This is a genomic window from Thermodesulfobium sp. (assembly GCF_053498235.1).
The window spans coordinates 1-57671 of the sequence record NZ_JBRCUV010000017.1; the positions used below are offsets into that span (position 1 = coordinate 1).

Sequence of the window (57671 nt, forward strand, 5' to 3'; positions counted from 1 at the left end):
GTGTACACTTATTCGTTTTCTTATCATAAGCACTCCTTAACACCTCCCGAGCAAGATGCTCGGTTTACTCTAAGAACTCCTTAACACCTCCCGAGCAAGATGCTCGGGTTACTCTAAGAACTCCTTAACACCTCCCGAGCAAGATGCTCGGGTTACTCTAAGAACTCCTTAACACCTCCCGAGCAAGATGCTCGGGTTACTATGATGTTGTTATTAATCTTTCAAGTTCAAATAAACCCTTTAAATCATTTGTGTCGAGAATATATGACATATTTGAATAATACTCTTTTAAAGATGTATTTTTATATTTCCAATCTAAGTTATCTTTTTCAACTTCGGCAAACTTTAAAGCAAGCGAATAAACCTTTATAAAATCTAATAAGAGATCGTTTTTGATGTCTTTTCTTGCAGCGAGTAGTGAGAAAACTGTAGGTAAATTTGTGTGCTTTCTCCAGAGTTCAGATACATCGTATATGAAATTTTTATTTTTGTTCTCCATGAAGTTTAACGCATCATCACCAATAATTACTTGAGCACAGAAGTTGTCAGAATTGCTTGAGAAAATTGGTTCAATTTTGTAGAACTTTCTTAATATACACATTACAATCGTGTTAATAGTGTTTGATGTGTTTGATAACTTAATTATCTTTTTATCAAGGGCTTCTATTGGCTCATCTGAGATGAGAAAAGTGCTCATAACAGGACCATAACAAGAAAGGCCAAAGGGCAAAATTGGCTTAAGTAAATCCTGGTTATTAATCCAAGTTACGGATGATATAGTAGCAATATCTAATTCATTGTTCAATAACATTTTATTTAAAGTTGCGGGATCTGATAGAAAAAGTTTATAACCAATTTTTTCAAATCCAAGTCTTACAGGCAAGAAGTTATAAAATTTTATCAAGCCAAACCTTAAGAAAACCTCATTTGCTGGCATTTTTATCACCTGTTTTTTAATTTTAAGAGTTTTTTATAATTACACTCTTTCATAAATAGAGTTTCTTTCAACGGGTATGAGCCCAATTTCTGTAATCATATTTTTTAGGCTTTCATCTGAAAGCCCTCCTGGCTCAGTTGAACCGCCTTCATGCATAATCTTCTCGTCTACCAGGGTGCCTTCAAGGTCGTCTGCTCCTGCCCAAAGCGCCATTAGGGCTGTATCCTGGCCTATTGAAGGCCAGTATGCTTTTATGTGGGGAATAGATAAAACCAGACGTGAAATAGCTATAACTTGAAGCGTTTTAATGCTCGTTGCTGGCTTTATGTGCTGAAACTTTGTATTTAATGGTTGAAACTTTAGAGGAATAAATGCCTGGAAGCCTCCAGTTTTTTCTTGTAGTCTCTCTATAAGGTTTAAATGATCCAATATGTCCTCAAAAGTCTCAAAGTGGCCGTATAACATCGTTGCGTTTGATTTTAAGCCGAGTTTGTGAGCAGTTTCGTGAATTTTGAGCCACATTTCTGGAGATGTCTTTTTTGTGAGGAGCCTTTTTCTCATGTCATCTTTTAATATTTCTGCTCCGCCACCAGTAAGAGATATACTACCGTGATCTAAGAGATCTTCTATTATTTTCTCTATTGGTTTACCTTCTTCCTTTGCGTAGAACTCTACTTCTACTGCAGTAAGAGATTTTATGGTGACTTTTGGTAATGTCATTTTGATGGAATCTAAAATTTTAAGAACTTCTTTCCACTTTAAATCTGGATTAAGTCCTGAAGTAATATGAACTTCGCTTAACCAGCGTAAATCTTTAAGTTTTAAGACGACATCATCTGGCGTTAACTTGTATGCGTCAAAATCACCTTTGTTTCTAGCAAAAGGACAGAATCCACATCTTTCTATACAAATATTGGTCAGGTTTAGATGTATATTTTTTGCGAAGAAAACGTTTTTGCCATAGAGAGAAAACCTTTTCTTGTGTGCTTCATTAAAGAGATCTAGAGGGTTATTCAATAAATCTTTCAATGCTACATTATTCATTTAATATATCCTCTGGTATATTCGGAATACAAGGAATTAAAGATTTTTCATATGCGAGTTTGTATAATACGTTTAAAGATTTATATAAACTTTCCGAAAACTTTACCGTAAAATCATTAACGTACATATTTACAAACTTCTCTCCCATTTCGAGATTTAGATCTCTTCCGTATTTCATGGCGTAGGCTAGTGCTTCGTTAGGATTTGCTTTGCCCCACTCTATAGACTTTCTCAAGAGGTTAGTTATTGTATTTCTTTCGCTTTTCAAACTTTTGTGAATTACGTTTCCGCCTAAAGGTAAGGGCAATTTATATTTCTCATACCACCATTCTCCAAGGTCTACTACCTTTTTCAAGTCCATATTTTTGTACGAAAGTTGTCCTTCATGAATTAGTAATCCTGCATCTACTTCTGAATTTATTACTTTCTCCATTATTTGATCGAATGGAACAAACACCTCTTTGTGATTTTGTGAATATATGCGAAAGACCAAGGTTGCTGTAGTTAGCTCTCCTGGAAGCGCGATTACCTTGTTTTCAAGAGTTGATAGAGGTTTTTTAGAGATAAGTATTGGACCGTATTTGTTTCCTACACTTGAGCCTACACTCATAAGGTCGTATTTATCTGTAACATATGGAAGAGCGTGATAAGAAATTGCGCTAATGTGATACTTGCCATTTTTTGCCTCTTTGTTAAGGGTTTCTATATCTGATAGTGTTTCTTCTAACTCGTATTTTGATGAAATTTTCCCATGAGTTAACGCATAAAACATAAAGGCATCGTCCGGATCCGGGCTGTGTGCAATTGTTAATTTCATTAAAAACCTCCTAAAATTAGTTATTTTTTTATTAACTTTAATAGTTTTTCAATAAACATATCTGATAAATCAAGTAAGGATTTATCGTTTACAATTGAATCTATGACAAGTTCTGTAATTGATCCTACAATGATGGTTATTAGAATGTGCTTTTCGTTTTCCGCCATTTCTTGGTCAGAAAGCATATTGTAAAATAACTTTTCCAATTTTTTTCTGATGACAAATCTTTCTTCTTCGAACTGTGGGCCAAGGCTAAAGGTTTCAATAAATACAAACTTTGTTAGTTCTTTGTATTTTTCTAGTATTCTAAAACCCTCTTTCAGAGCAGATTTAAAAATTTCTTCGAAATTGCTCCCTTTAGCTTTGTGTTCTATTTTCTTGACCAATTGATCGCTTAATTCTTCTACCAGTTTTATTACTAGATCTCTTTTTCCTGGGAAGTGAAAGTAAAATGCTCCCTTAGAGGTATTTGCATTTTCGACTATCTCATCAACGTTTGTAGAGTGATATCCCTTGTTTGAAAAAAGAGATAGGGCACTTTTCAATATCTTGTTTTTTGTATTGGAAGATTTTTTTGTCTTCATACGAATATAATAACAATATATTCATTTTTTGTAAACCGACTAGTCGGTTTATATAGTATCCCGAATATCTTGCTGAGGTAGTAGGCAGCAAAGGTATTGTTTTTAAAAGGATGCTTGAATTACTTTTGCATTTTGCTTTTGCGATTTCTAATTATCATTGAAAGAATAAACTCTCAACTTTAATATAACTTTAATATATATGATAAAATTAATTAATTCTATCACATATCAGCAAAGATGGGGTGATTTATGGGTACTCATGCTCTTTTTAAAAGATATGAAGGCAATCCAATCATTACAGCAGAAGATATTTCATGTGAAGCACATACTGTGTTCAATCCTGCTGCTGCAAAGTTCGAAAATAAAGTTATTCTTGTTTTAAGGGTTGAAGAACAAAGAGGTTTTTCTTACCTTATAAGAGCTTTTAGCGAAGATGGTATTAACAACTGGAAAATTGATGATAAGCCCTTTATGATTCATGAACCACAGATGGGAGAGCAGTTTTGGGGATTAGAGGATCCAAGAATAACGTATATGGAGGAGTTCGAACAATATTATTTAACATATGTTTCCTTTGCGCCGGGTGGACCGCAACTCTCTTTGGTAACCACTAGAGACTTTGAGAGAATTTGTAGACACGGAAATCTATTTTATCCGGACAATAAAGACGGTGCGTTCTATCCAAAAAGATTCAATGGCAGATGGGCTTTGATTCATAGGCCATATGCGAGAGGAAGAGCAGAAATATGGCTTTCCTTTACTCCTGATTTGAAGCATTATGGAGATCATACTTGTATTATTCCTGTTCGCGAGGGTTGGTGGGATTGTACAAGGGTAGGTATGGGACCACCACCGATTGAAACGCCTGAAGGGTGGCTTTTAATCTATCATGGTGTTAGAACAACTGCTTCTGGTTCTCTTTATAGGGTAGGATTGGCTTTGTTTGACTTAGACGATCCTACAAAACTCATTTGTAGAACCAACAGATGGGTGCTCGCTCCTGAAACTCCATACGAATTGGTTGGTGATGTGCCTGGGGTATGTTTTCCATGCGGCGCTATTTGCGATGACCAGACAAGGGAGATAAAGCTTTATTATGGAGGTGCAGACACTTCAACTTGTGTAGCCTTCTCGACTATAGATGATATTCTTGATTTTATTAAGGAAGACCAAAAAATTGGAAGGACTTTCTATTCGCTATGAGAGGTACTTCAAAAGGCATAACGCCTGATTTTAATGTGGCTTTTGTTGGTACGTATATCCCTAGGCTTTGTGGTATTGCTACGTTTACCAATGATATTGCAAAATCTGTTGCAGAATGGTATCCAGATGATGCCTTTGAAAATAGATATGTCAGGGTAGTTGCTATGTCGAATGGGGTCTACTCATATCCGAAGGAAGTTTTCTTTGATATTAGAGAAAAGTTTAAAACAGATTATATAAAAGCAGCTGAATTTATAAATATTTCAAACGTCAACGTAGTAAGCCTTCAACATGAATTTGGAATATATGGAGGCGAGCACGGCTCTTATGTGCTTGACTTTTTAAAAAATTTGAAAAAACCTGTTGTAACAACGTTGCATACTGTTTTAGAAAAGCCAGCAGAATATCAGAAAGAGGTCTTAGAGGAAGTTTGTGCCCTCTCATCAAGAATTGTTGTTTGTGCTCAAAAGGCTCAGGAGATTTTAGAAAGAGTTTACAGAATTCCTACTGAAAAGATGTCTATGATTTATCATGGAGCTCCAGATGTTCCATTTATGGATCCATCTTACTACAAAGATATGTTAAATCTTGAAGGAAAAACTGTTATACTGACCTTTGGTCTTTTAGGGCCTAGCAAGGGAATTGAATATGGGATAGAGGCGCTTAGTAAGGTTCATAATGATTATCCGAATGCCGTATATGTAGTATTAGGCGCTACGCATCCAGAAGTAAAAAGGATTTATGGTGAAAGTTATAGAGTTGGGTTACAGAAGTTAGCGTATGAAGAAGGTATAGCCGATAATGTAATTTTTATCGATAGGTATGTGTCATTTGAAGAGCTAATGAACTTTTTGATTATGGCTGATATATATCTAACACCTTATCTATCTATAGAGCAGATAGTTTCAGGAACTCTAACCTATGCTATTGCTGCTGGAAAGGCTATAATTTCTACTCCCTATTGGTACGCTCAAGAGATGTTGCAAGACGAAAGAGGTATTCTTGTCCCCTTTAGAGATAGCGATGCTTTGTCTAGCGCTTTAAGAAGGCTTTTAACTGATGTCCCTTATAGAAATAGGTTAAGAAAGAATGCCTATGATTTTGGCAGGAAGATGATATGGAAGAATGTTTCTAGAGAATATCTTGAACTTTTTGATGAGGCAATTAGGTCTTATTCAAAAGAAAAGAATTTTGTCTACGTTTTAGAGAAGGATATATTTGAAAAAGAAAATCTTCAGATAAAACTTCCTCCTGTTCACCTTGCGCATTTAAAATTCTTAACTGATGAAACAGGTATACTGCAACACGCTTTGTATAATATGCCGAATAGGAATCACGGTTATTGTATTGATGATAATGCCAGAGCTTTTATGGCACTTATTTTATATTATGAACTTTTCAAGGATCAGAGCATACTATACCTCTTGTATCGATTTTTGTCCTTTATTCACAATGCGTTTGATGAGAAAAGTGGGAAATTTTTGAACTTCTTAAGATATGACAGAACTTGGATCGATGATTTTAGCGAAGATGCTCATGCTAGAACTCTCCTTGCATTATCCACCGCCATACAATGGCCAGCAGTGCCAGAATTAATCCCTATTTGTGCTACTATTTTCGAAAAGGGTATTAAACAAGTTGTGAATTTTACTTCAGTAAGAGGAATTAGTCTCTCAATTATAGCATGCGATAAATTTGTTAGAACATATCCTGGGGCAAAAGAAATCAAAGATATTTTGATTGATCTTTCTGATAAGTTATTTGCTCTTTATAAGAGTAATATTTCTGATGATTGGATTTTTCCTGAGGACATCTTAACCTATGACAATGCAAGACAACCACAAGCCTTAATTAGAGCGGGTCAACAATTAGGTAACGATGAGATGATTGAATTGGGTATCAAAAGCTTAAAGTGGCTTATTGAGATTCAGACAAATCCGGAAACTGAATACCTGAGCATTATAGGAAATAGAGGATGGTATCCAAGAGGTGCACAAAAGGCTCAATTTGATCAACAACCAATAGAACTAAGCAGTATTTCTTGCGCTTGTATAGATGCATATTTTCAAACTGGTGATAAATACTTTTATAATACTGCAATGAAAGCTTTAAGGTGGTTTTTGGGGGAGAACGACTCATTTTGCCCCGTTGCAAAGGTTGAAACTGGCGGCTGTTATGATGGTTTGGAACCACAAGGCGTTAACAAAAATATGGGGGCTGAGTCAACGATATCGTACTTGATGACATTGTTACATTCATATAAGTTAACTTTTAAAAGAGGCGACTGATATTTTGTGAAAATTGGTATTAGAAAATTTAATGATAGATATGTACCTACTGAAAAAAAGTTTGCAATATTGGCTTTCGATATAGGTAATTCTAGACTTAAATGTTCTTATTTTGAAGATTCGTGCATGAAGTACTACTGTGCTCTCGGGCTAGATGAAATTTTTGTTGATAACAAATTGAAAACTCATATACTTGATAATTGGTTAAAAGAGAACATGATTGATAACAAGACTGTATGTTTTGTTTCTTCAGTAAATTTGGCTATTGAAGAGCAAGTCTTATCCTTTTTAAATTCACGATCCTTTTTTGTAAATATTATTAGACCAAAGGATCTTGTTGGCATAATTGAGGTTGAGTATAACATAGATATGATAGGCATAGATAGATTGTTGCACTCTCTTGGAGCATCACTCTTCTATGGTGATAAGGTTTGCGTTGTGGACATGGGAACAGCAATTACAGTTGACTTGATGAAGGATAATGTATATAAAGGTGGTTTTATAATGCCAGGATTGGATTTAATTTGTAAATCAATGGCTATATTTTTGCCACAACTGCCAAAAGTGGATATTGCTATAAGCCATAAAAATGTTCCTTCAAAGAATACAAGCGATGCGCTAAATAACGGTATATTTTATTCTACAGTTTTTGGGCTTGAGGGTATTGTTAGGTCATGGCATGAAAAATTTGGTGAATTTACAACTGTTTTAACTGGTGGAAGTGCAAGGTTTTTTGAAAGCGAACTGTCGTGGCCGTACTTTCCTCATCTTACTCTTTGGGGAATTTATAAATATGCAGAATATAAAGAATCTCACTTTTAAATTTTGAAATTAATATAAATTAATAAATTAAAATTTTAATAAAATTTGAAAGGGATGGTAATATGGGGAAAACTATCAAAACAATCAGTTTGGCCTCTCACGTTGGGGCAGGGAAAACATCGCTAACTGAGGCACTTTTATTTCATGCTAAAAAAATTTCAAGATTGGGTTCGGTAGATGCGGGGAATACAATAACGGATTATGATGTGGAAGAAATAAAAAGGAAGATGACTCTTGCACTTTCTGTTGTGAGTTTTGAAGAGGAGAATGTGAAGTATAACATTATAGATACACCAGGTTTCTTTGATTTTGAAAGTGATGTTAGAGCCGCAGAAAGCGTATCAGATGCTCTGGTTTTGGTGGTAAACGCTACGAGTTCGCTTGAGGTAGGAATTGAAAAAATCCTAAAGAGACTTAAGAGTAACCCAAAACCCTTTATGATAGCGGTAAACAAAATGGACAAAGAGGGATCGGATTTTTTCAATGCTATAAATGAACTAAGGTCAAGATCTTTAGGATTTAACTTTGCCTGTATGTATCTGCCTTTCGGTAATGCAAGCGAGTTTAAAGGCATGGTTCATGTAATGAGTAAAAAAAGTATAGTTTACGATGCTGATTTCAAATTTCATATTGAGGATTCATATCCTAAGGAACTGGAATCAAAAATCGAAGAAGAACAAGAAAGGCTTAAAGAAGCTGCAGCTGAAGGTGATGATGCAATATTAGAAAAATATCTGGCTGGGATAGACTTAAGTGAAGAAGAAATCGTTACTAGTTTGAAGAATGCAGTAAAACAAGGAAAGACTGCATTAGTGCTGCCTGTTTCTTCTGTAAAAGGTTATGGCATAGCACAATTAGTTAGGGCTTTTGGTTACTATTTCCCAAGTTATAACGAAAGGGAAGTTATAAGACTTTATTGTGATGGTGAAGAAAAGGATTTCTCAATTGGCGCTGATTCTGACCTTATAATACAAATTTTTAAAACAGTGCTTGACCCATTTGTTGGAAAAGTGAGTTTTGCAAAGATTTTAAATGGTTCTTATAAAGGAGATTCTGTTTTGTATAACGTTACAAAACAACAAGAAGAGAGAATAGCTAGTGTTAGTTTTCCGTTTGGTAAAGAACCAACTATTACTAAGGAAGCTGATTGTGGTGATATAATTACCTTTTCTAAACTCCAGTTTACAACTACCAATGATACACTTTCTAGGTCTAAACTTAAATGTGAACCAGAAAAGATAGATTTTCCTAAACCAACCTTTTATATGGGAGTTTACCCTAAAGTAAAAGGAGATGAGGATAAGCTAGGTTCTGCAATTATGAAATTTATCGAAGAAGATCCCTCGATGTTTTATGGGAAAAGCCCTGAGACAGGTGAATTTTTACTAGGTGGATTAGGAGATATTCAGATGGACGTTCTAATGGAGAAGGTAAAGAGAAGGTTTAAGATACAGGGTTCTCTTGTAAAGCCGAAAGTCGCTTACAGGGAGGCTATCAAGATTCCAGTTGTAGCAGAAGGGAAACACAAAAAACAAACTGGTGGACACGGTCAATACGGTCATGTCATAATAAAATTTGAGCCTATTAGTTACGAAGAAGAATTTGTTTTCGAGAGCCAAATTGTAGGAGGAGTTGTTCCAAAACAGTACGTGCCAGCTGTAGAGAAGGGACTTCGTGAAGTCTTGAGCAACGGATATTTGGCTGGTTATCCTGTTATAGGCCTTAAGGCAATCTTAATAGATGGTTCTTACCATGAGGTAGATTCTAACGAATTATCTTTCAAAATGGCTGCGCATCTTGCTTTCAAAAAAGCTATGGAAAAGGCAAAACCAGTTTTACTAGAACCTATAAATTATATTGAAGTAACAGTCCCGAAAGACTTTACTGGTGACGTCTTAGGAGATTTAAATTCAAAGAGAGGAAGAATTCAGGGAATGGATTCTTTGAAGGATTCAGAAACCGTAATAAAGGCCTATGTACCCCAAAGTGAAATTGTAAGTTATGCGATGGATTTAAGATCTATTACTCAGGGTAGAGGTTCGTTTGTGACAAGATTTGATCACTTTGAAGAGGCGCCACCCCTAGTTGCTGAAAAGGTAATAAAGGAAGCTAATGTTGAAAATAATAAGTAATATTTCTAAAAAATTTATTGTAAAAAAGGTTAATAAATGTCAAAAGAAATAAAAAAAACCAACAACTTAGCGAAAGATGAATCTAGTCGGATTACAAGTTCTAGCTTTGTTTCTTTAGCTCAAGTTTTTGAAAAGCTTGAGAAAGAGACATCAAGACTAAAAATGATGGAAATACTAGCAGAATATTTTGAGAGGATTTCTCCTGAAGATATCAAAATTGCAATTTATCTTCTATCTGGAAGAACAGGACCGTCCTTTGATGCTGTTGATTTTGGCGTTGGTGAAAAATTTATCATTGAGTCTTTGTTTAGGATTTACGGTGGGTTTAGGGTTGAGATAGAAGATATGTATAAAGAATTAGGAGATCTTGGATTGGTAGCAAAAAATATAGTAAGTGAAAAAAACAGTAGTTTAAGCCTCTATGAAGTCTTTAACTATCTTAAGACTATAGCTGCTACCTCAGGACCCAATTCTCAAGACAAAAAGATAGAGCTCTTGACTGAGATTTTCGATAAGTCGAGTTCACTTGAGGCACTATATTTAGTAAGGATCATACTTGGTAGGCTTAGATTGGGAGCTCAGGACGCCACTGTAATAGAAGCTTTATCTTTTGCTAAAGTCAAGAGCAAGGATCTAAAACCAAAGATTGAGCGATGTTATAACTTAACCTCTGACCTTGGTTATGTGGCATATATCTTGTTTAAAGATGGAGAAGAGGCCCTTGATTTTGTGCACCCAATTGTTGGAAATCCTATAAGAATGGCATTGGCTGAAAGGATGGAGAGCCCAGAAGAGATCTTCAATAAACTTGGCAGATGTATTGTAGAACCAAAATTTGACGGATTTAGATGTCAGGTACACAAAATTGACGATAAAGTTAAAATCTATTCAAGAAACCTTGAAGATAATACTTATATGTTCCCAGAGATTGTTGAGGCTACAATAAAATGCTGCACTGCAAAAAATTGTATTTTTGAGGGTGAAGCAATTAGCTTTGACCCCAAGACTCTTCGCTTCATGCCCTTTCAAATAACTGTTCAGAGGAAGCGAAAACATAACATTTTGAAAATTGCAGCAAAATTTCCGTTGAGGTTAGAAATATTTGATTTGCTTTATAAAGACGATCTCGATATTACCTCACATCCTTTGTTTGAGAGAAAGAAAATTTTAAACGAAGTCATAGCCAAAAATGACACTATTGTAATAGCTGATTCATATGAGGTTAATAACCCTGAGATGATAAGGAATTTATTTGAAAAATATGTTTCTGAAGGCATGGAAGGAGTGATGGTAAAAAGATTAGATGGAGTATATCAAGCAGGTTCAAGGAATTTTAACTGGATAAAACTTAAGAGATCTATAAAGCAGTCAATTCTTTCAGATACTATTGATGCTGTTATTATGGGATACTTTTATGGAAAAGGACAGAGAATCAAACTAGGAATAGGTTCTTTACTAATAGGATTATATAATCCTGAAAAGGATTGTTTTGAAACAATAGCAAAGTTGGGTTCAGGATTTACTGAGGAAGAATGGGTTGAGCTTCTTAAAAACCTTGAGGAAATAAGAGTAAATTCCAAACCAAGCAATTACATCTCAAAAATAACCCCTGACATTTGGGTGAAACCAAAAATAGTGGTTGAAGTTGAGGCTGATGAAATAACTGTAAGTCCTGTGCATACTGTCGGTAGAGGTGAATTAAACGAAAACTTAACTGAATTATCAGCAGCTACAGGTTTTGCACTTAGATTTCCTAGAGCAAAGAGGATAAGATACGACAAAAGCCCATTTGATTCTACATCGCCAAATGAGATTTTTGAGATGTTTGAAATTTCAAAAAATAAAAAGAATTCAGAGAGATTGAAAAACTTTTCAGAAAGTTCTGTAAATTTAAATTCTACAAAATCATTAAAAAAAACTAAAATTGAGAATAGAAACAAGACTTTGTTTGACTAAGGAGGTCAAATCGCAATGAACAGAAAAAGTATTTTAATGTGTCCTGGCCCATCTGAAGTTCATCCTGAAGTAATTTTGGCTATGGCTAAACCGCTTGTAAGTCATGTTGACCCATCTTTTTTTGCCCTATTAGATCGATTGCAGGATCAACTTAAAACAATATTTCAGACTAAAAATACTTGTATGCTTTTGCCAGGTACCGGAACTTCTGGTATGGAGGCTTCGCTTATCAATTTTCTTGATCCAGGCGATAAAGTTTTAGTTGGGATAATAGGACATTTTGGTGAGAGGATAAGAATTATTGCAGAAAGAATTGGCTGTGAGGTAAAGGTTGTTAGCGCTCCTGAAGGAAATGCACTTGATCCAAACGACGTAGAAAATGCTATAAAGGGTTTTTCGCCCAAGCTTTTTGCTTGTGTTCATGCAGAGACCTCTACAGGTGTGCTTCAACCTCTAAAAGATATTATGGACATTTGCAAAAAGTATGAAGTTTTAACTTTGGTTGATACTGTTGCCTCACTTGGTGGTGTTAACGTTCCTGTAGACGAATTGGGAATTGATATAGTATACAGCGGTTCGCAAAAGTGCCTTGGTTGTCCACCAGGAGTAGCTCCTATCAGTTTTAGCCCAAGAGCCGAGAGTGTTTTGGAGTCCTTGAAACCTAGAAACTATTATCTTGATCTCAGACTCATAAAAAAATATTGGTTGGAAAGGGTATATCACCATACACCCCCTGTGAATCTCTTTTATGCATGTAATAAGGGGTTTGATCTTATAATTGAGGAAGGTTTAATAAACAGATTTGAGAGGCACAGAAAAATTGGGTTAGCTCTGCAAAAGGGACTTGAGGTTATGGGCTTTAAATTTGTTGCACAAAGGGATGTTCAAAATCCAGTAGTAACTGCAATTTACCTACCTCCTGAGATTGAAGATGTGAAATTAAGAAAAATATTATTGGAAGAATTTGGCATTGAAATAGCCTTAGGGATTGCTCAGTTGAAAGGAAAGATTGCTAGGTTTGGAACTATGGCCGAGTCTGCAAGGCCTCAAAACGTTTTATATCTTCTTAGTGCATTGGAAAATATATTAAAGCGTTTTGGGATATTTAAGGAATCAGGTGTGGATGTTGCTTCAAGTATACTTTAAAATAAAGTGATTCACTATTTAATTTAATTTTATTTCAAAGTGGATAAGTTTATTGTCATTTATCGCATATTTTAAAGGTTTTTTGAATTACTTGAAGCGTTTTTGGACAGGGCTCAAACTTTATAAGAAGATGAGCCTTGTTTTTATCGGATTGACTTTAATTATAATCCTTTTGAACTTTATTTTTATGGTTTATGAACAGTCTAAAAGTTACAGAGAATTTTTGAACGTTAATTTCAAGAGCGTTTTAGAGATTGAATCAAATTTTATAAATTCGAAAATTTCAACTGATATATTTCTCCCTTTAAATAACTTAAGTTCAAATTTGGCAGGAGTCGATTTTGGAAAGAATACTTACACAATTTTGCAAAACTTCTTATCCAACAATCAAGCCTTTAACTCAGTCCTAGTCGTTAATACAAAGGGAGATGTGATCTTAGGTGTAGATAGGGAAAAGGGGGTTATATCTCAACACGAAAACATCTCACAAAGGCCATACTTTAAAACCGTTTTAGAAAACAGATCGTTTCTAATGTTTGGGCCAGTTCAACTCGATTCAAAGGATATGATTGTAGCTACTCATCCTATTTTTGGTCGTAATGATAATATTAATAGCTTTGTTATTACATCGCTATCTCCTAAATGGTTTGACTACTTGTCTGACGAAATCAACAAGGGAGTTGAGGCACCTTTTAAGTTTTTTATCATCTCAGGGAAAATGGACTCGATTAGCTTATATCATCCAATTAAATTTAACTTTCCTGTAGAAAACCTTTTTAATAAAAATTTTTTCATGACTTATATTGATGGTGTACGGTTTACCATGTTTTCGAAAAAGATAGATTATACCCCCTTTTTTATTATTGGTGGATATCCTAATTACGAAATAACTGCTAAAATTGAAAAGCTTATCTTAAATTTTTTCTTCCCAATCATTGTTCTACTTATTTTGGCGGGCTATTTTGGATTGATTGTAGGCAAATACCTTTCTTATCCCTTAGAAAACCTGGCGGATGAGGCTGAAAAAATTTCCAAGAATCCAATATCAGGCAAGGCATTTACGATTTTTGAGGGTAAGGATGAAATCGCAAGGCTTTCATTTTCTCTTCAGGTTATGCTTGATGAATTTTATGCTGCCCAACAGCAGTTAAAGGCTACTGAGGAGGAAATTAGATTTGTTGCACAGAACAATTCTGTTTTAATGAAGGTAGCTTCGTATATAAATAGTTTTGACTCTAAAGAAAGGATAATTGAAAGATCTATTGAACTAGTTAAAGAAATAACTCAAGCTAAAGTTGTAATATTATTTTCGATTGATTCTTGTGGACAAAATTTTATAATTAATAATTTTGTGGGCAATTTAAGTGAAAGTCTTTATTCAAAGCTTCTCAAACTTGAAATACCAAAATTTTGGATTGGCCAACAGGTTTTCCTTAATAAAAGGGTTTCTGTAGTTTTTGATTTACGTGCTAATCCAGTTTTAAAATACACAGATGAGATACTAAAAAGCGGTTATTGCTCTGTTATTTGTTCTCCGTTAAATTCTAATGAGATCCCTATTGGCACACTTTTATTATTTTTTGACAGGCCATATGTATTTCAGTCAGAACAAAGAGAATTTCTAATAAGGATATCAGATATGATTTCTCTCTACCTGTCTAGAATTGAAAGAGAGGAAATACTAGAGGATTCTACAAAGATGAATTCATTTTTTAGGGACGTTTCAATAAGGCTTTCTGGAATGGAGAGTATTGATGATACTATTAATTTAGCTATGAACTTTTTGGTTGACAACTTGAACTTTGTATTAGATGCAAGGTGCATATATTTGAATGATGAATTTAATTATAACGATACGCCTAAAACTTGTATTTATTCTGTGCCATTTAATTCCTTTAGAATTTTGCCAGTAAAGAGATTAGACTGTCCAAATTTACCCTCTGATACAACAAGAATAGCAATAATGCCTGTGAGAATTTATAATAAGCCATATGCTAATATAATTGTATATTTAAAGGCATTTGATATCAAGGCGGCTCACTCTGAATTCTTTATGAACTTAAATGATATTCTAAATCAGAAGATTGAAATAACCTTTTCTATTCAACACTCAAAGGATCTCTATAGGGAAGCTCTTGAAAGTATAGCGCAGGCGTTGGATGCAAGAGATCCCTTTTCTGCAAAGCATTCTAAAAGAGTTAGCGACTTTTCAGTAAAATTTGGAAAATATTTAAAACTTGATAAAAAAGATATAGACGTTTTAGGTTTTGGTGCTCTGCTTCACGACATAGGCAAAGTTGGGATTCCAGATAACGTGCTTAAGAAACCTGGGAAATTAACTCAAACTGAGTATATATTAATGCAATCTCATACAGTTGTTGGATATAATATATTAAAATCTATCAAAGAAGAGCTTATGCCAGGGCTTTTGGAAATTGTTTTGTACCATCATGAAAGATTTGATGGAAAAGGATACCCATACGGTTTAAGTCAAGATGAGATACCCTTTCTTGCTAAGTTAGTTTCTATTGTTGATTCTTTTGAGGCTATGACTTCAGATAGACCGTATAGGAAGGGTATGAACAAAGTGGATGCTCTGGCGGAGATAAGTAGGTGTAGTGGCACGCAGTTTGATCCATATCTAGCTCAAATGTTTGTTAAAATGCTTTCGCAAACTTTGGAAGATGAGTAATAATTTGTTATGTTGATAATTTTTTTTAAACTTAAATTTTAAGGAGGGAATGAAATTTTGTTGTTTTTAAAGTTCTTAAGAAAAAGTATTTTTCTATTTTCTGCTTTTTTCTTGATTTTCAGCCTATTGCTTTTTCCTACAAATGCTTATGCTTTTAAGGTAGTTGATCAAGGAATATCTAAAATGGCTCCCAACAACCAAGACCCAGAAAGTTTTGAGAAATTGGCAGTTTTTCCACAAGATTGGCCTATATTGTACTATTGGGTAGAATATACCGATGCAACAGTGGGAGATAAATTGGTTGCAAGGTTCCAATACATAGATCAAGAGCCTACTACCTTCTCAGAAGTCTCAGAAGTTGTCGAAAAGCCTGAGGAACTGTGGATTACGAATGTTGCGCTCAATCCAGGGAAAAGCTGGCCTGTAGGAAAATATAAAGTTTCTCTGTTAGTTAACGGCAAGGAAGTATCGACACTTGAATATGAGGTGAAGTAATTTGGTTGGGATAACCGCTTTTCCCTTCTCTGGGAAAACCACAGTTGTAAATCTCTTGTTAAAGAGAAGTAGCGGCCAGAAATTAGAAAACGAAGGTAGAATACCTGTCCCTGATGAAAGGCTTGAAACCTTGAATAAAATTTTTGAACCTGTAAAAAAAACTCCAGCTTTTATAACAATAAAAGAGCTGCCAGCTTTTGATTTAAGAAAAGGGATAGAGCCTAAGTTAATAAGTGAAATGAGGAATACAGATGTTATATCCTTTGTAGCCCGATCTTTTGATATTTTATCCTATCCATATATATATCCAGATATTGATCCGAAGCGTGATATAAAAAAATTTTTAGAAGAACTTATTATTGAGGATATTGCAATCGTAGAAAAAAGGATAAAAACTTCAATAAAAGGCCTGAAAAAAAATAGTCGAGAAGAAAAGGAGATAGAAATTCTTAAAAAAGCCCTACCAATATTGGAAGAAGGAAGGCTTTTTAGAGACGTAGAGCTTTCAGATGAGGAGGCTTCGTATTTAAGGCACTATTCATTTTTGACACTTAAGCCATTTCTTCTGTTGCTTAATATTGGTGAGGCAGATTTAGCTAATACGAACAAGATCGAGGATGAATTCATGGGATTTCTTGGAAACAACACTAAGGTTCTTGCAATTTCAGCAAAGCTAGAAGAAGAATTGTCAGCTCTTGAACCCGAAGAGGCTAAAGAGATGCTTTTAAGTTTTGGGTTAAAAAATTTTGGTTTGGAGAGATTTATTCAAGCGTGTTATGATCTTTTGGGTTATATGACCTTTTTTACAGTTGGACACGATGAGGTTAAAGCCTGGCAAATAAGAAAGGGATCGAGTGCTCTGGATGCCGCTGGAAAAATTCACTCTGACATTGCAAGAGGTTTTATTCGAGCGGAAGTTATTTCGTATGATGACTTTATAAACTGTGGGTCTATGAATGAGGCAAAGAAAAGAGGTCTTTTAAGGTTGGAAGGTAAGGAATATATAGTGAAGGATGGGGACATCCTACATGTTAGATTTAATATATAAAAATAATTTAGATAGATAGTGTATTTAGATTATAAAAGAAGATTTTATATTGAAAGTTTAAGAAAGGATCTAGATTCTACCTTTATAGATGCTGAAGAATCAAAAATTTTAATTCTTTCTAAGAATAAAAATTATAACGTAAGAGATATTGTATTGCAACTCAGAAAAGATATTATTGAACACATAAAAAAAGAAAGTTTTTTCAAAAGTTCCCTAATTCCACTGGAAAATATACCAAACGAACCGTATATCGTAAGAATGATGAAAAAATTTTCAAAAATTATGAATGTCGGACCTATGGCGTGTGTAGCTGGTGCCATAGCCCAAGTTCTTGGTGAAAAACTTTTTTGTGGTGAGGATATAGTAGTTGAAAATGGGGGAGATATCTTCATTTATAAGAAAGATCCCATAAACATAAGAGTTTACACTGACGATGAGATTTTTAAGGACAAGATTATCATAACTGTTGATCAAGGCAAGGATCCCGCACCCATTGGAGTTGCTACCTCCTCTGCAACTATTGGTCCATCTCTTTCCTTTGGAAGGACTTCTGCTACAATAGTAATAAGCAATAACTGTGCTCTCTCGGATGCAGCTGCTACAAGGATAGGAAACGAAATTAAGACTGCTAAAGATCTTGAAAGGATTTTGGACAAATATAAAAGGATGGTATATGATCTAAACATACCAATTTTGGGTATAGTTTGTGTAATTGATTCAAATTTGGCTCTTTTTGGAAAAATAAGGGTTAATTTTGACTAAATTTTTTTATATTTTCTCTATGTTTGTAACTGTGTTATAATATGTTTTGCTTTTTTTGGAGAGGTGCTGGAGTGGCCGAACAGGCTCGCCTGGAAAGCGGGTAGATGGCAAAAAACCGTCTCGAGGGTTCGAATCCCTCCCTCTCCGCCATAATTATTCCCTGCCCATATAATGGGCAAAACCCATAGGGAGGTGTGTTGTTGACAAATTTAAAGATTTACGAGTTGGTAGTTTTGTTTAATCTTGAAGCTGAAGAAGAAAAGATTGATGCGTTGATGAAACGTATTCACGACCTGATTGAAAAGAATTCTGGAGAACTCTTAAAAAGTGAAAATTGGGGGAAAAAGAGACTAGCTTATACAATTAACAATTTGCGCGAAGCTATTTATTTCTATGAGGAATTTAAACTGCCAGCATCTGTTGTAGCTGAAGTTGACAGAATTTTGAAGATCAACGAAATTGTTGTGCGTCATATGATTGTTAAGAAACCAGATATCCTTCAAAAAGCCGCTATAAGTGCCGAAAAGGAGGATAATCAGTCAAAAGAAGGAGAGACTGATTCAGATGAGCAGGTTCAATAAAGTTATTTTGGTTGGTAGACTCGTTAAGGATCCTGAGCTTAGGTATACTGCAGATGGGGTTCCGGTGGCAAGTTTGACTATTGCTGTTAATAGAATTAACAGAAAAAATTCTAGTAGTAACGTAAATGCCGATTTTTTTAACATAGTTGCTTGGCGTGCTACAGCTGAATTTGCCAGTAATTATATGAGAAAGGGCGTTCTGTTTCTTGTAGAAGGTAGGCTGCAAAATAGGAGCTATGAAGCAAAGGATGGTTCTAAGAGGACTGTTACTGAGGTTGTTGCGGATAGTGTTCAGCTCTTGACTTCAAAGCAAGAAAACGCCCAAAAGTCTGAAATTGTAGATGAGGGTGCAGATTTAGATGACTTTATCTTTGATGATGATTTCTCAAAAGGGGACTCACCCTTTTAATATCTAATTTAGTAAGTTTAAGGTGTTTTGAAGAGGATATTAATCTTTTGAATTTTTAAGGAGGGTTTTAATTGGCTTTGCAAAACACGAGAAAAAGAGTTAGGCGAAAGGCTTGTTCTTTTTGCGCCGAAAAGGTTAAATACATTGATTATAAGGACATAAACCGTTTAAAAAAGTACTTAAGTGATAGGGGCAAAATTTTACCCAAAAGGGCAACAGGAGTTTGTGCTAAGCATCAAAGGCAGCTCACAAGAGCTATTAAGAGGGCAAGGATGATTGCTCTACTGCCCTTTACCGTCGATTAAGAATTAGTTACGGGTAGTTAGTCATAGATTTTTAGAACGTGTTCGTTATGTTCTAAGTTCTTTGCTAACTACTCTAAATATTTAGGAGGAGGCTATTTGTTTAAGAAAAACTTTGATGCTATTGAAATAGTCTTAGCCTCATCTTTAGTTGTTTTTTTTGTTTTGTTTGGCTTTTATGTCCCAACTTTAGGTTTTTTGGGACTTCTTTTGATGGCCGTACCTATATGCGTTATTACTTACAAAAAGGGTATTTTTTACGGTTTGTTATCTCTCTTTTTGTCAGGGATTGTACTTGCTATACTTTTGCCATATCTTATTTCAGTAATAATTTGCGCGATTAATTTTTCTCTTGGTATAGTCATGGGACAAATCTTAAAGAAAGAAAAACCGATAAATGTCTTGCTTGCCACTACTGCTGCACTTGCTGGTTTATTTGCTTTAGGCATAGCCTACTTTATTTTAACAGGGCCAAAGGATCTTATGAATAACCTTTATGCAGCGTTCGAATCCTATATGATATCTTATTATCAAGGTTCTTCCCAAATTACAACTGACGAGATAAAGCAATTTGTAAAATCTCTTGAAATCTATCTTCCTTCGTTAATAATACTTTTATTTTTTGTGTGGTCAGCATTTCAGTATAAAATAGTTTTGTATATATTAAGATATGTGTATAGAATTGAAATTGCGCAGTTTGGTGACTTCAAAGAAATTCGAATACCATATGAGTTAAGCTTATTATTCTTGATATCATTGATTGCTAGTTTTTTCCCCATTTCAAGTGAAATTAAAAATGTGTTCCTTAATATTGAATTGATACTTACTCTTGTATATATGTTTGCTGGTATTTCTGTGCTTTTATATATTCTGTCAAAGAAGTTGTTTTTTAAAAACAATACGTTAACGAGGATTATAAATTTTATTATCGTATTGTTATTTGTATTTGTACCTTTTTTGAGCTTTTTATTAATTTTTTTGGGAATTTTCGATTCTGTTTTTAATATGAGAAAATATTTTCACTCAAAATTTTAGATTTATTTTTCGTAACTTGTTAGAGAGGAGATGTTTAGGTGGATAAAATTAAAGTTTTGCTCACTCAGGATATAAAGTCTCTTGGCAAAGCAGGGGATATAGTCGAGGTATCTAGGGGCTATGCGAGAAATTATTTATTTTTAAAGAATTTAGCTAAAGAGGCAACGCAATCTATCATAGATGAGTATGAGAAAATGAAAATTGCTAATAAAAAGAAAGAAGAAAAAAGAATGGCTGAGGCTAAAGTTTTAGCACAAAAGCTTGCGTCAACTAAAATTGAGATTAAAGCAAGGATGGGAGAAAATAACAAATTTTACGGAGCTATAACCTCCAAAGACGTAGCTAATAAACTTAAAGAGATGGGATTTGAATTTGATCCCAAACAAATAACCTTTGAAGGGGCAAAGGTTCCTGGAGAATATGAGGCAAAGATAAGAGTTTACCCTGGCATTTTTTCAACTGTAAAATTGTCTGTTGAAGGAGTTTTAGATTAACAACTAATTGATTTTAAAATAAGATTTTAAATTCTTCAAATTCTGGAATAATATAATTATGGATGATTTTGAATATATAAAAAAACAGATCTCTATAGCAGAAGTTATCGGACATTATGTTCATTTGAGACAAAGGGGTAATAGTTTGGTTGGACTTTGCCCCTTTCATAACGAGAAAACACCATCCTTTTACGTTAATCCTGAAAAGGGTTTGTTTTACTGCTTCGGTTGTAAAGTTGGTGGGGATGTATTTACATTTCTTATGAAGCTAGAAAACCTTACTTTTATTGAGGCTTTTAAAAAGGCGGCCTCAATTTGTGGACTCGAGGTGTCAGCTGAGTTTGAGAATTCTTCTAAGGGTCAGATTTTAAGAGTTCTTAATGAGACAGGGAATTTCTTTTTAGAGAGCTTGTGGAGAGAAGAGGGAAAGAATGCCCTTGAATACTTGCACTCTAGAGGCTTTTCTGATGATTTCTTAAGGGAATATGAGATAGGTTTTGTGCCAGAAGATGCAGGAGAATTAATCGAGAGATTAAAAAAACTTTCTATCTCTGAAGATATAATTTATAAGTCTGCAATATTTTCAAACTTAAAGGAGAAGATTTTACGACTTTCTGGGAGGATTTCGTTCCCCATAAAAAATGTAGAAAATGAAATCATCGCATTTGGCGGAAGGCTTATACGGGATCAGTCAGATTCTCCAAAATACTTGAATTATCCCGATACAATTGTTTTTAAGAAGAAGAATGCGCTTTTCTTGATTGATAAGGCAATTGAACATATAAAAAATTCTAGAAAGGTTATTCTTGTAGAAGGTTATCTTGATGCGTTGATGATGCACCAACAGGGTTTTAAAAATACCGTAGCGTCTTTAGGCACAGCTCTTAATCCATCAGGCTTTAAGAGAGTTGATAAACTTGTAGAAAGGTTAATAATTATGTATGATGCTGATGATGCTGGGAGGATTGCTACAAATAGACTTCTTAATATGACAGACCAGTTCAGTTGCAACCTTTCCGTAGCCCTCCTTCCTGAGGGTTCTGATCCACATGACGTACTGACAAAGTACGGCAAGGACACGATGGAAAAGATTGTACAAAATTACATTAGTGGCGTTGATTTTAGAATTAGTACTATATTCTGTGATCTATCCAATACAATTGAATCAAAAAGGCAAAAATATAGGTTGGCAATTGCACAAATGCAAAATCTGGGAGCAGAAGAAATCGAAGAATATGTAAAGAAAGTTAGTGAAAAGTTGCACATTCCTGCATCAAGAATACTATCTGATGCAGAAAAGATATCCAAGAGAAGAACACCGGGAGAAAGAATTGCATATAATCTGGGTAGTTATTTTGATAGACATATTTTAAGAACAATTATTGAAAGGCCAGATTTTTATTTTTTGCTCAAATCCTTTGATTATTCTATACTTTTTAATGACGATGAATTCTTGCAGGCTGCAGAGGAGATTTTGAATATAGATGGTTTTGATATTGACGATAATATTCTTGATTTATCGGATAAAACAAAGGCAAAGATAAGCCAAATTATACTTGAAAACGTGCCAATCATTCCTGATGATCAGTGGGAAACCATATTGCAACTAGCATGGACAAGGAAAAGCATGTTGTTGTTAAGAGAAAACCTGTCTAAGGATAAGGATGCAATGGTGGAGTTTCTGGATCTGGCAAAAAGAGAAAAAGAACTATCTTCAAAAATTGCAAGGATTAACCTTTGATGTTTCACGATGTCAAAAAGCGAATTTAAAGATGGATCGTAACAGTGAGGTTTTCAAGGTTATAATACGCAGTAAAGAAGAGATGATTGAATTTGGTTTTAAAGTAGGCTCTCTTCTTGAGAAAGGTGATATTTTGCTTTTAAAGGGCGACCTTGGTTCAGGCAAGACTACCTTTGTTAGAGGGATTACTGATAAGGCTTTTAGTCCAAGTTTTACACTTGTGAACAAGTATGATTTTAAGGACACTAAAATTTATCATCTTGATTTCTATAGATTAGAAAAACCTGACTACAATCTTTTTATGGAACTTGAAGAAATTGAAGATGAAATAATAATTGTTGAATGGCCAAAATTTGATTTGCCAATATTTAAAAAGGCTACGGTTTTAGAGTTTCTTGTAAATAAAAATCAAAGAGAGGTTCTAATTAGTGGGAAAAAATCTCGCGATTTCTATCATGTTTGTTTTGAAAGGCGTTCTTAGAAAATAATATGGATAAAAAGGCTAAATTTTTCATAGCGCACATTAACGATGAAACCTTTTTCTTGATTGACGATGACAAAGATGTTATAAACTTTGGCTTCAAGGGGAGTTTGTCAGACAGACTTCATATTAATTTTAAACAATTTTTAGATTTATATGGTATTAATTTGAAAAATATCGATTCAGTATATGTTTGTAGAGGGCCTGGTTCCTTCACTTCTTTGAGGACGATAATACTGTTTGCGAAGACCTTATGCTTATGCTTAGGAGTAAAACTCTTTTCAGCAAATATATTTGAGATATTTCTATGTGGGATAGGAGATAATAAAAAAGGTATTAAAAACATAGCCCTTTTTTCTAAGAAGAATGCTTATTACTTGGCTAATATTTCAAAGGATAAAGATAGTAGTGGCTATAAATTATTTGAAGAAAGTGAATTAAATGAGATGAGCGGTCTTCTAATAGGAGATAAGAAATTAAAAAATTTTAAAAATATTTCCTTGAGAGACATTAAGATAAAGTTTGACATCTTTAGAGAGGAGAACATATACAGCTTTGAGCCAGAATATGGTGTTGAGCTTAATGTTAAGACCTATTATTAATACAGAAGAATCAATACTAGCTAGTTATCAACTTTTATAGAAGTAAAAAAACTCTGATGATGTCTGGAATAGATATTTCAAAAATAGATATTGTTCAAGCTAGCGATTTTTATTGTGATGACCTGATGGAATTTGGAAAAGAACTTCCCTCATTTTATTCAAGCGTTGATTCCTTGAGAAAAGATCTCTTAGACCCATTAAAGTGTTTTTTTGTAGCGCTTTACGAGGGATTGCCAGTTGGTTTCATCTCATTTTTTAAATTATACGATGAAATTCATCTTGCTTACATATATGTAAAAAAGGATTTTAGGAATTTGGGTCTTGGTACAAAACTTTTTAAGACTACCTATGAAAGGTTTTTTCTTAAAGGGAAAGAAATATGGCTTGAGGTAGAAACTACAAATACTATAGCGTGTATCTTTTATACTAAATTAGGTTTTAGAATCATGTACAAGAGAAAAAATTATTATGGCTTAGGCAAGGACGCATGGATAATGAAGAGAGAACCTTAACTAATACTCTTTGAAAACTAACTTGACAACAACGTAATTATAGATATAGCCAGTCCAAAAGGATCTGTGGATACAGATGGCAAAACGACGATTTCTTCCTTTTTGGGCTTTACGAAGAAGTTCTTACTTTTTAGCTTTTCTAGATATTCTTCGGTATTTGGCTTTATTTTGATAGAGTTTTTTGAAATGTGCATTTCTTTTATTCCTATTTTAGTTGCTTTAAGTTTAATTAACGCTAAAAGGAATAGATTTGATAGCTCTTTTGGCATTTTTCCAAACCTATCTTCGATCTCTTCTTGTAAGGAATAAAGCTCTTCTTCACTTTGTATCTGTTGAATTCTTTTATATAAATCAATTCTTAACCCTTCTTCGTTTATGTAGGATTTGTCTATAAAAATTTCAATATCAGCCTTTACCTTAGCAAGTTCTCTGACTAAACCCTTTATTCTAGCAAGCTCTTCAGCAATCATTTCAGTAAATAGCTCAACTCCTATATTTTCCATGTGTCCGTGTTGTTGCGTACCAAGTATGTTTCCGGCACCTCTTATTTCCATATCCCTTAAGCTTAAGTTAAAACTGCTGACTAAAGAAGAGTTTTTTTGAATAGCATCTAGCCTTCTTCTTGCATCTTCTGTGATTTTTTTGCCTGAATTATACAGAAAGTAGGCATAACCTTGTTTGTAACTTCTTCCAACTCTACCTCTTAGTTGATATAGTTCAGAAAGGCCAAAGAGATCAGCGTTGTTTACGATTATTGTGTTTACTTCAGGAAAGTCTAAACCGGATTCTAATATTGCAGTTGATATAAGAACGTCTACTTCTTTGTTTAAAAATTTCTCTAATGTGGTTGATAATTCTTGTGAACTTTTTTGACCGTGTAGTATAGCACATCTAACGTTTCCAACTATGTTTTCTATTCTTTCCTTTAAATTGTTTAGGTTAGAAATTCTTGCATCGACTACGAAGATTTGCCCGCCCCTATCAAGTTCCCTTAAAATGGCCTCTCTTACCAGCGCATCTTTGAAGGTCGATACTATTGAGCGGATAGGCATCCTGTTTTTTGGAGGTGTAAAGATGGTAGACATATCCCGTAGACCACTCAGTGCCATATTTAAAGTTCTAGGTATGGGCGTTGCAGACAAAGATAACACGTCTAGTTCTCTTCTAATTTTTTTAAAAAGTTCTTTTTGCATAACACCGAACTTTTGTTCTTCATCTATAATTAGTAGCCCTAAATTTTTAAACTTTATTTTTTTGGATAATAACGAGTGCGTTCCAATAATAATATCTATTTTATGATCTCTTAAGTCTTGTAAAATTTTTTCTTTGTTCTTTGAAGAAATTCTTGATAAGGCTTCAACTCTTACTCCAAGTGGGTCAAATCTACTTTTGAAAGTTCTAAAGTGTTGGTCAGTTAATAATGTAGTAGGGGCAAGCACTGCAACTTGTCTTGATGCAAGCACTGCCCGATATGATGCCCTTATTGCTATTTCTGTTTTTCCAAAACCGGCATCAGCTATTATCAATCTATCCATTGGATATGGTTTTGACATATCTGAAAAGACATCTTCAATAGCCCTTTCTTGATCCGGAGTCTCTTCGTATCCGAAACTCTCTTTTAGTTCCAACTCTTCTATGGAAGGTTCTTTGCTCTTTGAATACGCCCCTCTTTGAACGTTACGTCTTGAGGCTTCTATAGAAACTATTTCATGTGCTATTTTTTCAGCAAATTCTTTTGCCCTTTTCTTTTTTGAAACCCAATCGTTTGCCCTAAGACTTGAAAGTTCTACTTCATCTGATCCTATATATTTTGAAAGTCTTGTAAATTCTTCAACTGGTATATATAACATATCGCCATCTTTATATAATATTTGTGCGTATTCCTTTTGAACCTTGTTGAAATTCATAAGATTTAGACCTATAAATCTTCCTATTCCATGATCTCTGTGTACTACTAGGTCGTTATATTGGAGCTCTTGAAGACTAGATATGTTCTTGTAGCGACTTACTTTTTTCTTTACCTCCTTTGTAGAAAATTCTTGAGAGGTAAAGATTATTAAATTTTCTTTAATACTGTATTTTTTTGCTACATTTTTATCTATTCCTTTTATTTCAATGCCTGTTGGGTATGCTCTTTCTGAAAATACCAATTGAGGATTTTCTAGGTCTTTGAGGAAATCAGGTATGTGATTTATGGCTAATTCGACTGTGTAGTTAGAATTTAAATACCAATTTATAGTATTTTTTATATCTTCGGTTCGTCCTCTTGGGAAAAGAGGGGCTATTTTAATTTCCTTTGCAAAGGGTTTTAAAAGTTGGCTGTCAAAATCGACTATATTTTCAAATTGTTTGTCTAAATTGAAGTTTCTTGTAGAAAGATCAATAAAAGGATTTACAATTCTGTAAACAAAGGATGGCATCTGAACGTATATTTTGTTATCAGTCTGAAAATCTCTTAATTTTTTAACTTCTTCTAGAAGTCTAACTATTTCTAGTTTAATTTGATCCTTTTCTACAAAAAATATAGTCTCAAATTCATTTAGTAAAAATTTTAAATTTTTTTTAAAAAACAAATAGTTCTCAATACCATTAAAATTAACGTCATTTTCAATATTATTTATTTCTTCAGCGACTATATCTTTCTCGTACTTTGGCAAATTTTCAAAAAAATCTTTTATTTCCTTCTTTTCTTTTGGTGAGAATCTTAGAGCTTCAATGACAATTAGATCGAAATTATTAACCTCTTTAAGGGTTCTTTGGTCTTCAGGGTTAAAGTATTTTATTGAGCTAACAGTGTTGTCACTAAAAATTAATCTGATTGGATCTTCTGAGTAAAATGGGAAAATATCTAGAATCATTCCTCTTACAGCGTATTCTCCAGGCAATTCGCATAAGTTCTTTCTTGTGTAGTTCTTGCTAATTAAATTTATAAGTTCTTCTCTATTAATCTCTGTATTCTTTTTAATTGAGACAATTTGAAAGTTTTCTTCTATTGGAGAAAGTATGGCCTTTACTGAACTAATCAATACAGCTCTTTTTTGTGCAATTATTCTTTGAGAAATTATCCTGTAAGAAGGGGAAAGCCTTTCGCCGAAAAGGATATCCCAAGCTGGGTACAGCGAAAAATTAACTTCCTCTTCTGAGTTGTTTTTCGTATTTCTTTTGAGAAAATTGTATGCCTCTTGAGAGTCTTTATCATTTCTGAATACAAAGAGAGCCTTTTTGTTGTTTTTTGCAAGATAAAGAATTAAAAACAAAGATGTCTCGGGTTGTACGTTTATAATTTTATTTTTATAATCTTTTATGCACTTTTCAATAATTTTCTCGAAAAATTCGTCCAAAAACTTCACTTCAATATTTTCCTCTTTATAATTTTTTTTCGTTTCTAGGATTTAAGTGGTAATTTTAACTGTTCCACATTTTTTTAAGGTTTCATCTTCTCCTTCATTTAAAAAGGTTTCAAGACAAGATTTTACAGCTTCAAATATCTTGGGCAAGCACAAGAGTTCCTCACTGTCAAAATTTGAAAGAACGTAATCACGTGCTTCAACTCTTTCCTTTCTTCCTATGCCTATTCTTATCCTTGGGATTAACTGCGTTCCAAGCTCTTCTATTACCGATTTCATGCCTCTATGGCCTGCGCAACTTCCTTTTGCTCTGAATCTAATTGTTTTATAAGCCAAATCTAAATCGTCATATATGACTATTATATTTTTAGGTTCGATTTTATAGAAGTTTGAGACTCTTTTGACTGCTATTCCAGATTTGTTCATATATGTATCAGGTTTAAGTAAAACCAAATTGTTAAATTTTTCTACAGATCCAGAGAATTTAAAACCAAGATTTTCGGCTAAGAAATCTAGAAAAAGGAAGCCAACGTTGTGCCTTGTTAACCTGTATTCTTCTCCTATATTTCCAAGCCCTACTATTAAATATATATCCTTTTTAGGCATCAAGTTAAACAAACTCATAAATGAAAGACCTCGAAATTTAAGGATAATAGTATATAAAGAATATATAAAATGAAATTAAAAAGCAAAAACTTTGGCTTTATAAAGCCTCTTCTAATAAGAAAGTATAGATAAAGAGAAGAAATAATTGTTATTAAGCATAGTTTTAATGCCTTCTCATCTAAATTCCATGTACTCAAGATCAACCCAACCATTATTGGAAAGGAAGATTGGAAAACCATTGCACCTGTAATATTTGATATAGCGAGATGATCTTTCCCCTTAATTACCCAAGTTATTGAATTAAACTTTTCTGGTAGTTCAGTTGCAATAGGCGTAAGTACTACTGAGATTATAAATGGATTTATTCCGATAATTTTTGCCAGTGATTCAATGCTCGTTACAAAAAAATAAGATGATAATAAAATTCCAGACAAACCTATTCCTAATTGCAAAAATATAATAAAAGTAGTTGGTTCCTTTGATCTAGAAAACAAAAGTGCTTTCAATTCTTCTTCCTCAAATCCTTCATCCTTTTTGAAAATAAAGTAAAGATAGATTAGATATGATAAAAGAAAAAATATGGAAAGAAGGCTCTTTAAATTTTTAGCAAAAATTGATATTAACAAAGCCAAAGAAAAGTTTAAGATAAAGAATTTCATATCCAAAAGAAGCGGCTCTCTTTTAAAAGTTAAAACTTTATTGCTATTCCTAAAATAGGTAGGTAATGCTAGTAAAGAAAAGGTTAACGTAGAAAGCATAAGGGGTGCGCCAAGAATTGCACCTATACCAATTTCTTCTCTAGAAGTAAAAGAGGGTAGGGTTAAGAGGGCTATTATTGGAACGATTGTTTCTGGCAAGGCAGTAGAAACGGCACTAAAAACGCTTCCAACCACCGAATGCCCAAAATCTAAATTTTTCCCAAGCCACTCTACTGCATTTGTAAAAAGCTCACAAAATATCAATATTGCTAGTAAGGACAAAATTAGTGTTAAAAAGGCCATAAGCAAACTTGTATGTTTTAATTTATATCTTTTTGATCATTGCAACTTCATCACAATCTGGGAACTTCGGGCACTTTACGCATTCTGACCATATTTTTTGAGGTAAATGCGACTTATCTACTATTTCAAAACCTATTGATTTAAAGAAGACTACCTGGTATGTTAATGCAAATACTCTTTTTAGCTTAAGTTGCCGTGCCTCGTTAATCAAAAAGTTTACAATTTCCTTTCCTAATCCCTTTCTTTGATATTCGTTGCTTACGCATAGGCTTCTTATTTCTGCTATATCCTCCCAAAAAATATGAAGGGCACCACAACCGCAAATTTTGCCGTCAATTTCTAATACACAAAAGTCTCTTATGCACTCATATATATCTGAAAGCGGTCTAATAAGCATAAGATTTTGCTTTGCAAAGTTTTCAATTAGGGTTTTAATCTTTTTTGCGTCGTCGATCCTAGCTTTTCTAATAATAATTTTTAGTTACCTCCTGAAAAATTAATTGTTGTTTTCTATTATAAAAGCTACTGCTACCGAGTAATCCTTCTCGTGAGAAATAGAAACTAGTATTTTTATATTTGATAGATTTAATTTGTCGGAACGTATTTTTACATCGACTCCTTCACCACTTTTGCTATTTATTTCTATTTGCTTCATTTGCAACTTTATAGAAAAACTTTGGTATATGGCCTTTATACATGCCTCCTTTGCAGCGAATCTCGCCGAAAGACATTCTATATAGGACCTTTTTTTTGAACAATATTCTAACTCACTTTTTGTATAAATTTTTTCTAGAAACTTATATTTAAATTTGTTAAATACCCTTTCTATTCTTTTATGACTTACTATATCAATGCCTATCAACCTATTTTCCTCATTTTCCTAATTTCTTTAAGATTAAGAAGTTCTCTTTCATTAAGGTTTATGTATGGAAAAAGTTTCTCAGTAATTTCAGGTATATAGACGATGACGTCTTTTTTTGCTGTTTTGAAAAAATTTCTTAATTCAGTTATAAATTTACAGCCTTTGTCTTCAGAATCCAATCGTTTTAAGAAATTTGAATTTTCTAAGAGAAAATCTTTAAAATCAATCTCTTTGCTGCTTTTTTTCCAGAGCGTCCTTAATTCTTTTATTTCTAGACCTGGGAAACTTTTTTCAATGTATGCAATAGCAAACTCTATAGTAAGGAAACTCGAACTATCGAGGGGGCATAATAGAGAATATAAAGTAAGGTAATCCTCAATAGCTTTTAAAAACATATGCGAAATTTTATTATTCATTGTGTCTATATTATAAACGATTAAAGATTGATTGTTGTTATTTTTTTTATTTTTTCGTATAATCAAATATATTTTAATTTTGGTTATTTTTATATATAATTTAAAACAAAATTATTGTCTATTTTTAATTTCGGAGGTGAACGTTATAAGTAAAGAATATGCCGTTAATGAGGAGATCCAAGTCTATCCGACTGTTAGATTAATAGATTTGGATGGACAACAGCTAGGTGTTCAACCTACGCAAGAGGCTCTTAGGCTTGCAAGATCTAAGGGCAGTGACCTAGTACTAATTGCTCCTCATGGAAGTCCGCCAGTAGCAAGGATAATGGATTATGGTAAATTTAGATTTGAGCAATCAAAGAAAGAAAAATCCCAAAGAAAACATCAAAGACAAACAGTTATAAAAGAAGTTCGTTTGAGGCCTGCAATAGGAGAAAACGACCTTCTTACAAAGGCGAGGGCTGCACAAGAGTTTATAGACGAGGGCAATAAGGTAAAATTAAGCGTTATTTTTAGAGGAAGAGAAATGATTCACATGAACCAGGGTATTGACCTAGTTAATAAGTTTTTTGGTTTGCTTAAGAACGCTGTCTTAGAAAAGCTACCTGAGGTCGAAAGTGAGAAACACCTTGTAGCAGTTATCGGCCCGGCTAAAATAAAGCATAAAACAGACCAAAAAGGAGGGTTGAAGGATGCCAAAGATGAAAACGTGTAGGGCTGCAGCAAAGAGATTTAGAGTGACGGGTTCTGGTAAAATAATAAGAAGGCAGCAAAATAGGAGTCACCTCCTTTTTCATAAGAGTACCAAAAGAAAGAGAAGGCTTTCGAAAACCTTAGTGCTTTCTAGTTCTGATTTTCCAAGATTAATGGTACAACTTCCATATTACAACGTAAAATAAGTTTTATTTAGGAGGAAAAGTATGCGCGTTAAAGGTGGTTTTGTGACCCGTAGGCGTCACAAGAAGGTTTTGAAAATGACTAAGGGTTTTAGAGGTTCTTTACATAGATTATATAGAACAGCAAATCAGCATTTGTTGCATGCCCTTAAGTATGCGTTTATTGACAGGAGAAGGAAAAAAAGAGAGTTTAGAAGTCTTTGGATTGTAAGAATTAATGCTGCTGTAAGAGAATATGGACTTTCATATAGTAAGTTTATGAATGCTCTTGCTAAATCTGGTCTTAATCTTGATAGAAAAGTCTTGGCGCAAATGGCACTCTCTCATCCTGAACAATTTAAGAAAGTGGTTATGAAAGTTAAGGAAAGCTAATTTGTGAATATTGACTTTGCTTCAAATTCTAAGATTAAAGAATTGCTCAGAATGAAAAAGTCTGGGCAATTTGTTTTTTTTGAAGGATTTCATACTTTTGAAGAGGCGCTAAAAGCAGATTATATTCCTGATTTTGTTATTTTGAAAGATGAAAGGATGCTTGAGGACCAATTTTTTCACAATAATGTTTTTATAGAAAAATGTAAAAATTTGAATATTTTAATTGTCAAGGAAGAAGCCATAAAGAGACTTTCAAGTGAAAAATCTCCCACTGGCATTATTTGTATTGGTAAATTTCCAGAACAAAGGGATTTTGGTCAATCGCCTTGGCTTTACCTGGATAGGATTCAGGATCCAGGTAATCTTGGCACTATATTGAGAGGTGCACTTGCTTTTGGGTGTGGAGGGGTTTTTCTTTCGGAAGACTCGTGCAGCATTTATAATCCAAAGGTTATAAGATCATCAGCGGGAGCCTTTTTTAAGGTTCCATTCAAAAAGAAAAATTTTAAAGACATTATCAGTGAGATGCGAGATGATTTAGAAATACTTTCTTTTTCTCCAAGAGCTACTATGCCATTTTTTAATTTTGAATTCAAAGATAAAACCCTTCTTGTTTTCGGTAATGAAGGTGATGGTATAAGCAATAGTATTATTTGTGCCTCTAATAGAGTTGTTTGTATTCCAACTGAAAGCGTTGAATCTTTGAACGTTGCTATGAGCGTAAATATTGTTCTTGCGTTTTTGTACTTTAAAAGATTTTGTTAGTTAAGAATCTTTACAGACTTATACTGTATGCAATAATTTTGGGCGGGAGTGTAATATGACAAAAATCAAGTGGTATGTTTATCTTATTTTTATTTTATTCGTTTGCCTGATTGTATCAAATGTATACTGGATATTTGCAACCAAATCTATTAAAGAAACATACGGCAGAAATTGTCAAAAAAATATTGAAAGTGTAAAAAAGGATTTAGAGAATAAGTCTTATGATATTAGCAAAGACTTTTTGATAGACATTTCAATACCGTTAACCTTTTTTGTCAAGGACAGCCTTCAGTCGAACAAAACCTATCAAGTAGAAGAGTGCTTTAATCAAATTGTTAAAAATAAAGGTTTTAAAGAAATTAGCTTTGTAAGTGGCAATACAATACAGATATCTACCAATAAAAAATATGAAGGCTCTGACTTCTCAAAATTTTACCCTGAACAATTTTCAAGCTATCAAAGAATAACCGTTTTGAATGAAAAAGGTGTTATTTTTGCGGTGTCTCCAGTTATGAATATTAACGAAAAGGTTGGGTTTATAATAATTTCTTATGATTTGTCTCAATAAATACTAATAGCTATGTGATACAATAGTTATATTTATATTTATTTTTATTTTTTTGAGGAATAAGGAGGGAGTAGTTTTGACAAATTTTTTAAGGGGGCTTGAAAAATGAAGGCTACATCTATTTTTGGGATTGTTTTACTTTTAATTGTTGCCGTATTAGCTTTGATTTCTGTCTTGAGCGTGAAAAGTGCACTTTTGCTTTTAATCTTTGGTTTTGCTGTTTGGGCAATTGGATATCGCTACTATAGTGCCTTTATTGCAGCAAAAGTAATGTGTTTGGATGATAGTTCCCAAACTCCTGCTTGTAAGATCAATGACGGGAGAGACTTCGTTCCTACAAACAAATACGTTTTGTTTGGTCACCAATTTGCTGCTATATCAGGCGCTGGTCCTCTTATAGGGCCTGTTCTTGCTGCGCAGTTTGGTTTTATGCCAGGGCTTCTTTGGCTTGTTATTGGCGCAGCTCTTGCTGGCGCAGTGCATGACTTTGTAGTCCTTGTTGCGTCAACCAGAAGGGGCGCTTGCTCCTTGGCTGAGATAGCAAGACGAGAAATATCAGGTCCAACAGGCAAGGTTTTGTCGCTTGCTACATTCTTAATTCTTGTTCTTGCTATGGCTGGCCTTTCTATAGCAGTGGTAAATGCTCTTAAAAATTCTCCATGGGGTATTATAACTGTCGGCCTTACTATACCAATTGCTTTTATTATGGCCTTTTGGATGTACGTGCTTCGACCTGGCAAGGTATTGGAGGCTACTGTGATAGGTGTGGCACTCTTGTTTGTGGTTACCTGGATTGGTGGTTTGGTACCACCTCAATCGGATCTTGGCAAGATGCTTACCCTTAGCGAAAATACTGTAAAAGTTATTTTGCCAACTTATGCTTTTATTGCATCTGTTTTGCCTGTTTGGATGTTGCTACTTCCAAGGGATTATCTATCTAGCTATATGAAGATCGGTGTAGCAGTTGCAATTGGTATTTGTGTTTTTATAGTGCATCCCAATCTTCAAATGCCAGCTTTTACTAAGTTTGATGCAGGTGGAGGACCTATTATTCCTGGGCCGCTTTTTCCTTACTTATTTATTACAATTGCCTGTGGTGCTATCTCTGGTTTTCACGCGCTTGTAGGCTCTGGTACCACTCCGAAGATGTTAAATTGTGAAACTGATGCAAGGTTTATAGGTTATGGAGCTATGCTAATGGAAAGCTTTGTGGGTGTTCTTGCTCTTATAGCTGCCTGTGTTCTGCCTCCAGGGGATTACTTTGCAATTAACACTCCTCCTGCAGTTTTTGAAAAATTAGGCATGATTGCAAATCAGGTTCCTATACTTTCTGCTATGGTTCACGAAAATCTAGCAGGAAGGCCTGGAGGTGCAGTTTCTCTTGCTGCTGGTGTAGCCTATATAACTGAACAGGTACCATTTCTTTCTGGCATGATGGCTTATTGGTATCACTTTATAATCATGTTCGAGGCTATGTTTATTTTATCTGCCATTGATGCAGGGACAAGAGTAGGGAGATATCTTTTGCAGGAGTTCTTTGGATATTTTGTTCCGCAGTTTAGAGATATGAATTGGAACTTTGGCATAATATCAACAGGTTTTTTAGTTTCATTTTTTTGGGGCTATCTTTTGTATTCAGGTAACGTTTCAACTATTTGGCCTATCTTTGGTGCAACCAACCAACTTCTTGCGACCTTTGCGCTTATAATATCCACTACTGAAATATTAAGAAGAACAGGCAAGATTTCTTATGCAATGGTTACCTTATTGCCAGGCGTGTTTATGACTGTTGTTACTTTTTCTGCTTGTTGGTTAAACTTTAGTCATATATATTTGCCCCTTGCAATGAAGGGGAACGTTGCTATGGGGATAAATGCTTTTCTTTCTTTATTACTTCTTGGAATGGGGATATGGTTAATTTTAGATTCTATAAAAGTTTGGTCTAATATTTTGTCCGGGAAAGAAGCAAGGGATACAATAAGCTAAATAATTTAAAATTTCATCAGAAAATAGGGATACATCATAATGTATCCCTATTTTGTTGTATTATAATGGGTATTGTTTTGACAAACTAAAACTTATAGGAGGACAATTTGGCAAAGATTGTCGTTACTGGGGCAGCTGGTTTTATAGGTTCAAATATTGTAGATTACTGGATAGAAAAGGGACATGAAGTCTTATCAATTGACGATCTGTCAAGTGGAAAAATTGAAAACATAAATCCAAAGAGCCAATTTTTTAAGGGCGATATATGTTCTGAAAAGACTTCTAAGAGAATATTAGAATTTTCTCCTGATGTGATCTGTCATCAGGCAGCTCAAATATCAGTGCCCTATTCAGTTAGTCATCCATATATTGATGCAAAAATAAACATTCTTGGAACTATAAAAATGATTGAGTGCGCATCTAAATTAAAAGCAAAGTTTTTATTTGCATCAACTGGTGGAGCTATATATGGCGAAGTAACGGATATTGCCACTGAAGATACTAAACCCTGTCTTATATCTCCTTATGCACTATCTAAATTGACATCGGAAGAGTATATTAAACTGTTATCTCAAAGATCTGGCTTTAAATATGTAATTTTAAGATATTCAAATGTATATGGTCCAAGACAAGTTCCTCACGGTGAAGCGGGAGTTGTGTCAATATTTCTTGAAAATTTAATTAATAAGAAAAGATCTACGATAAATGTTTTTCCTGAGGATTTGGATGGTATGGTTAGGGATTATGTTTTTGTTGAAGATGTCGTAAGGGCAAACGATCTAGCACTCATGTTAGATGATAGTGGAGTATTCAATATTTCAACAGGAATTGCAACCAAGACTAAAGAGATTTTCTTGTTAGTTTTGGAGAGCGTGAGAAAATATGGTTTGTCAATACCTGATGATGCAGCTATTCCAGTTTATTCTAAGGCAAGGTTAGGAGATCTTAGAAGGAGTTTATTAGATTATAGTAAGGCAAAAAAGATACTTAAATGGGAGCCAAAAACAGATTTAAAGAAGGGTATTGATATTACTGTTAAGTGGTTTCTTAATAAAAGGCCAGACATGTAGCCTGGCCTCAATTTTAACATTACACTGCTAAATTAGATTCTTTATTTAGAATCTTTTGTACGTCGTTGTAAATATACATAAGCTCTTTATCAAAAAGCGGTCTTTTCAGTTGAATGGACAAATTTCTTACGTTTTCGAGTATTAATCTTGTTTCTTCTTTGCTTAGTTCGATACCGAACTGATGAAATTTGCTCCTTATAGCAGCGCTCCCAGAATGCTTGCCTATTATAATTTGTCTAACAAGACCAACCTCTTCTGGTGAAAAGGCTTCATAGGTTGTTGGATTTTTAAGGACTCCATCAGCATGTATTCCAGATTCGTGCGCAAAGATGTTAGCTCCCACAATCGTCTTCCAGATTGGAATTTGTCGCGATGATGCGTTAGCTACATATTCGCATATTTCAATAAACTTTTTTGTTTTAAAACCTAAATCGATATTATGTATAATTTTAAGTGCCATTACAACTTCTTCTAATGCTGCGTTGCCTGCTCTTTCCCCAAGACCGTTTACAGTAACACCTACATATTTAGCTCCACCTCTAACTCCAGCAAGGGCATTGGCAGTAGCCATTCCAAAGTCATTGTGCGTGTGCATCTCTATATCGATCCCTACACTGTCATAAATAGTTTTGATTTTTGCAAAGGTTTCAAATGGATCAAGAATTCCCAGCGTATCACAAAACCTAAGCCTGTCAGCACCAGCTTCCTTTGCTTTCTCAGCAAACTTAATAAGAAAATCCATTTCTGATCTTGAAGCATCTTCGGCATTTGCTGAAACATAAAGTCCCTTTGATTTAGCAAACTCAACGGCTTTACACATAGAGTCGAGAACATCTTCCCTTGATGTTTTTAGTTTGTGTTTAATATGTATATCTGAAGTGGAAATAGATATTGCTACGGCGTCTACTCCACAATCAATTGAATTTTTTATATCTTCAATAACAGCTCTATTCCATGCCATTATAGAAGCATTTAAACCCAAATTGACTATAGACTTTATCGCTTCCTTTTCTCCACCTCCCATAGCAGGTATTCCAGCCTCTATCTGGTTAACGCCTATTTCATCTAACATTTTGGCAATATGAATTTTTTCTTGATTGGCAAAGACAACTCCAGCCGTTTGTTCTCCATCTCTGAGAGTTGTATCCACGATATAGATCTTATCGACAAATTCCTTAAGGTTTGGATACAAACTTATCACCTCCATAAATTTTCATAAAAATTTTAGTTTATTTAAAGCATTTTGTAAAATTTTATAAATTGTCTGACAATTTTACACTAAGAAATACGTAAGTCTCTTTTTTAATCTTTTATGATACAATTTGGATTATATAAAATCTTATTAAATGGGGTATAGGTATATGCAAGAGATGCTTCAGGTAGTGGATCTATGGGTATCTGTAGAGGGCAAACAGGTTTTAAAGGGTGTAGATTTTTCCATGGGATTTGGTGATGTATGTGTTCTTTTCGGACCAAACGGTGCAGGTAAAACATCGTTTATGATGTCCTTGATGGGTTTTCCGAAATATAAAGTTGATCAGGGTAAAATCTACTTTAAAGGCGAAGATATTACAAACAAAGATATATACGAAAGAGCAAAAATGGGAATAGGACTTTCATTTCAAAGACCGCCTACAGTAGGAGGGGTAAGCCTAGAAAGACTAATAAATTTACTTAGTAAAAAAAATGGTATTAGTGATGAAGAGGTTGAAAGTATTCTTGAAAGTTTAAAAATTAAAGACCATATAAAGAGATCAATAAATGATGGGTTCTCTGGCGGAGAGATGAAAAGGTCAGAGATATTACAACTTATGCTACAAAAACCAGAATTTGTGCTTATAGATGAGCCAGAGTCGGGTGTTGATATGGAAAACATTTCGCTTGTAGGCCACGCTATCAATCATTTGCTCGGCAAAGATAAGGTGAGAAGTCCAAAAAGAGGCGCCTTGATAATAACACATACAGGTTATATACTTGACTATGTTAATGCCGACAAAGGTTATATTTTCATAAATGGCAGGATAATATGTAGTGGTAATCCTAGAGATATGCTGAATGAAATAAAGAGAAATGGTTATAAGGGGTGCCAGGTATGCCAATAAGCGAGAGCAGACTTTCTGAAATAAGATCACTGGCTAACGCAGCAAGGGATAAAAAGGCTTCATTAGGCCCTGATATCGATTTGGAAAAATTTAAGGAATTTGTTCAAAGAAATAGAGTTGAGAACTTGTCGTCTTTGAATTCTCAGGTTAGGGAAGCTGCTATTATGAGCGGAATGGATATAGCTGAAGAGGTTAGAAGTGGTTCATTTGTTCAGTTAAACCATAGCGTGATATATGAAAGCTTAAATAAAAAATATAAAGATCAACTGCAGATAATGAGTACAGACGACGCTGTAGAAAAATTTGACTTTATTGAGGACTACTTTTGGAGGATAGTAAAACCAGATCAAGATAAATATACTGCAGCAGTTGCGCTTAATCCTACCCATGGGTATTTTATGAGGGTTTTCGCAAATCAGCACGTGGAATACCCATTACAAGCGTGTTTACTTGTAGATGAAAATAATATAAGCCAAAATGTTCATAATATTATTATCGTGGAAGAGGGTGCCTCTTTAAACGTTATTACAGGTTGCTCGTTGTCTAAAAGCGACGCCTATGGGATCCATCTTGGCATTAGCGAATTTTATGTGAAAAGGGGAGGGAGCTTAACCTTTACAATGATTCACAACTGGGCTGACAACTTCGATGTTAGACCAAGAACTGGAGTATACCTCGAAGAAGGTGCTAAATACGTTAACAATTACATACTTTTGAAACCAGTAAAATCTATTCAATCAGCTCCAAATGTTTACCTTGCTGGTGAAAATGCTGTCGTGCAGTTTAACAACGTAATATATGGCCTTGGAAATTCATATATTGACTTGGGTTCTAAGATGTATCTTGATGCACCAAATACACGTGCTGAATCTATAGCGAGAACTATTGCTGCTGATAGGAGCATAATATATTCAAGAGGGGATATGATTGCTAGAACAAAGGAGGCTTGTATGGCCCATCTGGACTGTAGAGGAATAGTTTTTTCCAAAGAGGCCACAATGTATGCAATTCCTGCGCTGGTATCTGAGGGTTCTGTAAAAGCTCTTCTTTCTCATGAGGCTTCAATTGGCCCAATTTCTCAAGAACAGGTAGAATACCTGATGAGCAGGGGTATAGAAAAGGACGATGCTGTTTCTTTGATTACTACTGGCTTTTTAAACTTAAATATTCCATATATTCCAGCCTTTATTGAAAATAAAATAAGGGATATTATAAACGCTACTGCAAAAGAGGCTTTGTAATGAGGGTTTTTTTTGATAAGAAATCTTTGAGAAAGTTCTTGGAAGAGAATAGGTCACTTGGGAAAACAGTTTCTTTAGTGCCAACCATGGGTTTTTTGCATAAAGGACACATCTCTCTTGTCAGGAGGGCAAGAGGTATGTCATCAATTGTTGTAGTGTCAATATTTGTCAACCCGATACAGTTTGGCCCAAACGAAGATTTGGATAGATACCCAAGAGATTTGGGTTCCGATCTAAGACTTCTTGATAAGGAAGGCGTTGATGTAGTCTTTTGCCCAACTGTAGAAGAGATGTATCCTGAAGAACAGCTTTGCTTTGTAGAGGTAAAGGAACTTCAGGATAGACTTTGTGGTTTATTTAGACCAGGTCACTTTAGAGGTGTGTGCACAGTCGTTACCAAACTCTTCAACATTGTACAGCCTGATTTTGCTCACTTTGGCGAGAAGGATTATCAGCAGTTAGTAATTTTGAGAAAGATGGTGAAAGATCTCGATTTCCCGATAAAGATTGTCCCATCACCTATTGTAAGGGATGCTGATAATTTGGCATTAAGTTCGAGGAATTCCTACTTGACTGCCGACGAAAGGAAGATAGCTCTAAACATCAGTAAAGAACTTTTTTGGATAAAAGAAAAAATAGAAGAAGGCAACTATGATATAAAAATTTTAGAAGAATCCAGAGGAAGGCTTCAAGAAAAGGGCATAAAGTTAGATTATCTTAAGGCTGTTAGCACAGATAATCTTGAAGAAAAGACGGATTTGGCACCGCCAGTTGCAGTTCTTTTAGCGGGATGGGTGGGAAAAGTTCGATTAATAGATAACATTATTGTAGAATCATAAAAATGGATTTTTTAATTGGTTTTTTTGGAGCTGGCAATGTAGGAGATGATGCGATACTTAAAGCTTATCTTTTAAAAAATAAAAATGAAGTGAGGATACTCTGGAATTCTAATAGGTCAGCTCCTAATCACGTTGAGAAAAGAAAGGTATTTGAAGTTTTAAAAAATATTATGTTAGCTGAAAGGATTATATTTCCAGGTGGGGGAATTATTCAAGATAAAACTAGTCTTGCAAGCTTGATTTTTTATACTGGCATAATATTTATTGCTAGTCTTTTCAAAAAAAGGGTCTATATGTTATCGCAATCTCTTGGTCCTATAGAAAATAAAATATCAAAATTGTTTATCAAACTCCTAAACCGTGTTGAAGTCCTTGCTATTAGGGATCCGATTTCGCTTTCTCTAGCAAATAGATTCAGATTAAGAAGCAATATACTTAAAGAGGTTTCTGATATTACTTTAACATTGGATTTTCCTCTACCTAAAAGGGAAAGAATTTTGGGAATCAATCTTAGATATTGTAGGGAATCTTTAGATGTTCTGCAAGATCTCAAAATGTTTTCTGAGAAATTAAGGGAAGAAGGCTATGCTATAAGAGGAGTAGCATTTGATAAAGAAGATGAAAGGTATTTAAAAAGTTGTGGGATAAAATTTGATGAAGTCATATATAAAGATTTCTTAACCACGTTTAGATCTGTTGCCCAGTGTGAGATATTTGTGGCCACTAGGTTTCACAGTGCAGTTTTTTGTGTTAAATCTTTAACTCCCTTCGTTGCAATTGATTACGATCCAAAGGTTAGAGGTTTTATGCGACAGATAGGTTTGGAGGAATACTGTTTCAAATCTCTTTCTTTTAATGACCTTTTAGATTTCTATAGCAATAAAAGTTCTGTAGAAAAACAAATTTCAAAAAAAATAAACGAACTCGAAAGTTTAGCTTATAAAAATTTCGAATTTGTTTAAGGTTATATGAGAAAATTTTTGTTTGATAAGGTTCCAGTAGATATAGTTAGTCTTGAGGAAATTTTAAATCTTTTTGAAGAGAGACTTGTTAACAATTTAGGTTTGAGAATTATAACCCTTAACCCAGAAATGGTTATGTTTGCGATGAGAAATAATGACGTTTCATATCGGATGCTTGAAACTTTTAACAGAGCTGATCTGATAGTTCCAGATGGTATTGGTATAGCGTTTTTTTTAAATACAAAGAGAGTTTGCGGCATTGACCTTATTCCGTATTTTCTCGAGATATGCAAAAGACATAAAAGAGGGATTTATTTAGTGGGTTCAAGTAATGAGGTAGTTCAAACTCTGAGTGAAAAATTTTTAAAAATGGGCATAGACGTAGTTGGTTACGAAAACGGTTATTTTGAAAACTTTAAACCTTCTCTAGGAAGGATAGTATCATCTAATGCGTCATTTGTGCTTGCAGCAATGGGTTTTCCCAAACAAGAATTATTTTTAAATGAGCTTTTTTCCATTAAGCCTAATATAATGGGCATGGGAGTGGGAGGATCCTTCGATGTTTTGTCTGGCAAAAAGAAACGAGCACCAAAGATATTCATAAGTTTAGGCCTTGAATGGTTGTATAGGTTGATTAGTGAACCAAAGAGGGCGAAAAGAATGCTTGTGCTTCCAAAGTTTGCTATTCTTGCACTTTTTTGGAAGATAAAAAAATTTTTTAGGAGATAATAGAAGATGATTGACACAAAGGTTGTAAACGTTGAAAGGATAAGTAATTTTCACTTTTTAATTGATTTAAATTCAAAAACTAATCTAAATCCTATTCCTGGACAATTTTTTATGCTGAAAGTAAATGACCTTAATGATCCATTTTTTATGAGGCCCTTTAGCATTTTTGACACAGATAAGAGTGTTCTTAGATTTTTGATTGAGATAAAGGGTAAAGGAACTAAAGTTTTAAGTAAAGCCAAAGTTGGGGATATCCTAAATATTAGAGGTCCTTTAGGTAACGGGTTTAAATTTGAAAATATTAGGAGCGCACTTCTATATGCTGGCGGTACAGGCATTGCTCCAATGTTTTATCTTGCAAAAAATCTCAAAATAAATGGGGTTGAATCTGATATAGTACTTGGTTTTAGAAATAAGGAAAGGGTTATATTTGAAGATTCTTTTGCTGAATTTGGAAATGTATTTGTTTATACCGATGACGGATCTTTTAAGGAAAAAGGTACTGTAATTGATTTCGAAATAAAAAAGAAATATGACAGTGTTTTTGCATGTGGACCTGTGCCAATGCTTAAGGCAATTCAAAGGAGGCATAAAAGTGCACAAATTAGCTTAGAATCTATTTTTGCTTGTGGTGCAGGAGCATGTATGGGTTGTGTGGTAAGGAGTTCTAAAGGATATCTAAGAGTTTGTAAAGATGGCCCAGTATTTAACTCAGAAGAAATTATATTTTAGCTCTTATTAAAAATTTTTTTATGGATTAATTGGTGAGCCGTGAAGGCTTCGAACCTTCGACCCTCGGCTTAAAAGGCCGATGCTCTACCTGGCTGAGCTAACGGCTCACAAGAAGTAATTCTAAACTCTTTACGGTTTTATGTCAATATTTGTTTTGCTTAAATTAAAACTATATTGTAAGAATTTAAATTTATATAGATCGTTTTTTGTTCCTTATCTCCCGAAAAAATCTTTCTATTAAATCTTTAAATCTCTTATCGTATATTTCTCTACAGAAAATGCCATTCGACTCAAGTATCTCTCTTGTAGAGCTTCTCGAACTAACACAATATATAACGTTTTTTATTTTGCTTTCTATTATTGCTCCTGCACACATTAGACAAGGTTCGAGAGAACAATAAATTGTAGCTCCTTGGATATACCATTTACTGTATCTTTGAATTGCAATCTTTATAGCTAACATCTCAGCGTGCTCAATGGGGGATCTTTCCCTCTCGCAATAATTTTGAGATGTTGATAAAATAAGACCATCTTTATATATTAGAGCTCCTACTGGCATTTCCCCTGCATTATAGGATAAAAGTGATAAAAAATATAGCATATTTATTGGATCATTTGTCAATTTGCATCTCCTTTAAAAATATGTTATTTTTTTAAAAAATATGTTATACTAACTTCGATTATTTTTAAAACTTTTTAAAACTTAAAATTTAATTTCGCCCGCTTGAAAGGGGGTAATTTAATGAAAATTTGCACCAAAATGGCAGCTTTTTTAACTGTCCTTTTATTCTTTTTTCCAGTTAATGCCGGTGCAAAGAGCCTAGCTGGCGCAGGAAATTCTATTATTTCTAAAGAAACGTCTCAGCAACAAAACAGTGCCCAAGGGGTCAATAGTATTATAATGCCATCGGCTTCGGGATCTTATATCTTTTCTTCTACACAGTCATCTTCGAGCGAAACTACTTCTTCAGATCTAGGGACATCCTTTGGGGCTGCTATGATTCAGCGAAACATCGAGAAAACTCTTTCTGCAGCTAATAGTTTTCTTGAGGCAGGAGACACAGAAAATGCTTGGAATGCTTTTACTTATGCAATGGGTCTAGCAATTTCACAGAGGAACGTTCAAGCATTAGTAAAAGTAGGGGATGGATTTAGAAAGTTGGGCAATGATTCTGACGCAAAGAAAGCCTACACTATTGCTTTTGCTTTTGCTAAGATGCAAAGGTCATTGGATGGTTGTGTATTGGCGGGCGACGGCTTTAGAAGTTTAGGAGACAAAGAAGATGCTTGGAACGCTTACAACTATGCATTTGGGCTTGCTATGAAATTTAGGTCTGCATCTGGGGCGATTAAGGCGGGCGACGGCTTCAAGAGCGTAGGTTCAAAGGCTGATGCTTGGACTGCGTATAACTATGCCTTTTCCGTTGCGCTCAGCGAAGGCAACAAGGAGGACATGATTAAGGCGGGCGACGGCTTCAAGTCGATTGGCGCGAAGTCCGACGCTGAAAACGCATATAATTTTGCAAACAACATGTAAGTTTATAGTAGCGTAAAGGCATTTTCTGGATAAAGAATAAGGGGAGAGCGCAGGGGATTTCTTCCTTTGCCTGTGTTTTTTAGACAAAGAAAGGAGGAAAGAATGTTTGAAGGGTAGGGATTTTTTCTATTGTTTAGTGGCAATTTTTCTTCTGACTTTTGTTTTGTTTGCACCGAATGCTTATGCAAGCAATCAGGATTTAAGACAAGAAATTGTGAGAACGGCACTTCATCTAAAAGGGGTATCTTATAGATGGGGTGGCACCACACCTGCTGGGTTTGATTGTTCTGGGTTTGTGCAGTATGTTTATAAGGTTAACGGCATAAGTATTCCGAGAGATGCAGATTCCCAGTATTATGATGGAGTTAAGATTTCAACTTCTGAGCTTAAGCCCGGGGATCTAGTTTTCTTTCAAACCTACGAAAGTGGTCCAAGTCATGTGGGCATCTATATTGGGGATGACCGGTTTATTCACGCAGCATATCATGGTGGAATAATGATAGATTCTTTGAATGAATCATATTATGCTGAGAGGTATTTAGGGGCTAGAAGCTATATTGACAAATGAAAGTTTGGTAATTTTTAACGGTAGCCCAAAGCCAGGGGGAAATACTGATTTTCTGATAGATAGATTTACAGCATGTTTAGAAAGAAGAGATGTTGTAAAGTTCGTTCTCAGAGAAATGAATATTTCCCCCTGCAGGGGCTGTGAAAGGTGTTCATCAAATGGTTTATGTGTAATTAAAGATGATATGCAAGATGTCTATGAAAAGATTGAGGCTCATAAATATTTCTTATTCTTTTCTCCTGTATTCTTCGGCGGTGTAACTTCGATATTAAAGTCTGCAATAGATAGATGCCAGCCATTTTGGGCAAAAAAAAATAAATTTAACGAATACTTTGATAAGAACGTCAGAAAAGGTTTTATCGTATTGATAGGGGGTACCTCGTTTGTGAATGGTTATGATTGCGCTGCACTTTCTATTAAGTGGCTTTTTAACGTAATAGATGTTGGTAGAAAAGAAACTTTATATTATATGAATGTTGAAAAGCATAGCGACTTTTTGAATTATAATGTTGAAAATGATTTTCACCATATAATAAAATTTTTCTGGGGAGAGTGAAGAAATGAAGGTTGCTGTGCTTGCTGGCGGTGTAGGGAGTAGGCTTTGGCCATTAAGTAGAGAGAGATATCCAAAGCAACTTATTTCTCTTACCGGTGACAAGTCTTTGTTACAAAACACTATAGATAGATTGTTGCCATTATGCGATGATTATATTTTGATTGTTGGAATTGAGGCGCATAAAGAAGATTTAGAGTGGCAATTATCCAACGGGGATTCTAAAGTAAAATACAACATTTTGCTTGAACCTTATCCTAGAAACACATATGCTGCGTGTTTGTATTTAACTTTATATTTTGATAAAAAAGGCGTTAAAGAGCCCATTTTAGTTGTTCCTGCTGATCATATGATCTCAAATGAAGAACTTTTTTATAAAGTTGCAAGGGATGCCGAAAAATTAGCTGAGAGAGGTTATATAGTAACTTTTGGTATAAAGCCATCATTTGCTTCTACTGGTTTTGGATATATCTTGAAGGGAGATAAGATTGAAGATTCTAATGGATTTAAAATTTTAAAATTTGAAGAAAAACCGTCTTTGGAAAGAGCTAATTTATATATTAAAGATGAAAACTACCTTTGGAATTCTGGGATGTTTATGTTTAAGCCTGAGGTATTTATTTCTGAAGTAAAAAGGCTTGATTTCGAAACTTATGAGAAAGTAAGAAGCTTATTTGAAGATAAACTTGAGAGAGATCCAGAAAAGATTTATTCTTCGTTACCATCTCTACCTGTTGACAAGGCAGTAATGGAACGATCTAAATTAGGTGCAGTTATTCCATCTAGTTTTGAATGGAGCGATCTGGGAAGCTGGGATTCTCTTTATGATGTTGCCAAAAAGAGTAAAGATGGAAATGTTATTACAGGTGATGTGCTGCCAATTCATTGTAGAAATTCATTCATGTATAGCACTGGCAAGCTTTTGGTGGGAATTGATTTAGATAATCTAATAGTTGTAGATGCTGATGATGCTATTTTGGTTTGTAAGAGAGGTAGTTCTCAATACGTAAAGGACGCCTTTGATGCCCTTAAAGAACAGGGTAGAGAAGAAAGTAAAATTCACAAAACGGTTTATAGATTTTGGGGACAAAAAACTCTCGTAAGTAGGGGAGATAACTTTTTGATTTATCAAGTGCTTCTTCTTCCAAAAAAGGAAATACTCCTTCAGATGCACCATCACAGATCAGAAAACTGGATAATACTTTCTGGCGCCATAGAAGTAGAAAAAGATGGGAAAAAAGCTTTTTATCACACGGGAGATAGTATCCTGATACCAAAATCCACTCCTCACAAGATATCAAATCCTGGTAAGATAAGCGCTCAGATATTAGAAATCTGGCAGGGCGAATACCTCGAGGAAGACGACGTCGAGTACTTATAATTGTTTTTCTAAAATTAATAAAATCTTAAAAGAACCCGTAGTTTTTTTACTTTCTTTTTTGATATTTGTTTACCCTATATTGATTTTTTATCCTTGGAATATAACTCAAGCTTTTTCTTTACCAAAGTTAATTCTAGTTTCTGTTTTTTGTTTTTTCTTTTCGTTATATTCTCTTAGAAACAATAATGGCATATCTAAGTATGTATTCTTTGCAATAATCTTTTTTATACTTTCTCTTCTACTTTCGGTTTACGTTGCTCCATCGAAAGTTTATGCTATTCTCGGTCAGAGCGCGAGGCTTACAGGATTTCTCTTTTATCTAATTTTTTTATGTTTTGTTTGGCTAATTATTCAACACAAGTTTAAAGAAAAGGATTTATTTCGTATATATCTAAGCGTTATAATATCTTCTGTAATTCCCCTTGTATACGGTTTATTTGAATACGCTAACTTCGATTTTCTAAACCTTGAGGGTTATCCGGGTAGACTTACTTCTTTTTTTGGCCAACCGAATGATTATGCCGTATTTTTGTCGGTTATTGCGTTGTCTGCTATTTGTTTTATTTACACGTACAAAAAATTTATTCCTCTTTTCTGCATAATTTTTGTATTTTCTTTTTTTGAGCTTCTTTTAACATATTCAAGGGCTAATATATTTGGTTTTTTTGTTCTTTTTTTGTCACTTCTGTTTATTTTAAAAAGGGATATACTGACTTCAAAAAAGGTGAGCTCGCTTTTATTAGTCGGAATTTTAGTTTCAATAGTTTTGTTTTTTGCAACACCTTATATAAATCCTGATTGGTACGTTAGGGGATTTAGTAGACGAGTTGGTCACGTAGGAGATGAGTCACTTTCAGAAAGGTTTATAATGTGGAAAGCATCGTTTGAGATGTTTTTAAGAAGACCTTTTACGGGCTACGGGCTTTCAAATTATTACCCTATTGCATCAAAGTTTTTTGATACATCAAACGTTGTTTTTCATTGGAGTAGTGCAAGCATGGTCTTTATAGACGTATCTCACAACGAATTTCTTGAGTTTTTGGCTCTTGGTGGCTTGCCACTGTTTATTTCTTTTGTTATCTTGCTAATCATGTCTTTTTATGGAAATTACCTTTCTTTTCTTGAAAATAAATTGAATCTTATTCCATTATTTGGACTTTTTGCCATCACTTTCTATCTTTTCTTTAATTTTTTTGTTTTAAGCATTTCGCTTTTGTTTTTTCTCTTTCTTGCTCTCGGACTAGCAAAATTGCCATTCAAAAGAGGTGAAATAAGGCTAAGGGTTTTTCCTTTAGTTATTTCAACAATATGTCTTCTCATATTTTCATATATGGGAATTTACTATAATATTGACAATGAAATTTTTAAAATACACAATAATTTTAAAAAGGTTGTGAATGGTACTAGTGCCTTATCTTTTTACCCGTATGATTATTATTCTTATTTTAGCCTTGATGACAAATATCTTTTAATTGCCAATAGCTTGCCAAAGTCAGATAGCAACTTAAGAGAGGAGATGGCAAATTCTATAGAGAAAACCTCCCTCTTAGGTCTTAGTTTGTTTCCAAATGACCCTATTCTTTATTATTATCTTGGAGAAGCAAGCAACTTAAAGGGAAATTATCCTAAGGCAAAGGAATATTTTTTAAAGTCTTTGCAATTACACCCCTTTTATGAACAACCATTAATTGGGCTGCTTGATATCTCATGTTCATTTGAAGACTGTAAGGATTCTTTTAAATATGCAAAATTGTTATACGAAACAGATCCGAAATCTATAGTGGCATTGGTGACTCTTATAAGATATAACATTAGAATGCACCAGTACAAAGATGCAAAGACTTTTTTACGAGATTTAGAAGATTATTATCCTACAAGTGTAGCCATATTTGTATTTAAGGAGTTTTTTAGGAAAAATACCTCTTCATAATATCTTTTGCCAGTTTTATTATTTTGTCTTTATCAAATTGTGGTTCTTTGTCTTTTATTATCCACTTTCCGTTGACGCAAACGCTTAAAATGCAATCTGGAGTAGCACTGTAAACTAGATCGGCTGCTATGTTGTGACCAGGAAGAAGGGATGGGTTTTCTCTATCTATTACGAGAAAATCAGCCTTTTTTCCTACATCGATGCTGCCAATATCCTCCTTAAATATTGCTCTTGCACCCATAGAAGTTGCCATTTGAAGTGCATTAATTGCCTTTAGAGCTTGTGGATTTTTGTTTGAGATCTTTTGGAGTTTTAGTGCGAAATCCATTTCTCCAAGGATATCAAGGTTGTTGTTGCTGGCAGCTCCGTCTGTACCAAGAGATACGTTTATACCTGAATCAAACAATTTTATAAGAGGGCATATACCACTTGCTAACTTTGCATTGCTCTCTGGACAATGAGCTATTCCCACGTTGTGTCTTTTTAATATTGATATATCTGAATCAGTTAAATAATTTGCGTGTGCAGCGAGAACTTTAGCTTCAAATATTCCCAATGACTCAAGATATTCAGTCGGGGTGAGTTTTTTTTCTTTTTTCATATCTAGAAATTCCTTTTCAGATTCTGAAAGATGAATGTGTAAGGGGACATCTTCTCTTATGGCAATACAAGCAAGTTCTTTCAATAAATCGTCAGAACAGGTATAAGGCGCATGTGGCGCTACAATAGGTGATATAAGTTCGTTATCTTTGTACCTTTTTATTAATTTTTTTGTATTTTCTATACCTTGCAACTTCCCCTTTGCATGAGGTGTGGGAATGCTTAAAACCCCTTCACCAATTAGAGCCCTTAGGCCTATTTCTTCTGCTGCTCTTGCTGCCATATCTTCGTAAAAATACATATCAACAAACGTAGTGATTCCGTTTTTTGCCATCTCATAACAAGCAATAAGAGTTCCTATATATACTGTTTCAGGATTAATAATTTGTGCCTCTTTAGGCCATATGTGTTTAGTAAGCCAATCCATCAAAGGTAGGTCATCTGAATAACTTCTTAGAAGAGTCATTGCAGCGTGAGTATGGGCGTTTATTAATCCAGGCATAACTAGCTGACCATTTAAATTTATTTTTTGGGGGCACTCTTTTTTAACATTAATTCCTGTGATAATGTTATTGGATATAAGTATGTTTGATCCTTCTAGAATGCTTCCAGAATTTACATCAACTATAGATGCGTTTTCTATTAATAAATCCTTCATATTACCTCCACTAGTATTTTATAAAATAGTATTATATAATTTTTACAACAAAATAAGAGATTTGATTGTTGTTTGATTCTAAGTTTAGAGAATATGATAATATATGTTATAGATAAATTTTAAAGTGGTGGTGGGCTTGACAGTAGAGAGCATAAAAAGACCGAGAGAAGCAAGGATAGTGGCTAAGCTTTTTGATGGCGGCCATTTAAGCGAGGAAGTTGTAAAAGAAGTTTTGTACGAACTAGAAAATTCGGATATGTCTTTGCTTGATATCCTTGAATCAAAGGGGCTTTTAACGAGGGAGATAGTTAGTGCTCTTGAAGATATTTACGGCTTTAAGATAAAAAGAATTCAAGAAGTGCCGTTAGATGAGAAGGCTCTTCAGATTTTATCATCTGATTTTATAAAACAAAGAAGAGTATTGCCCCTTGCTTTAAAAGGGGAGACCCTTCTGCTTGGTATGGTGAATCCACAAGATTTATCTACAGTTGATGACATTCGCTTAATTACAAAAAAGCAGGTTGAACCTGTTATGATACTAGCAAGTGATTTTGCAAGATATATTTCTGGTGAAATAACTTTTAAAAAGAGGGAAGAGACACCCTTTGGTAAGGAGGCTGAAGATTCACCTACATATACTGATTATCAAAGCCAAAAAGAGGCGTTTGTTTATACCGAAGACGATTCAGTGGTAGAGTTAGTAGATTCGATCGTGGAGGAAGCGGTTCTTAAAAGGGCGTCAGACGTCCATATAGAACCTTATGAAGACAAAATAGTCTTAAGATATAGAATTGACGGATCGCTTTTGAAGATTTCTGAATTTCCAAAATCAATTGGTCCTGCCATAGTCTCAAGAATAAAGATACTCTCATCTCTAGATATATCTGAAAGAAGAAGACCTCAGGATGGTAGGATGCATCTAAACGTTGCGAACAAAGACATAGATATGAGGGTATCTATTATGCCATGTACTCAAGGTGAAAAGGCGGTTCTGAGAATATTTGATAAAAAGGCTGTAGCAATGGATTTGGAGCTTTTAGGATTCCCCGAAAGAGAATTGAGGACCTTTAAGTCAATATTACAAAAACCTTATGGCATAATATTTGTAACAGGTCCTACGGGTTCGGGAAAATCTACAACGCTTTATTCTGCTCTTAGTCTTCTTAATAGAGAAGACGTTAATATATTGACTGCTGAAGACCCGGTGGAGTTTTATATTCCAGGCATAACTCAATGTCAAGTAAATCCACAGATAAAACTTACCTTCGCATCTCTTTTAAGATCTTTTTTGAGACAGGATCCTGATATTATTATGGTTGGAGAGATTCGTGACAGCGAAACAGCCGAAATAGCTGTCAGAGCTGCAATGACAGGGCATCTAGTTTTAAGCACGCTTCACACAAATGACGCAGCTAGTGCCTTTCCTAGGCTTATGGACATGGATGTCGAACCGTTTTTACTTGCTTCTAGTACTCTTTGTGTATTGGCGCAGAGACTCGTTAGAAAGGTCTGTCCTGATTGTGTAAGGGAGGTTCCGATGCCTGACGATTTGAAGATAGCTTTAGGAATATCTCCTGGAGGTTTTGGCTTTGGGCCTGTTGGAGAGATTACGTATTTTGAAGGTACAGGTTGTAGTGCGTGTTTTGGAACGGGATATAAGGGCAGGATCGTTGTGCCAGAACTACTTGTTGTAAACGATGAGGTCAGGTCCCTTGTTATGTCCAGGGCTCCTTCGAAAGAGATAAAGAGTGCTGCAATTAAGGGAGGAATGAGAACAATGAGAGAAAATGGAGTAGACCTTATATTTAAGGGTATTACTACACCCCAGGAGATTGTAAAGAAGATATTTACTGAAGATTAGGAGGCAATATGGAGATAACAGAACTTCTTGAAAAGGCTGTTAAAATGAACGCTAGTGATATTCACATTTCTGTAGGAATACCCCCCGTAATAAGAAAAGAAGGGAAGTTGGTAAGGCTTGAAGAATATGGAAATATAACGCCAAAGATTTCATTTGAGCTTATATTTTCAATGCTATCAGATTTACAGAAGAAAAAGATAGAAGAGGAACTAGACATTGATTTTTCTTATGGTATATCAGGAGTAGGTAGATTTAGGGTAAATGTTTTCAGACAAAGAGGGGTTTGGGGTGCAGCCTTGAGGTTGATCCCTTGGGAGATCCCAAGTTTGGAGTCTTTGGGATTGCCTCCTGTTATTGCTGAATTTGCGAAATTGGTAAGAGGCCTAGTGCTAGTAACAGGTCCTACGGGATCCGGAAAATCCACCACACTTGCCTCTCTTGTGAATATAATAAATAAAACAAGAGAATGTCATATTATAACTATTGAAGACCCTATAGAATACCTTCACTCACATAAAAAGTCTATTGTAGACCAAAGAGAGGTTGGAAACGACACAAAATCTTTTGCGCGCGCTGTCAGGGCGTCTTTGAGAGAAGATCCAGATGTGATATTGGTAGGCGAGATGAGAGATTTAGAGACAATATCTGCAGCTATAACTGCAGCCGAGACTGGACATCTTGTGTTTTCTACGCTACACACAAATGATGCCCCACAGACCGTAGATAGAATTATAGACGTATTTCCCACAAATCAGCAGCAGCAAATAAGAACCCAGCTGTCCACAGCATTACAAGGGGTAGTGTCTCAAGCGCTCTTGCCAAAAATTGGTGGTGGAAGGATAGTAGCAGTTGAAGTGATGATCGCTACTCCAGCCGTGAGAAATCTTATAAGGGAGGGTAAGACCTCTCAACTTTATTCTGTAATACAGACTTCAGGCAGATACGGTATGCAGCAATTGGATTCTTCCTTGAAAGATCTAGTATTACGCGGGAAGGTATCCTTTGAAGATGCCTTTACTGTAGCCGTGAACAAGGAAGAATTTATGCGTCTTGTTGGGAGATTATAATGCCAAACTTTTTTTATAGAGCAAGAGATCTGCAAGGTAAGCTTGTTACAGGAAATACCGATGCTGTATCTCTTCAAGTTTTAAAGAATGACCTTAGAAACAAGGGCTTTCTCGTTGTAGAGATAAGAGAGATAAAGGATCAAGCTCAGGCTTTATCGGCTAAAAAAGAAGACAAGAAGGCAACAGTTTCTTTTTCTTTATTTAATAGGGTTAGTCAGAAGGAGCTTGCGATATTTTCAAGGCAATTTGCCACACTTATCGCAGCAGGTGTTCCAATAGCAAGAACCTTAAACACCTTGAAGTCGCAAACCAAAAAAAAGGCATTTAAGGATATTATTGATGATGTTTTAAAAAGGGTAGAAGGAGGAGAGAGCCTTGCAAGGGCGCTTGAGAGACATAGCAACGTTTTTAACAAGCTCTATACCAGCCTGGTAAGAGCTGGGGAGGCGTCTGGTACTCTTGACGTAATACTTGCGAGAATTGCTACCTACCTTGAAAAGGAGATGGCACTTAGAAATCAAGTAAAGCAGGCAGTAAGCTACCCTATATTTGTCTTAACCATCGCGCTTGCTCTGAGTGCCTTTTTGTTAATGTTCATAGTGCCTATGTTTGCGGGTTTTCTAACAGGTATGGGCGCAAAGCTACCGCTTATGACTTTGATAGTTGTAAATGCAAGCCATTTTCTGATAAACAACTTTATTGCAATAGTTTTGCTTCTTCTAGTAAGTGTATTCTTGTTTGGTAGATTTTTAAAGAATCCGGTAGGAAGAGAAATGTTTGATCTATTTATATTCAGGTTGCCTATATTTGGCCCTCTTTATATGAAGATTGAGTGTTCAAGGTTTGCAAGGACATTTGGCTCAATGACGAGAAGCGGCGTTCCAATTCTTACATCCCTTGAGATATTAGAGGACGTGTTATCAAGCGTAGTATTAAAGAAGGGCATAAAGTTTATACACGATGCTGTCAAAAGAGGTCAGACGATATCTGATTCTATGAAAAAAACTGATAAATTTCCTATTGTATTGGTTGAGATGATAGCCATAGGGGAAGAAACCGGACATTTGGATGAAATGCTAGACAAAGCTGCAGACTATTATGATGACGAGGTTGAGACTACGGTAAAGGCGCTTTCAAGCATGTTAGAACCTGCTATGATAGTAATTATAGGTGCCATAGTAGGCTTTATAGTAATAGCAATGTATCTACCTATATTTAGTCTATATCAGGCTATTGTTAAATAGATTATAAGAAAAGCTTGTTCTCTTTTTTTGCCGATATATGGTATATCATAGTATTGTGAGGAGGTGTTGAAATAGTCTAGATAATTTTGACAAGCCTTTGCCATTGCCCTATAATTTTAAAAGTAGTAAAAAGTAAATTTCAGATGGGAGGGTTTTTTATGTTAAGTTCACCTAGAAAGAGTTTAAGGAACAAAAAGGGCTTCACGTTAATTGAGCTTTTGGTAGTTATTGTCATCATTGGTATACTCGCTGCTGTTGCATTTCCGATGTATCAAAACCTTACTAAGAATGCTGCTGATGCCAGTGCAAAGGGTGCTTTGGCTGCTCTAAGAGGTGCTAGCGCTCTCTATTACGGGCAATATGGAACATATGCCCCAAATATTACTACTGTTGAAGGTCTTACACAGGCTCAAGGTGGAATTACATTTAATGGTTCGACGATTTCTGTTGCTGCAGGAGGAGCTACTTACACGTATACCCTTAGCTATGATTCAACAACAGGTATTATTTCCTGTACTGGATCTGGCGCTACTGGTACTTCTTGTTCTAGCTGGTAAAAATTCAAAAAGGCCGCTAAAGAGCGGCCTTTTTTTGAATCACATCTTTTTTCAGAGTGTACGGGGTGGTAGGTTTTGATGGAGTTAATAAATCTAAGGAGCTCCAAGAAGCTTGAGCTGATAGATGTTACCTCGTTAGTAGATAGTGCGGTAAAGAGGATATTTGGTGCATCAAGCGGAGCACTTCTTTGTTATGTGCCGCACACAACTGCTGCAATTACCATAAATGAGGCAGCAGATCCAGATGTAGCCCTTGACATCGAAAGCTTTCTAAGATCACATCTTCCTGAAGGACTGCGATTTAGACACTTAGAGGGAAATTCTGATGCGCATATTATTTCTACCCTGATTGGTTCATCTGTACTAGTTCCTGTTGAGGGTGGAACTCTTAAACTAGGTAGGTGGCAAGGGATTTTTTTCGTAGAGGCAGATGGTCCGCGCAATAGAAACGTAAACTTAATTAAACTTACTTCTTAGTCAACTGTTTTTATAAGTTTTTTGTTGTATACATATATCCTTTCCCAAACTAATTTAATCTTATTGTTGTACAGTAGCTGATCCTGAGTGGTTAGCTTGAAAGATGAGATTGGTATTGCATTCATAAAGTAAGCTTTCTCTTCCATGCTTACAGGCAAGGGACTTATCCAGGTACCCTCTATTGCATTGTCAGGAAGAAGACGAAAGGTGTGAATATTGCCCTTTATATCCTTATAATCTATGCTAATTGGTTCTTCTTTGTACAAAATACGCTTTATTGAGCCAAGTAGGTTCTTTTTTATGTATATCTTTGCAAGCACGATATCTTTGTCAGATCCCATTATGGGCACATCTATCCAACTGTTCCAGCTATTTTCAGATTGACCTATAATTACCGGCCCAGAAATTGATGGGGACGTATCCTTCTTAAGTAGGGTAAAATTTCTTTCTCTTTCGATCATAGAGTAATTTCTTAGAATATCTAGTAAGGTTTTTGGGTCGTCATTTAGGAGCATTCCACCCCTAAAGCTCTGAAAGGGGGGATTGTTCCCAACTCTGTGCCAGATATAGTATTCTGGAGCTTTATCTGATCTTAGAAAGGCATCGTTTTGGCTGTCAAGCCAGGGCGTATAATCTGTGTAGGATTGAAAGACTGGTCTGGGATCCCAATTTAGGTGGTTAGCGAAGATAACAGAAGACTCCCAGGGATATATGTCTACAGGTAAACCTGCAACCTTTTTTGCAATATTCTCAGGTAAAATATCTATTTCAAGATTCTTCCAAGTTTGAGTTTTTACGTTATTTGTCATTGCTGTGAGATTTGCTACATTGAAATACTTAAAATCCAGACTGTTTGATATGTTCGAAAGAAGATCTGAATAGTAATTTGGCATTATTGAGTTTGATGAAATCAAAAAGATGAGCATTATAAACCAGGTGAGTGCGAACTTCTTGAGAAAAGAGAGGATTTCAACATTTTCTAAGACAATAATTGTAAAAAATGCAAAACCTAAAAAGACAGTTGTAAAAAAACCTGAAAACCAAGGTCCTTCAATACAAAAGGAATACTTCGCAACAAGCCAGAAAAATGGAATTAATGAGATTAAAAATATTCTAAACTCTTTATTTTTCACAAGATAGAAAGCAAGAAAGGTGATCGGAAGAAATACGATAGCGAAGGCATTTTCGTGAATAGGAGGATATGCCGATGACGCCGCAAAATAGCCATATGATAACTCAAGGTAGCCGTGCGTGAAGTTTATAAGGTTTGATAAATTCTTAAAGAAGTAAAGGTAAGGGGGGATGAAAAATAAGATAATAAGAGATATGTAAAGAAACATAAGTTTCAAACTAAGATTCTTGATTATTATGAGGTAGCTAGGCAAGTAGATACTTGCACACATTGCAAAAGCTCCAAACTTATATAGAAAGCTAAACACCAGTATGGGTGCGCTCATTAGAAGATATGCTGGTTTTCTTGTGCGATAAAAAAGAAAAGAAAGGTTTAAGCTTGTAAATATGAGGTTTAAGTCAAGAGACCTTACAAAGTATCGATCATTTATGATAGTAATCAATAAAAAAGTAAGTAGATAGCCTGAGTATCTTTTTATTGTGCGCTCCTGACTGCATAGCTTAACGTGGAATATAAACGACAATATCATATATGAGTTTATTACTATAAGTATTGGATTTGCAAAAATTAGTGGTAGATACATTGGACCAGGAGCTACTAAAAAACCTAGCGGGCCATAGGTAAAAATTATATCCTTGCCGAAAATTAGGCCGTGTTCAAAGGCATAGTTCATTGCAAACTGCCAGGAGGGGTCAAGCCCAGCACTAAAGGGCACAATAATAATATAAAAAGTGAGAAAAAATAGGACAATAAATGCAAATGCACCTTCGCTGAGTCTAAAATTGTTTCTTAGGGTAAAAGCAATAAAGCTCGGTTTTAAAAAGTTTAATGTTCTTTGGTTATCAATCGATGAGAATATTTTCTTTATCAAAGTGCCCTCCTAAAATTATCTATTTAGCTTAAACATTATACGAAAATAATTTTTAATTAGTATTTAATTTTTTGAATTGCTAATAAATTCACAATATCGCTTATAATAGTATATGTAATTTTTACTAAAGAGATAACAAAATTGTTTTAATGAAAGGAGATCTTGATGATAAGGGTTCGTTTTGCTCCATCTCCTACAGGTGCACTTCACATTGGGGGAGCCCACACTGCGCTTTTTAATTATCTTTTTGCAAAACGTCTTGGGGGAAAGTTTATTTTAAGAATTGAGGACACTGACACAGAAAGGTCGTCAAAAGAATTTGAGGAAAATATCTTGGAAAGCTTGAAGTGGTTGGGGATAGAGTGGGATGAGGGGCCATATTATCAGTCAAAGAGATTGGATCTATATAGGGAAAAGGCAAATGAGCTTCTTAAAAAGGGAATAGCTTATGAGTGTTTTTGTACACCCGAAGAGCTTAAGGAAAGACGAGAGATGATGGTAAAGATGGGTAGACCTCCAAGGTATGACGGCAGGTGCAGGGATTTAGACGAGGATCAAAAGAGATCTCTTAGAGAAAAGGGTTTGAAGTCGGTTTTAAGAATAAAGATCCCTGATGGCAAGTCTTTCTTGCGCGATGCGGTAAAGGGCGAGGTATCAT

Annotated in this window: 57 protein-coding genes and 2 tRNA genes (1 of these 59 running past the window's edge); 44 read left to right on the top strand and 15 right to left on the bottom strand. The window is 34.8% G+C overall.

Annotated features, from left to right (window positions below; all coding sequences use genetic code 11):
- Nucleotides 1–199 precede the first annotated feature (199 nt).
- From ACWIUX_RS01800 to ACWIUX_RS01815, 4 genes are read right to left on the bottom strand one after another with little or no spacing between them, the layout of a single operon-like run.
- On the bottom strand, nucleotides 200–937 hold the full coding sequence (locus ACWIUX_RS01800; protein WP_448589013.1) for a menaquinone biosynthesis protein: 738 nt from the start codon (nucleotides 935–937) through the stop codon (nucleotides 200–202).
- A 39-nt stretch (nucleotides 938–976) separates the two neighbouring features.
- Entirely contained in the window at nucleotides 977–1981 is a 1005-nt protein-coding gene (locus ACWIUX_RS01805; protein WP_448589014.1) for a CofH family radical SAM protein, read from the bottom strand.
- Nucleotides 1974–2798, bottom strand: a complete 825-nt coding sequence (locus ACWIUX_RS01810; RefSeq protein WP_448589015.1) for an MqnA/MqnD/SBP family protein — start codon at nucleotides 2796–2798, stop codon at nucleotides 1974–1976. The genes ACWIUX_RS01805 and ACWIUX_RS01810 overlap by 8 nt, the downstream gene beginning before the upstream one ends.
- A gap of 20 nt (nucleotides 2799–2818) precedes the next feature.
- A complete protein-coding gene (locus ACWIUX_RS01815) occupies nucleotides 2819–3382 on the bottom strand; it encodes a TetR/AcrR family transcriptional regulator (protein WP_448589016.1) in 564 nt (187 codons plus the stop codon).
- 249 nt (nucleotides 3383–3631) lie between these two features.
- Between ACWIUX_RS01815 and ACWIUX_RS01820 the strand changes: the two genes are divergently transcribed.
- The 20 genes from ACWIUX_RS01820 to ACWIUX_RS01915 all read left to right on the top strand — a co-directional run bounded on the left by ACWIUX_RS01820 (nucleotide 3632) and on the right by ACWIUX_RS01915 (nucleotide 24083).
- Nucleotides 3632–4585, top strand: coding sequence for a glycoside hydrolase family 130 protein (locus tag ACWIUX_RS01820; protein WP_448589017.1), 954 nt, complete (start codon nucleotides 3632–3634; stop codon nucleotides 4583–4585).
- A complete protein-coding gene (locus tag ACWIUX_RS01825; RefSeq protein ID WP_448589018.1) occupies nucleotides 4582–6873 on the top strand; it encodes a glycosyltransferase family 4 protein in 2292 nt (763 codons plus the stop codon). The genes ACWIUX_RS01820 and ACWIUX_RS01825 overlap by 4 nt, the downstream gene beginning before the upstream one ends.
- Nucleotides 6874–6879: 6 nt before the next feature.
- Complete coding sequence (locus ACWIUX_RS01830; protein WP_448589019.1) at nucleotides 6880–7695, top strand: type III pantothenate kinase; 816 nt, start codon at nucleotides 6880–6882, stop codon at nucleotides 7693–7695.
- A 62-nt stretch (nucleotides 7696–7757) separates the two neighbouring features.
- On the top strand, nucleotides 7758–9827 hold the full coding sequence (locus ACWIUX_RS01835; RefSeq protein ID WP_448589020.1) for an elongation factor G: 2070 nt from the start codon (nucleotides 7758–7760) through the stop codon (nucleotides 9825–9827).
- A 36-nt stretch (nucleotides 9828–9863) separates the two neighbouring features.
- A complete protein-coding gene (locus ACWIUX_RS01840; protein ID WP_448589021.1) occupies nucleotides 9864–11783 on the top strand; it encodes an ATP-dependent DNA ligase in 1920 nt (639 codons plus the stop codon).
- Between the two features lie 15 nt (nucleotides 11784–11798).
- The gene (locus tag ACWIUX_RS01845) at nucleotides 11799–12929 is read left to right on the top strand and encodes a pyridoxal-phosphate-dependent aminotransferase family protein (RefSeq protein WP_448589022.1); all 1131 of its coding nucleotides are present in this window, start codon (nucleotides 11799–11801) and stop codon (nucleotides 12927–12929) included.
- A gap of 52 nt (nucleotides 12930–12981) precedes the next feature.
- A complete protein-coding gene (locus ACWIUX_RS01850) occupies nucleotides 12982–15621 on the top strand; it encodes an HD domain-containing phosphohydrolase (protein WP_448589023.1) in 2640 nt (879 codons plus the stop codon).
- Nucleotides 15622–15678: 57 nt separating this feature from the next.
- Nucleotides 15679–16116: a hypothetical protein gene (locus ACWIUX_RS01855; protein WP_448589024.1), complete on the top strand. Its 438-nt coding sequence runs from the start codon at nucleotides 15679–15681 to the stop codon at nucleotides 16114–16116.
- 1 nt (nucleotide 16117) lies between these two features.
- Nucleotides 16118–17164, top strand: coding sequence for a DUF933 domain-containing protein (locus ACWIUX_RS01860; RefSeq protein WP_448589025.1), 1047 nt, complete (start codon nucleotides 16118–16120; stop codon nucleotides 17162–17164).
- An 18-nt stretch (nucleotides 17165–17182) separates the two neighbouring features.
- Nucleotides 17183–17926, top strand: coding sequence for a UPF0280 family protein (locus ACWIUX_RS01865; protein ID WP_448589026.1), 744 nt, complete (start codon nucleotides 17183–17185; stop codon nucleotides 17924–17926).
- 57 nt (nucleotides 17927–17983) lie between these two features.
- Nucleotides 17984–18076: transfer RNA gene (locus ACWIUX_RS01870), tRNA-Ser, on the top strand.
- 50 nt (nucleotides 18077–18126) lie between these two features.
- Complete coding sequence (gene rpsF, locus ACWIUX_RS01875; RefSeq protein ID WP_448589027.1) at nucleotides 18127–18507, top strand: 30S ribosomal protein S6; 381 nt, start codon at nucleotides 18127–18129, stop codon at nucleotides 18505–18507.
- Nucleotides 18491–18916 carry a single-stranded DNA-binding protein gene (locus tag ACWIUX_RS01880; RefSeq protein ID WP_448589028.1) on the top strand — a complete coding sequence of 142 codons (426 nt, stop codon included), beginning with the start codon at nucleotides 18491–18493 and terminating at the stop codon, nucleotides 18914–18916. Before rpsF ends, ACWIUX_RS01880 begins: the two co-directional genes overlap by 17 nt.
- A 71-nt stretch (nucleotides 18917–18987) precedes the next feature.
- Entirely contained in the window at nucleotides 18988–19221 is a 234-nt protein-coding gene (rpsR, locus tag ACWIUX_RS01885; RefSeq protein WP_448589029.1) for a 30S ribosomal protein S18, read from the top strand.
- A 96-nt stretch (nucleotides 19222–19317) separates the two neighbouring features.
- Nucleotides 19318–20253, top strand: a complete 936-nt coding sequence (locus tag ACWIUX_RS01890) for a DUF2232 domain-containing protein (RefSeq protein ID WP_448589030.1) — start codon at nucleotides 19318–19320, stop codon at nucleotides 20251–20253.
- A 38-nt stretch (nucleotides 20254–20291) separates the two neighbouring features.
- On the top strand, nucleotides 20292–20747 hold the full coding sequence (gene rplI, locus ACWIUX_RS01895; RefSeq protein ID WP_448589031.1) for a 50S ribosomal protein L9: 456 nt from the start codon (nucleotides 20292–20294) through the stop codon (nucleotides 20745–20747).
- Nucleotides 20748–20805: 58 nt separating this feature from the next.
- The gene (gene dnaG, locus ACWIUX_RS01900; RefSeq protein ID WP_448589032.1) at nucleotides 20806–22488 is read left to right on the top strand and encodes a DNA primase; all 1683 of its coding nucleotides are present in this window, start codon (nucleotides 20806–20808) and stop codon (nucleotides 22486–22488) included.
- Between the two features lie 31 nt (nucleotides 22489–22519).
- On the top strand, nucleotides 22520–22969 hold the full coding sequence (gene tsaE / locus ACWIUX_RS01905) for a tRNA (adenosine(37)-N6)-threonylcarbamoyltransferase complex ATPase subunit type 1 TsaE (RefSeq protein WP_448589033.1): 450 nt from the start codon (nucleotides 22520–22522) through the stop codon (nucleotides 22967–22969).
- An 8-nt stretch (nucleotides 22970–22977) separates the two neighbouring features.
- Entirely contained in the window at nucleotides 22978–23571 is a 594-nt protein-coding gene (locus ACWIUX_RS01910; protein ID WP_448589034.1) for a hypothetical protein, read from the top strand.
- Nucleotides 23572–23627: 56 nt separating this feature from the next.
- Nucleotides 23628–24083 (top strand): GNAT family N-acetyltransferase, encoded by a 456-nt coding sequence (locus tag ACWIUX_RS01915; RefSeq protein WP_448589035.1) that lies wholly within the window; start codon nucleotides 23628–23630, stop codon nucleotides 24081–24083.
- A gap of 17 nt (nucleotides 24084–24100) precedes the next feature.
- Here the strand turns inward: ACWIUX_RS01915 and mfd are convergent, their stop codons facing one another.
- Genes mfd through ACWIUX_RS01945 form a run of 6 tightly spaced genes read right to left on the bottom strand, consistent with a single transcriptional unit; the run spans nucleotide 24101 to nucleotide 30315 of the window.
- Complete coding sequence (gene mfd, locus ACWIUX_RS01920) at nucleotides 24101–27433, bottom strand: transcription-repair coupling factor (RefSeq protein WP_448589036.1); 3333 nt, start codon at nucleotides 27431–27433, stop codon at nucleotides 24101–24103.
- Between the two features lie 42 nt (nucleotides 27434–27475).
- Entirely contained in the window at nucleotides 27476–28054 is a 579-nt protein-coding gene (pth, locus tag ACWIUX_RS01925) for an aminoacyl-tRNA hydrolase (RefSeq protein WP_448589037.1), read from the bottom strand.
- Entirely contained in the window at nucleotides 28051–29037 is a 987-nt protein-coding gene (locus ACWIUX_RS01930) for a sodium:calcium antiporter (RefSeq protein ID WP_448589038.1), read from the bottom strand. The genes pth and ACWIUX_RS01930 overlap by 4 nt, the downstream gene beginning before the upstream one ends.
- A 22-nt stretch (nucleotides 29038–29059) precedes the next feature.
- Nucleotides 29060–29509, bottom strand: coding sequence for an N-acetyltransferase (locus ACWIUX_RS01935; protein ID WP_448589077.1), 450 nt, complete (start codon nucleotides 29507–29509; stop codon nucleotides 29060–29062).
- 24 nt (nucleotides 29510–29533) lie between these two features.
- Nucleotides 29534–29899, bottom strand: coding sequence for a holo-ACP synthase (acpS, locus tag ACWIUX_RS01940; RefSeq protein ID WP_448589039.1), 366 nt, complete (start codon nucleotides 29897–29899; stop codon nucleotides 29534–29536).
- Nucleotides 29896–30315 carry a hypothetical protein gene (locus ACWIUX_RS01945; protein WP_448589040.1) on the bottom strand — a complete coding sequence of 140 codons (420 nt, stop codon included), beginning with the start codon at nucleotides 30313–30315 and terminating at the stop codon, nucleotides 29896–29898. Before ACWIUX_RS01945 ends, acpS begins: the two co-directional genes overlap by 4 nt.
- Nucleotides 30316–30451: 136 nt before the next feature.
- On the opposite strand from ACWIUX_RS01945, the gene infC reads away from it, so the two are divergent.
- The 7 genes from infC (at nucleotide 30452) to ACWIUX_RS01980 (ending at nucleotide 35972) form a co-directional block, all read left to right on the top strand.
- Nucleotides 30452–31030: a translation initiation factor IF-3 gene (infC, locus tag ACWIUX_RS01950; RefSeq protein WP_448589041.1), complete on the top strand. Its 579-nt coding sequence runs from the start codon at nucleotides 30452–30454 to the stop codon at nucleotides 31028–31030.
- On the top strand, nucleotides 31008–31214 hold the full coding sequence (gene rpmI, locus ACWIUX_RS01955) for a 50S ribosomal protein L35 (protein WP_448589042.1): 207 nt from the start codon (nucleotides 31008–31010) through the stop codon (nucleotides 31212–31214). The genes infC and rpmI overlap by 23 nt, the downstream gene beginning before the upstream one ends.
- A gap of 21 nt (nucleotides 31215–31235) precedes the next feature.
- The gene (rplT, locus tag ACWIUX_RS01960) at nucleotides 31236–31583 is read left to right on the top strand and encodes a 50S ribosomal protein L20 (protein WP_448589043.1); all 348 of its coding nucleotides are present in this window, start codon (nucleotides 31236–31238) and stop codon (nucleotides 31581–31583) included.
- A gap of 3 nt (nucleotides 31584–31586) precedes the next feature.
- Entirely contained in the window at nucleotides 31587–32348 is a 762-nt protein-coding gene (locus ACWIUX_RS01965) for a TrmH family RNA methyltransferase (RefSeq protein ID WP_448589044.1), read from the top strand.
- 55 nt (nucleotides 32349–32403) lie between these two features.
- Entirely contained in the window at nucleotides 32404–32916 is a 513-nt protein-coding gene (locus ACWIUX_RS01970) for a hypothetical protein (RefSeq protein ID WP_448589045.1), read from the top strand.
- A 105-nt stretch (nucleotides 32917–33021) separates the two neighbouring features.
- Complete coding sequence (locus tag ACWIUX_RS01975; RefSeq protein WP_448589046.1) at nucleotides 33022–34902, top strand: carbon starvation CstA family protein; 1881 nt, start codon at nucleotides 33022–33024, stop codon at nucleotides 34900–34902.
- Between the two features lie 107 nt (nucleotides 34903–35009).
- Nucleotides 35010–35972: an NAD-dependent epimerase/dehydratase family protein gene (locus tag ACWIUX_RS01980; RefSeq protein ID WP_448589047.1), complete on the top strand. Its 963-nt coding sequence runs from the start codon at nucleotides 35010–35012 to the stop codon at nucleotides 35970–35972.
- A 19-nt stretch (nucleotides 35973–35991) separates the two neighbouring features.
- Here ACWIUX_RS01980 and nifV read toward each other — a convergent pair whose 3' ends face one another.
- Entirely contained in the window at nucleotides 35992–37164 is a 1173-nt protein-coding gene (nifV, locus tag ACWIUX_RS01985; RefSeq protein ID WP_448589048.1) for a homocitrate synthase, read from the bottom strand.
- A 178-nt stretch (nucleotides 37165–37342) separates the two neighbouring features.
- On the opposite strand from nifV, the gene ACWIUX_RS01990 reads away from it, so the two are divergent.
- From ACWIUX_RS01990 to ACWIUX_RS02015, 6 genes are read left to right on the top strand one after another with little or no spacing between them, the layout of a single operon-like run.
- Entirely contained in the window at nucleotides 37343–38074 is a 732-nt protein-coding gene (locus ACWIUX_RS01990) for an ATP-binding cassette domain-containing protein (protein ID WP_448589078.1), read from the top strand.
- Nucleotides 38065–39315, top strand: coding sequence for a SufB/SufD family protein (locus ACWIUX_RS01995; RefSeq protein WP_448589049.1), 1251 nt, complete (start codon nucleotides 38065–38067; stop codon nucleotides 39313–39315). The genes ACWIUX_RS01990 and ACWIUX_RS01995 overlap by 10 nt, the downstream gene beginning before the upstream one ends.
- Nucleotides 39315–40154, top strand: coding sequence for a pantoate--beta-alanine ligase (gene panC, locus ACWIUX_RS02000; RefSeq protein ID WP_448589050.1), 840 nt, complete (start codon nucleotides 39315–39317; stop codon nucleotides 40152–40154). The genes ACWIUX_RS01995 and panC overlap by 1 nt, the downstream gene beginning before the upstream one ends.
- 2 nt (nucleotides 40155–40156) lie before the next feature.
- On the top strand, nucleotides 40157–41116 hold the full coding sequence (locus ACWIUX_RS02005) for a polysaccharide pyruvyl transferase family protein (RefSeq protein WP_448589051.1): 960 nt from the start codon (nucleotides 40157–40159) through the stop codon (nucleotides 41114–41116).
- Between the two features lie 18 nt (nucleotides 41117–41134).
- Nucleotides 41135–41845, top strand: a complete 711-nt coding sequence (locus tag ACWIUX_RS02010; protein WP_448589052.1) for a WecB/TagA/CpsF family glycosyltransferase — start codon at nucleotides 41135–41137, stop codon at nucleotides 41843–41845.
- 6 nt (nucleotides 41846–41851) lie between these two features.
- The gene (locus ACWIUX_RS02015; protein WP_448589053.1) at nucleotides 41852–42577 is read left to right on the top strand and encodes a dihydroorotate dehydrogenase electron transfer subunit; all 726 of its coding nucleotides are present in this window, start codon (nucleotides 41852–41854) and stop codon (nucleotides 42575–42577) included.
- 30 nt (nucleotides 42578–42607) lie between these two features.
- On the opposite strand, the gene ACWIUX_RS02020 is transcribed toward ACWIUX_RS02015, so the two are convergent.
- Nucleotides 42608–42684 (bottom strand) — tRNA-Lys (locus ACWIUX_RS02020).
- Between the two features lie 83 nt (nucleotides 42685–42767).
- The gene (locus ACWIUX_RS02025) at nucleotides 42768–43199 is read right to left on the bottom strand and encodes a nucleoside deaminase (protein ID WP_448589054.1); all 432 of its coding nucleotides are present in this window, start codon (nucleotides 43197–43199) and stop codon (nucleotides 42768–42770) included.
- A 120-nt stretch (nucleotides 43200–43319) separates the two neighbouring features.
- On the opposite strand from ACWIUX_RS02025, the gene ACWIUX_RS02030 reads away from it, so the two are divergent.
- From ACWIUX_RS02030 to ACWIUX_RS02050, 5 genes are all read left to right on the top strand, one after another.
- Nucleotides 43320–44114: a hypothetical protein gene (locus ACWIUX_RS02030; protein WP_448589055.1), complete on the top strand. Its 795-nt coding sequence runs from the start codon at nucleotides 43320–43322 to the stop codon at nucleotides 44112–44114.
- Between the two features lie 106 nt (nucleotides 44115–44220).
- The gene (locus tag ACWIUX_RS02035; protein WP_448589056.1) at nucleotides 44221–44682 is read left to right on the top strand and encodes a C40 family peptidase; all 462 of its coding nucleotides are present in this window, start codon (nucleotides 44221–44223) and stop codon (nucleotides 44680–44682) included.
- Complete coding sequence (locus ACWIUX_RS02040; RefSeq protein ID WP_448589057.1) at nucleotides 44672–45238, top strand: flavodoxin family protein; 567 nt, start codon at nucleotides 44672–44674, stop codon at nucleotides 45236–45238. Before ACWIUX_RS02035 ends, ACWIUX_RS02040 begins: the two co-directional genes overlap by 11 nt.
- Before the next feature lie 4 nt (nucleotides 45239–45242).
- Nucleotides 45243–46616, top strand: a complete 1374-nt coding sequence (locus ACWIUX_RS02045; protein ID WP_448589058.1) for a mannose-1-phosphate guanylyltransferase/mannose-6-phosphate isomerase — start codon at nucleotides 45243–45245, stop codon at nucleotides 46614–46616.
- Nucleotides 46617–46695: 79 nt separating this feature from the next.
- Entirely contained in the window at nucleotides 46696–48546 is a 1851-nt protein-coding gene (locus tag ACWIUX_RS02050; RefSeq protein WP_448589059.1) for an O-antigen ligase family protein, read from the top strand.
- On the opposite strand, the gene ACWIUX_RS02055 is transcribed toward ACWIUX_RS02050, so the two are convergent.
- Nucleotides 48524–49804: an amidohydrolase gene (locus ACWIUX_RS02055; RefSeq protein WP_448589060.1), complete on the bottom strand. Its 1281-nt coding sequence runs from the start codon at nucleotides 49802–49804 to the stop codon at nucleotides 48524–48526. The genes ACWIUX_RS02050 and ACWIUX_RS02055 overlap by 23 nt on opposite strands.
- Before the next feature lie 136 nt (nucleotides 49805–49940).
- Here ACWIUX_RS02055 and ACWIUX_RS02060 point away from each other — a divergent pair, with 136 nt between their 5' ends.
- The 5 genes from ACWIUX_RS02060 (at nucleotide 49941) to ACWIUX_RS02080 (ending at nucleotide 55010) form a co-directional block, all read left to right on the top strand.
- Nucleotides 49941–51665 carry a GspE/PulE family protein gene (locus tag ACWIUX_RS02060; RefSeq protein ID WP_448589061.1) on the top strand — a complete coding sequence of 575 codons (1725 nt, stop codon included), beginning with the start codon at nucleotides 49941–49943 and terminating at the stop codon, nucleotides 51663–51665.
- An 8-nt stretch (nucleotides 51666–51673) separates the two neighbouring features.
- Complete coding sequence (locus tag ACWIUX_RS02065) at nucleotides 51674–52732, top strand: type IV pilus twitching motility protein PilT (RefSeq protein WP_448589062.1); 1059 nt, start codon at nucleotides 51674–51676, stop codon at nucleotides 52730–52732.
- On the top strand, nucleotides 52732–53976 hold the full coding sequence (locus ACWIUX_RS02070) for a type II secretion system F family protein (protein ID WP_448589063.1): 1245 nt from the start codon (nucleotides 52732–52734) through the stop codon (nucleotides 53974–53976). Before ACWIUX_RS02065 ends, ACWIUX_RS02070 begins: the two co-directional genes overlap by 1 nt.
- A gap of 158 nt (nucleotides 53977–54134) precedes the next feature.
- Entirely contained in the window at nucleotides 54135–54533 is a 399-nt protein-coding gene (locus tag ACWIUX_RS02075) for a type IV pilin protein (RefSeq protein WP_448589064.1), read from the top strand.
- Between the two features lie 78 nt (nucleotides 54534–54611).
- Complete coding sequence (locus tag ACWIUX_RS02080; protein ID WP_448589079.1) at nucleotides 54612–55010, top strand: secondary thiamine-phosphate synthase enzyme YjbQ; 399 nt, start codon at nucleotides 54612–54614, stop codon at nucleotides 55008–55010.
- Here the strand turns inward: ACWIUX_RS02080 and ACWIUX_RS02085 are convergent.
- Nucleotides 55007–57013: a hypothetical protein gene (locus ACWIUX_RS02085; RefSeq protein ID WP_448589065.1), complete on the bottom strand. Its 2007-nt coding sequence runs from the start codon at nucleotides 57011–57013 to the stop codon at nucleotides 55007–55009. The genes ACWIUX_RS02080 and ACWIUX_RS02085 overlap by 4 nt on opposite strands.
- A gap of 165 nt (nucleotides 57014–57178) precedes the next feature.
- Between ACWIUX_RS02085 and gltX the strand changes: the two genes are divergently transcribed.
- A protein-coding gene (gltX, locus tag ACWIUX_RS02090; RefSeq protein ID WP_448589066.1) for a glutamate--tRNA ligase crosses the window boundary here: on the top strand, nucleotides 57179–57671 show its start. 917 nt of this gene lie beyond the right edge of the window; only the first 493 of its 1410 coding nucleotides appear in the window; the start codon lies at nucleotides 57179–57181; its stop codon lies beyond the right edge, outside the window.

What these genes read in the sequence shown, in the direction of transcription:
- ACWIUX_RS02070 (WP_448589063.1), top strand. Translation starts at nt 52,732, where the DNA reads ATGCCAAACTTTTTTTATAGAGCAAGAGATCTGCAAGGTAAGCTTGTT.
- ACWIUX_RS01825 (WP_448589018.1), top strand. Translation starts at nt 4,582, where the DNA reads ATGAGAGGTACTTCAAAAGGCATAACGCCTGATTTTAATGTGGCTTTT.
- ACWIUX_RS02080 (WP_448589079.1), top strand. Translation starts at nt 54,612, where the DNA reads ATGGAGTTAATAAATCTAAGGAGCTCCAAGAAGCTTGAGCTGATAGAT.
- ACWIUX_RS02015 (WP_448589053.1), top strand. Translation starts at nt 41,852, where the DNA reads ATGATTGACACAAAGGTTGTAAACGTTGAAAGGATAAGTAATTTTCAC.
- ACWIUX_RS01990 (WP_448589078.1), top strand. Translation starts at nt 37,343, where the DNA reads ATGCTTCAGGTAGTGGATCTATGGGTATCTGTAGAGGGCAAACAGGTT.
- ACWIUX_RS01805 (WP_448589014.1), bottom strand. Translation starts at nt 1,981, where the DNA reads ATGAATAATGTAGCATTGAAAGATTTATTGAATAACCCTCTAGATCTC.
- ACWIUX_RS01840 (WP_448589021.1), top strand. Translation starts at nt 9,864, where the DNA reads ATGTCAAAAGAAATAAAAAAAACCAACAACTTAGCGAAAGATGAATCT.
- ACWIUX_RS02075 (WP_448589064.1), top strand. Translation starts at nt 54,135, where the DNA reads ATGTTAAGTTCACCTAGAAAGAGTTTAAGGAACAAAAAGGGCTTCACG.
- ACWIUX_RS01995 (WP_448589049.1), top strand. Translation starts at nt 38,065, where the DNA reads ATGCCAATAAGCGAGAGCAGACTTTCTGAAATAAGATCACTGGCTAAC.
- ACWIUX_RS01835 (WP_448589020.1), top strand. Translation starts at nt 7,758, where the DNA reads ATGGGGAAAACTATCAAAACAATCAGTTTGGCCTCTCACGTTGGGGCA.
- ACWIUX_RS01845 (WP_448589022.1), top strand. Translation starts at nt 11,799, where the DNA reads ATGAACAGAAAAAGTATTTTAATGTGTCCTGGCCCATCTGAAGTTCAT.
- dnaG (WP_448589032.1), top strand. Translation starts at nt 20,806, where the DNA reads ATGGATGATTTTGAATATATAAAAAAACAGATCTCTATAGCAGAAGTT.
- ACWIUX_RS01820 (WP_448589017.1), top strand. Translation starts at nt 3,632, where the DNA reads ATGGGTACTCATGCTCTTTTTAAAAGATATGAAGGCAATCCAATCATT.
- ACWIUX_RS01810 (WP_448589015.1), bottom strand. Translation starts at nt 2,798, where the DNA reads ATGAAATTAACAATTGCACACAGCCCGGATCCGGACGATGCCTTTATG.
- ACWIUX_RS01975 (WP_448589046.1), top strand. Translation starts at nt 33,022, where the DNA reads ATGAAGGCTACATCTATTTTTGGGATTGTTTTACTTTTAATTGTTGCC.
- ACWIUX_RS02065 (WP_448589062.1), top strand. Translation starts at nt 51,674, where the DNA reads ATGGAGATAACAGAACTTCTTGAAAAGGCTGTTAAAATGAACGCTAGT.
- ACWIUX_RS02005 (WP_448589051.1), top strand. Translation starts at nt 40,157, where the DNA reads ATGGATTTTTTAATTGGTTTTTTTGGAGCTGGCAATGTAGGAGATGAT.
- ACWIUX_RS01880 (WP_448589028.1), top strand. Translation starts at nt 18,491, where the DNA reads ATGAGCAGGTTCAATAAAGTTATTTTGGTTGGTAGACTCGTTAAGGAT.
- rpmI (WP_448589042.1), top strand. Translation starts at nt 31,008, where the DNA reads ATGCCAAAGATGAAAACGTGTAGGGCTGCAGCAAAGAGATTTAGAGTG.
- ACWIUX_RS01800 (WP_448589013.1), bottom strand. Translation starts at nt 937, where the DNA reads ATGCCAGCAAATGAGGTTTTCTTAAGGTTTGGCTTGATAAAATTTTAT.
- panC (WP_448589050.1), top strand. Translation starts at nt 39,315, where the DNA reads ATGAGGGTTTTTTTTGATAAGAAATCTTTGAGAAAGTTCTTGGAAGAG.
- tsaE (WP_448589033.1), top strand. Translation starts at nt 22,520, where the DNA reads ATGGATCGTAACAGTGAGGTTTTCAAGGTTATAATACGCAGTAAAGAA.
- ACWIUX_RS01915 (WP_448589035.1), top strand. Translation starts at nt 23,628, where the DNA reads ATGATGTCTGGAATAGATATTTCAAAAATAGATATTGTTCAAGCTAGC.
- ACWIUX_RS01970 (WP_448589045.1), top strand. Translation starts at nt 32,404, where the DNA reads ATGACAAAAATCAAGTGGTATGTTTATCTTATTTTTATTTTATTCGTT.
- rplT (WP_448589043.1), top strand. Translation starts at nt 31,236, where the DNA reads ATGCGCGTTAAAGGTGGTTTTGTGACCCGTAGGCGTCACAAGAAGGTT.
- ACWIUX_RS01815 (WP_448589016.1), bottom strand. Translation starts at nt 3,382, where the DNA reads ATGAAGACAAAAAAATCTTCCAATACAAAAAACAAGATATTGAAAAGT.
- pth (WP_448589037.1), bottom strand. Translation starts at nt 28,054, where the DNA reads ATGAGTTTGTTTAACTTGATGCCTAAAAAGGATATATATTTAATAGTA.
- ACWIUX_RS02045 (WP_448589058.1), top strand. Translation starts at nt 45,243, where the DNA reads ATGAAGGTTGCTGTGCTTGCTGGCGGTGTAGGGAGTAGGCTTTGGCCA.
- ACWIUX_RS02055 (WP_448589060.1), bottom strand. Translation starts at nt 49,804, where the DNA reads ATGAAGGATTTATTAATAGAAAACGCATCTATAGTTGATGTAAATTCT.
- ACWIUX_RS02030 (WP_448589055.1), top strand. Translation starts at nt 43,320, where the DNA reads ATGAAAATTTGCACCAAAATGGCAGCTTTTTTAACTGTCCTTTTATTC.
- ACWIUX_RS01930 (WP_448589038.1), bottom strand. Translation starts at nt 29,037, where the DNA reads ATGGCCTTTTTAACACTAATTTTGTCCTTACTAGCAATATTGATATTT.
- ACWIUX_RS01945 (WP_448589040.1), bottom strand. Translation starts at nt 30,315, where the DNA reads ATGAATAATAAAATTTCGCATATGTTTTTAAAAGCTATTGAGGATTAC.
- ACWIUX_RS01910 (WP_448589034.1), top strand. Translation starts at nt 22,978, where the DNA reads ATGGATAAAAAGGCTAAATTTTTCATAGCGCACATTAACGATGAAACC.